The following is a 57,671-nucleotide window of genomic DNA, read 5'->3' as shown; positions in this document are numbered from 1 at the left end:
TAATTCCAACTATTTTATCGTTTTGTTCTGCAAGTTCTACAATAGTTTTTCCGAAAACATCTTGATATTTTGGCGGTTGAATACTCTTGGGTTTCGGAAGTAAATCTCCAGAAACTTTATCAAACTTTCCAGGAGCATGATATTTTACTTGATCTTCTTCAGCCTGACGTAATCCTTTTCCTTTTGTTGTAATAACATGTAAAAACTTAGGTCCATAAATATGTTTTAAACGTTTTAATTCACGAATAAGTTCCTCCAAATTATGTCCATCAATTGGTCCAGAATAATCAAAATTTAGAGCTTCAAAAATATTATCTTGTTCAACATCACTTCTTTCAGATTTAACCCGAGTTAAATACTCTTTTAAAGCACCTACAGCAGGATCAATTCCTATGGCATTATCATTTAAAATAACTAAGAGATTAGCATTGGTTACTCCAGCATGGTTTAAAGCTTCAAAAGCCATTCCACTAGCTATCGATGCATCTCCAATAACAGCGATATGATGTTTATATTCACCTTTTAGTTGCGAAGCAATTGCCATTCCTAAAGCAGCAGAAATAGATGTTGAAGAATGTCCAACACCAAATGTATCGTACTCACTTTCGCTACGTTTTGGAAATCCAGAAATCCCGTGAAGTTGACGATTGGTATGAAAATTATCTTTTCGTCCAGTTAAAATTTTATGTCCGTATGCTTGGTGTCCAACATCCCAAACCAATAAATCTTCAGGAGTATTAAATACATAATGCAACGCTATTGTAAGTTCGATAACACCTAAGCTAGCACCTAAATGACCTTCTTTTGTAGCTACAATATCGATAATGAATCTACGAAGTTCTTGAGCTACTTGAGGCAATTCCTTTGTATCTAATTTTCTAAGATCTGAAGGAAGTGAAATAGTATTTAATAGCTTTTCGGACATGAGACAAAGTTAGTGATAAGTTGTAACTAAGAAGTTGAGTGTTTCGTTTTTTTTGATTCATTAGAATGATTTCAAACTAACACTTTTACTAACTTTGCAGTATGAGTAAATTGTATTTGGTACCAACACCTATTGGAAACTTAGAAGATATCACATTTAGAGCTTTAAAAGTGCTAAAAGAAGTTGATTATATTTTAGCTGAAGACACAAGAACAAGTGGGAAATTATTAAAGCATTTCGATATAAATACGCCAATGCAATCGCATCACATGCATAATGAGCATAAAACAGTTGAGAATATCGTAAAGCGAATTCAAGCTGGAGAAATATTTGCTTTAATTTCAGATGCAGGTACACCAGCAATTTCAGATCCAGGTTTTTTATTAACTCGTGCTTGTATTCAAAATAATATTGAAGTAGAGTGTTTGCCAGGAGCTACTGCTTTTGTACCTGCCTTAGTGAATTCTGGATTACCGAATGATAAGTTTGTTTTTGAAGGCTTTTTACCTGTAAAAAAAGGTCGTCAAACACGATTGAAGTTTCTTGCCGAAGAAACTAGAACAATGATTTTCTATGAAAGTCCGCATAAGCTATTAAAAACATTAACGAACTTTTCTGAATACTTCGGAGAAGATCGTTTGGTTTCAGTTTCTAGAGAATTGACAAAAATGTTCGAAGAAACCAAACGAGGAACTGTAAAAGAAGTACTATCATATTATACAGAAAAACCTGCTAAAGGCGAAATTGTAATTATTGTTGACGGTAAAAAGTAAACTATACTAACTTATATTCTGGATATTGTTCTTCTAGTAATTCTTCTATTTTACTAGGAATAGTATATGTTGTAATGTATCCAATTAACAATGAGATCACCATTAAAAAAGCAGTGAAAAATCTTCCATAAATACTTAATTCTAAAAAGTTTTTACTAGAAGGCATAAATAAATCAAAAGTGTAGAATAAGATTAAAACAAAACTACCAAGTCCTTGAACTAAAATTATATCTTCTAACATCCATTTTTTACCAGTTGTTGTGTTTTTTAATTTCACCTTTTTTCTTGAAGTATACATCTTTACAATTTCAAAAAGAATGATCGCAAAATAAAGTACAGTATAAATGTTATACGATTGATTAAATCTTTGAATTTCGAAAAAACACCAAACTAAAAAAACAGTAATTATTAATTTTGGTAATTGAAACCATTCTTTAATAAATTTAAAAATAGTAGCGATATACTTTTTATTTAATTGTCGTTGCTTTTCTTCAACTACATTCATAAATCCATAAATACCAAATTTTTTAAAAGAAGTATCTCTAGCTTTTTCAAAAGATAACTCTGGATTTTCTTCCCAAATAGCTTCGATATCATTTGCTAAATGATCTACCAATTCGGTTTGAACATCATAATATTCAACATAATGTTTTCTTGTAAATGTATATAAGTCTTGTATTTGTGCTTCTGTTAATTTCATAGTGTTTTCAATTTTTTATAAATATTATTTGTTTTAGTAAATTCTATAAAGAAAAATTTAAAACCAATGTAAGAGTACAACAGTGTAAAAGTAAAAATTAAAGAGATCACCACAGGATAATCGAAAATATTGAAATCGAAAAGCACTTTGGGTATATGAATGAAAGTGTTCAATAAAGTTAATCCGAAAAAAGTTAATGATGCTGCATGACCTAATTGTAACGATTTATAATATACTTTTTTTGAAAGAAAGTATCCTAAAGGAATTATATATGCTAGCATAATAAAAATCAAACTATATTTTAAAATTGATTTATAATGAGCTATTTCATAGAGTGAAAATAATACAAAGAAAAAAACACCAATTACCAAGGGGTTTGATAATTCTTTTTTTCTAAATTTAGAAAAATTCCTTCTAATTTTCTTTGAAGCAGAGTTATGGTATTGTTTAATTACATTTTCAAAAGAACTACCATTAAAATTTTCTTTCCAACCTAATTTTTTAAAAATATCCCAAACAGCAGTTTTAAAATTTACATCATTAGTTGTGTTTTCTAATTCAGAAACTACATGATCTAATAATTCAATTCTAACATCCCAATATTTAATACCATTTTTCTTCAATAGATTGTCTATGTAAGTAACTTCTTTATTTGTAATTTCCATAGCTATTGAGTTAAAAAGTTGTATTTGTTTTTAATCATTTCACTTTTCTTGTGGAAATTGAAATGTATTAAAGCAGTAATAATTAAAGTAAACAAAGACTGATACATTATGAACTCAGAATAGTTTCCTTCAATGTAAACGTCTATATAACTTGGAAAAATTAGAATTAACAATGAAAAAAGAGAAATTATTCTAGAGTAAAACTTAATAAATCTTAATTCTTTAAAACGTTTCAGGAAAAACTGAATTTTAATAGCAGTGTAAGCATATAAAGCAATTACTGTTGTAAAAAATAGAATAGATAATTCTTTAAAATATACAGATCCAAAATTAATCAATACTAAAATTAAAAGAGTAATTGTAAATAAAAACTTAGGTTTCAGTAATAAACTAAATAGCTCTTTACATAACTTTTTTAAGTAATACCAATTTAATTGTTTTACTTGATTGTTATATCTTTTTAGAATATCATTCTTTCGACTCAACATATATTTTAAAAAAGGTGTTTGAAACCCATCATCTTTAAAAAAAGTATCTACATCATCAATACTATTTTCAATTTCAGAAGCTATATGATCAACCATTTCTAATCTAGTATCAAGAGACTCGACACCAATTGCTTCTAAAAAATCATTTATTTTTTCAATATGTTTTTCATCTAATTTCATAGTTATTCTAAACCTAATTTAGGATTCACCAAATGTTGCATTGTGTTTAAAAATTCTTGCATCTGTTGTAGCCGATTTACAGTTTCTGTAGTTCCTGTTTCAGTCAGTTTATAATACTTTCTCAAGCGATTTCCCACTTTAGCGACTTCTACATCAAGTAAACCTTCGGCTTCTAATTTATGTAATGCCGGATACAAGGCTCCTTCTGTAATCTTTAATTCTCCTTTTGTTAGTTCTTTTACTTTTTGAGTGATTTCATATCCATACATTTTGTCTTGTTCGGCTAAAAGCTTTAAAATGATGGTTTGTAAAGAACCTTTATACAATTTTTGATTTCCCATATTAAGAATTTTTACAGCATACCTAAAAAACTTAGGTATACAAATATACATAAAATTCTTATACATAAAAATCTTATGTATTTATTTTTGAAGTTGATTTATACTTCCCATTCCTCTTTTCTTTAGTATTTTTGTCTTCAAATTTTTTAGAGATGAGTCAATTTTATCCAATCAAAATAAAAGATGTTATACGAGAAACTTCATCTGCAGTTTCTCTAGTTTTCGATATTACTTCTGAGTTAACTAATGAATTTAATTTTGTTGCTGGTCAGTATATTACATTAAAAACAACAATTAATGGAAAAGAAGTAAGAAGAGCTTATTCTTTATGTTCATCGCCAAAAAGTGGTGAAGTTAAGGTTGCGGTAAAAGCTGTAGAAAATGGAGTTTTTTCTGTTTTTGCAAATGAAAAATTAAACGCTGGAGATCTTTTAGATGTTTCTAAACCAGAAGGAAAGTTTGTTTTAGAACCAGAAAATAATAAAAATTATATTGGTTTTGCTGCAGGTAGTGGAATTACTCCAGTATTATCGATGGTAAAGTCTGTTTTAGAATCTAATACTTCTTCAACATTTACTTTAGTTTATGGAAATAAAACTATCGCAGATACTATTTTTTATAAAGAGCTAGCCGAATTAAAAGTACAATATGCTGAGCGATTTAATTTGAGTTATGTATTCAGTAGAGAAAATGTAGAAGATGCTGTTTTTGGAAGAATTGATAAGTCTCATGTGAATTATTTTGTGAAGAATATTTATAAGGATCTTTCTTTTGATAAAGCTTTCTTATGCGGACCTGAAGAAATGATTAATATTGCTTCAGAAACTCTTGTTGAAAATGGTTTTGCTAAAGAAAATGTTTTGTTTGAGTTGTTTACTGCATCAATCGACGAAGCAGCAGCTAGCCAAGTAAAAGAAGGTGAAACCGAAATTACAGTTGTTTTAGATGATGAAAAAACAACATTTACAATGCCACAAGATTCAGATATTCTTGCAGAAGCTTTACGAAAAAAAATAGATGCACCATATTCTTGTCAAGGTGGAGTTTGTAGTAGTTGTATAGCAAAAGTTACTGAAGGGAAAGCAGTAATGGTAAAAAACCAAATTTTAACAGACGAAGAATTAGAGGAAGGTTTTATATTAACTTGCCAAGCACATCCAACAACACCTACAATTACTGTAGATTTTGATGATGTTTAAAATAAATCAAAAATTGCTATAAATGGAGTCTTTAGATTACAGTAATGCATATGGAGTAGGAGCTTTTATGGCCTTAATGATCGGGCCAGTTTTTTTTATGTTGTTAAAAACAAGTGCGTTAAAAGGATTTAGAGCTGCTATTGCTTTTGATATAGGTGTGATATTGGGAGATGTAACATTCATTCTAATAGCTTATTTTGGGAGCAGAAATTTACTTGAAAAAATTAAAGATGATCCACGATTATTTTTAATAGGCGGTTTAATTTTAGTAGTTTATGGTTTGATTTCTTTTTTAGATAAAAAAAATAAAAAAGAAGTCGATGAATCTGAAGTTGATGTTCCAAAAAGTAATAATTATTTTAAACTTTTTCTAAATGGTTATTTCTTAAACTTTATCAATATTGGTGTTTTAGCTGGTTGGTTAACCATTATGGTTATTGTTGGTCCGCTTTTAGGAATGGATCCTAATTTAATTTTCTGGTATTTTGTTAAAGTTGTTATCGGATATTTTGCACTAGATTTAATAAAGATATTGTTAGCAAAACAATTACGTTCTAAATTAACTCCTTTAGTAATTTACAAAGTGAAAAAAGGTATGGGGGTTTTACTGATCATCTTTGGAGCTGTAATGATGTTAAAAGGACTTGTACCTAAAGAAAAAATAGACGAATTAATAAATAAAGTTGAATTTAAAAAGTAAGATTTTTTTAATCAAAAATGGCAACAACTCTTGCTGGCGCAGCTGATGCTCCTACAATTTTTAAAGGAAATACAGCTACTTTGAATCCATTGTACGGTAATAAATCTAGGTTTACTAATTGTTCCATATGACAATATTCTTTACTTTGCCCAACCAAATGAGCTTCCCAAAAAAGTTCTGAGTTTCCTGTCTCTTTTGCTTTTTTAAGCATATAGGGTAGTGGTAAATCCCAACCCCAAGAATCAATACCCATTACTTTAATTCCTTTATCAATGAGCCATTCTGTTGCCTTTGCACTCATGCCAGTTCCTATTTTATGGAAATTTTTTGTACCATTAAATTTATCTCTACCAGTTTTAATAAGAACAATCATGTTTGGCTTAAGTACTAAGTTATTAGTGGCTAAGAAAGTTTCTATATCTGTTATAGTTATAGGGTCAAAATCAATTTTATGTTTCATATCTATAACAATTCCTTCACCATAACACCATTCTAAAGGAATTTCATCTACAGTTTTTGATTTTTTTCCATTGATAGTTGGAGAATAATGCCAAGGAGCGTCTATATGAGTTGTAGAGTGAACTCCCATTTTTTGTATAGTATCATCTGCCCAACCAATAAAATTTTTAGGAAATAATTTGAAGGGTAAACCTAAAAAACGAATTAACCATTTTGCTTTTCTATGAGGTTTGTGTTTTATTTTAACCTTCATAAACCAAGGGTCATTTTTGTTATACTTAATGGGTTTAGAGAGATCTATGATTTTCATTGAAATCTTGTTATTGATTAAGAGAAGTGAAGTTAAATAAAAAATGTTTGTACTTATATAGTATAATTTTAATTATTTAAAAATTATACACCTAAAATTAATTTAGCAATCGTAAAGTAAATTAAGATTCCAAAAATATCGTTACTGGTGGTAATAAATGGTCCGGTTGCTATCGCAGGATCTATTCCTCTTTTATCTAAGAATAAAGGAATAAATGTACCGATAAGACCAGCTACGATAATGACAGCAACCAATGACACAGATACCGCAATAGAAATTCTTAAATCGTTATCAGCATCGGAAAAATAAACAAACAAGAATAAAACAATGGCTAAAGCTATTCCGTTTAGCGTAGCTAATAACATCTCTTTTATTAATCGTTTATTCACGCTTCCTTTGACATCATCGTTAGCTAAACCTTGAACAATAATTGCAGAAGATTGAACTCCTACATTTCCAGCCATGGCCGCAATTAATGGGGTAAAGAAGAATAACACCGCATTCTCTTTAAATGTGTGTTCGAAATTTTTCATAATTAAGAAAGCTCCAATTCCTCCTAATAATCCTAAGAATAACCAAGGTAAGCGAGCTCTTGTTAATTCTAAAATGGTATCATCAGCTTCAACATCTTGTGTAATACCGGCAGCTAATTGATAATCTTTATCAGCTTCTTCTTTAATTACATCAACAATATCATCTATGGTAATTCTACCGACAAGTGTTCCTAATTCATCAACAACAGGAATAGCTTCTAAATCGTATTTACGCATTTTATTTGCTACATCTTCGGCTGTATCGTGAACATTTACATAGTCAACTCTAGGAATATAAATATCTGCGATTTTTGATTTCGTTGAAGCCATTAGTAAATCTTTCAATGACAAACGACCTTTAAGTTTTCCGCTATCATCAACCACGTAAATTGAATGTACTCTAGTAACTTCTGCTGCTTGATCTCTCATTTTGGTTACGCAACCTAAAACAGACCAGTTTTCGTTTACTTTAACAAGCTCTTTTGCCATAAGTCCACCTGCAGAATTTTCATCAAAACGAAGTAACTCAACAATTTCTTTTGCGTGTTCTTCATCTTCAATCTCTTTCATTACTTCCTGTTTACGTTTCTCAGGAAGTTCAGCAATTACATCTGCAGCATCATCAGTGTCTAATTCGTCAATTTCTTCTGCAATTTCTTTTGCTGATAACTGCTCTAATACTTTTTCACGAACGTCATCATCTACATCCATTAAAACTTCAGATGTAGTTTCGCTATCTAATAAACGTATAATGTAAGCAGCTTCATTAAAAGCTAATTCATCTAGAACTTCAGCGATATCAGCGTGATGTACATCATTAAAAAGATCAGAAAGTGCAGTATCTTTTTGATTTGCAATTAAGTTGGAAACATTATCAAGAAGTTCTTTCGTTATTTCTATCGCCATGACTTGCAATTTTATCCGTCAATTCTATAAACTCTTGTACCGATAACTGTTCGGGACGCATGGCAAATATAGGGTCTTCTTTTAAGGTATCCGAAAGATTCATAGATTTTAAGCTACTGCGTAACATTTTTCTTCTTTGGTTAAAAGCTGTTTTTACAACACGGAAGAAAAGTTTTTCATCTACAGGTAATGTGTAGTTCTCTTTACGAATCATTCGCATTACACCAGAATCTACTTTTGGAGGCGGATTAAATACATTTGGTGGTACTGTGAATAAGTATTCAACATCGAAAAAAGCTTGTGCTAATACAGATAAAATTCCGTAAACTTTACTTCCTTTTTTTTCTGCAATACGTTGAGCAACTTCTTTTTGAAACATTCCAGAGAATTCAGGAACAAACTCTCTGTTTTCAATGGCTTTAAAAACAATTTGTGAAGAAATATTGTACGGGAAATTTCCAATGATAGCTACTTGTTTTCCATTGAATATTTTAGAAAGATTTTGCTTTAAAAAATCACCTTCTATAATAGAAAACTTATCTTTTGAAGTATCAAGTTTAATATGCTCTACAGGAAAAACCTCATGTAAATACGTAACAGATTCAGAATCTAATTCCATTACTGTTATTTTCGGCTTTTTCTCCAATAAGTATTTGGTTAAAACTCCCATTCCAGGACCAATTTCTAAAACATTATCGTATCCTTTTTCGGTTAATGAATCTGCTATTTTTTTAGCAATATTTTCATCATTTAAAAAGTGTTGTCCTAAGTGTTTTTTAGCTCTAACGCTCATCTTCTATTGTTCTGTGTTTTTTAATAAACTCTGTTGGATCTAAATATCCACTGGTATCTTTAGAATATCCATGACCCAAAGGTAAGGTAATATCTTCTCTTATTTCAAAATGTAAATGTGCATAATATGCTCCATTAGCTGTTCCTATGGTTCCAATTTTAGTTCCTTTTTTAATCCAAGAATCTTTTACAGTAATTATAGTATCACAATGTGCATACAAAGATTCTACTATTTTGTTATCAGGAAGAAAGTGTAAAATTCGAATTACATTTCCCCATCCTCCACCGTAATCTTTACTTTCTTTTACAAATCCGTTTGCTATTGCATAAACAGGATCTCCTAAATCTGTATTTCCACCAGTTACAGCGTTCCAATCGTCACCTAAATGATAGTTCTTTGTAAACTTTTGCGCATTGTAATATCCTTTTGCATTAGGTTTACCTACAGGAAAATCAAAATGTGTAGCAATAAACTCTTTTGGAATAGTGTCTTTGTAAGATTTAATAAGAGTTATAGTGTCTTTTTTTATTGTAGCTTCTTTAGTTTTTTTCTTCGGTTTGTTACAAGAAAAGAATAAGATGTAAAATAATAATACTATAACTCTATATTTCATCTTTATATAAAAGCTAATAGTTTTATGTTACTCGAAATAGTAATAATAAAACCTGTTATAGCAATGTAAATTAATAGTTTTCCTATTTTTTCTACATATTTAGATGTAGTTTCATAGTATTCTTTTTTATGATCTGTTAAGCCTAAAAATTCTCTTAATTCATCCGGATTAGATAATATTTTTCCTAGAAAGTATAAAACAAAATCAAAAAGTAAAGATTTAATGAAACTTAAAAAGATTATAAAAGACATAATTAATTACTAGCTACTTTCGGAAAAAACTCTTTAATCACTTTTAACTCTGTTCTAAAAGCTAACATTTTATCAGCAAACTTTTTCATACCATCTGAACGTAATTTTTCAGCATCGTATTTATAATAGTTATCTAAGTCTTCTCTCGTTGGTGCTGTATATTGAATGGAATAGGTAACTCCTCCCATTTCTTCTTCTACTAAAACTTGTGTCATTTTAGCACTTGTAAATCTTCCAGTAGCTAATACTTCTGGAATATGAGATTGTATCCAATGTAACCATTCATCGTGAATACTCTCATCTATATTAATTGTAACGTTGTATATGTACATAAATAAAATTTCAGTTAAATAGTATCTCCTCTTAATTTTCTGAATTTTTTTCTAGCATCAACTAAATATATGCTCGAAGGATAATCGAAAATTATTTTTTGGTAATATTCTTTTGCTTTTTCAGGATTATTTAATTCATTGTTGTATAATTCAGCAATGTTATAATAAACATCATCTGCTAAAATACCTTTTTCATCAATTTCTAAAATTTTAGCATAAGTTAAAATAGCTTCATCATACTTTTTCTTTTTGGTAAATAGCTCTGCTTTTTTAAATAAAGCTTCGTCTTCTATAGGCTGTCCTTTAAATTCAGAGACAACAGTATCTAATATAATAATAGCTTCATCATTTTTATTCTGATATGCTAATAAATCTGCTTTAGCATAAGATGCTAAACCACTCGGTAAGCTATCTTTAGGCTGATTATCAGAAATAATTAAGAATAAATCTGCAGCATCGTTTGCTATTAACTGGCTAGCAGAGCCTTTTAAAACTTTAAGTTGAGCTTTAGCCCATTTAAAATCACCTTTAAAATATGATGTCTGAGCAACTTTAAATCGAGCTTCTTGACCTAATTCATGGTTTTTAAATCGAGATTGAACCTGTGAAAAATAAATCAAAGCTTTGTTAAATGTATTTTGATAAACTAATACATCGGCCAATTTTAATTTTACATTAGCTTTTTGATATTTGTTTTCAGAGAAAGTAATTGCTTTTTCTAACACTTTTTTAGCTTCTTCAGGATTGTTTTTATCGAAAGTTAAATAGTCTGCATAAGCAATTTGAATTGAAAATGTGTTTTTGTTTATACCGAATTCTTTAAAAACATCTTGGAATTTTGTTTCAATATTTTCTGCTTTAGTTGCTACAGCTATTTTTAGATTCATGAGAATTGCACTAAACTTATCTTCCGCATAATTTGATTTTTCTATAGTGAAATCAAAACATTTTTTAGCTGTTTCGTAATCTTTATTTTGAAAAGCAATTTCTCCTAAGTCATAAATTTTTATTAATTTATCATTGTCTCTTTGGTATAAAGCTTTATTTTGAATTAAAGCTTTTCCATAGTCTTTTTGAATTATAAATAACCAACTTAATAAGTCGTTCCAAATATTTTTAGGGTTACTAGCAGATTTACGAAGTAATGTTTTTTTGAAAAGAATATTGTTTTCGTTTTCACTATCATTAGTAATGTATTTAGCTGTAAAATTTTTGATAGTATTAAGGTAGTTTTCGTTATGATCTAAAAAGTTAATATATTGATCAAACATTAAAGCAAAATCTCCTTTTTCTCCATGTATTTGTGCTATTTGAAATTCGTAACGAAGATTTTTGTTAGTTTCAGAAGCTTTTGTATAAGCTTCAATAGCTAAGTCTAATTTGTTATATCCTTTAAATAAATTAGCAATAGTTCCACCATAGCCTGATTTTTTTGAAATAGATTTAATGGCTTTTGTATAAAATTTTTCGGCTAAATCTGTTTGCTGTTGACGTTCGTAGTTGTATCCTATTATTACATTTAAAAAAGTAAAGTTAGGTTTTTGTTTTAGTTTTGTATTTAGTAAGTCTGTAGCGGCTTTAAACTGATCTGTTTCCTGATAACAAGAGATTAATCTTTTTAGATAAGTAGTGTTAAAGGGGCTTTTGTTTACAAGTTCCTTATAAATTTGAGTGGCTTTTTCAAATTCATTATTTCTAAAATAATTTTCAGCTAAGGCAAAATCATTCGATTGAGCATAAAAAAACAGGTTGTTAACCAGTGTAATAAGTAAAAATAAGCGAATCTTCATCAATCAAAAATAAACAACAATATTGTTAAAAATACATTAAAAAAAAGGTTTTTTATAGAAACTTTGTAATGTTTTGGCACGAAGTTTGTCTAATCCTTTGTGTATAACTAAACGATTTACTAAAATGAAAAATTTAACTAAGCAATACGATTTAGCCAATAATAAAGCAAAGGAATTCATGAAGAACGGACAAATATCTCAATATTTTGAAGCTTTGTTAGAAGTAAATAGATACAAAAAATTAATGACCATTGTTGTTTCGAATTAATATATAAACACAGTAACCATCGGCGCGCACTGATTACTGTTATTTCATATTAATTTATCATCTCAAACCCACAATAAGGCACTAATACTTCAGGTATTTTTATTCCCTCTGGAGTTTGGTAGTTTTCTAAAATAGCAGCTAAAACTCTTGGTAAAGCAAGAGAGCTTCCATTTAGAGTATGTGCCAATTGATTTTTACCTTCACTATTCTTATAACGTAATTTCAAACGATTTGCTTGAAATGTTTCAAAGTTAGAAGCTGAACTAATTTCTAACCATCTTTCCTGAGCTGTAGAATATAATTCAAAATCAAAAGTTAAAGCAGCTGTAAAACCTGTATCTCCACCACATAATCTTAAAATTCTGTATGGTAATTTTAACTCTCTTAAAATTCCTTTTATGTGTTCAACCATTCCGTTTAAAGCTTCATAAGAATTTTCTGGCTTTTCAACTCTAACAATTTCAACTTTATCAAATTGATGTAAACGATTTAAACCACGTACATGAGCACCATAACTTCCAGCTTCTCTACGAAAACAAGGAGTGTAACCTGTTAAGGTAATTGGTAAATCTGCTTCTTGAATTAAAGAACCTCTATATAAATTTGTAATAGGAACTTCAGCAGTTGGTATTAAATATAAATCATCGGCCGTAACATGATACATTTGACCTTCTTTATCAGGTAATTGACCTGTTCCAAAACCAGAAGCTTCATTTACTAAATGAGGAACTTGAACTTCATTATAACCTGCATTTGTATTTTTATCTAAAAAATAATTGATTAAAGCACGCTGTAAACGAGCACCTTTTCCTTTGTAAACAGGAAAACCAGCTCCAGAAATTTTAGCACCTAAATCAAAGTCAATAATATCATATTTCTTAGCAAGTTCCCAGTGTGGAAGTGCTTTTTCTCCTAAATCAGGAATAGTTCCTTCTTTAAAAACTTCTTCATTGTCTTCTTCTGAAGTCCCAGCAACAACTGAAGCATGAGGAACATTTGGAATTTGATATAATAAATCTTGAAGTTTAGTTGTTACATCATTTAATTGCTCTGTAAGCTCTTTTCCACTTTCTTTTAATTGACTTGTTTTTTCTTTTAAAAGATTTGCTTTCTGAACTTCACCAGATTTAAAAAGCATACCTATTTCTTTGGACAGTTTATTAGAATCAGCTAATACATTGTCTAAAGAAACTTGAGTAGATCTTCTAGTTTCATCAAATTTTAAAACATCATTAATAATAGCTTCTGCGTTAGCAAAATTTCTTTTTGCTAAACCTTCTAATACAACATCTTTGTTGTCTCGAATAAACTGAACTTGTAACATAAGTTGAATTTTTTAGGCGACAAAGATACATGAAGCACAAGACTTAAGCAATCTATACTTATAGATTATTATTAATGTAGTTTAAACAGAAGTTTTTGTCGAGTTGTAATTGTTTGGTTAAAGCTTCTATTGAATCAAATTTTTGTTCTTCTCGAATAAAGTAAATTAATTCTGTAACGATTGTTTTATTATATAAGTTTCCAGAAAAATTAAAAAAGTTAACTTCTATGGTTTGGTTTTTACCATCTACAGTAGGCCTGTTTCCAATATTCATCATTCCATAAAGATTTTTATTTTCAATTTCGGATTTTACAAGATAAACACCAGCTTTTGGAATTAATTTATATTCTTCTTTAATAGTGATATTTGCAGTAGGAAAACCTAATTTATTACCTAAGTTGTTGCCAGTAACAACTTTTCCTGCTAAAGTAAAGTTATTGCCTAAATAATTGTTGGCTGTTTTTAAATTTCCTTCTTTTAAAGCATTTCTAATTTTAGTAGAACTTACAGCAACACTATCTATATCTTGAGCAGGAATTTCTTCTACTATAAAATTGTAACTGTGTGAAAATTCAGTTAATTGCTCGATATTTCCTTCTCTGTTTTTTCCAAAATGATGATCGTACCCGATAATCAGTTTCGATGTTTTTAATTGATTTACTAAAATATTTCGAACGAAATCAAGAGCAGTTAACCTAGAGAACTCTTTACTAAAAGGATGTATAATTAAATAATCTAATCCTGTTTTTTCAAGTAATTGTGTTCGTTCTCTAATTGTGTTTATTAATTTAACTGAAGTTTCTTTTTGGAGCACCATTCTTGGATGCGGGAAGAATGTTAGTAATACAGATTTTTTACCATCATTTTTAGCTTCATCAACTAGTTTTTTAATAATTTTTTGATGTCCTATGTGAACTCCGTCAAAAGTACCTATGGTAACATAAGTTTCTTGAGTAGGAGTAAAATCTGAAATAGAGTAAACTGTTTCCAAATGCTATTATATAGTTTGTGCAAATTTACAAGTAAAAAATTCAAGAAAAGATAAGAGTAGGTAAAATGTGATAATGTTAAAAAAAAAGCTTGGTTATTGTTTAAATACTAATAAAAAGTGTCAAAATATTTTAGGAATGAAAAAAAATTGTATTTTGCGATATAGTTAACAAATTATTTACATTATGATGAAAAAATTATTAGTAGCTGCCTTTTTATTGCTGAGCAGCTCATTAATGATTGCACAAACCACCATTACAGGTACGGTAAATGATGCATCTCTTGGTGGCCCTCTGCCAGGAGCGGATATTAAAATTTCAAGAAAAGCGGTTGGTACTACGACCGATTTTGATGGGAAATTTACGTTAGTAGTAGATGACAAACCACCATTTACTATTGAGATTTCTTCTTTAGGATACCAATCACAAAAAGTAGAAATTACTCAAAACAACCAAGTTATTACAGTTGCTTTAAAAGAAAATGCAACAGCTTTAGATGAAGTAGTTGTTTCAGCGTCTAGAACACCTGAAAGAATTATGGAATCACCTGTGACTGTTGAGCGATTTGATTCTAGAGCAATTAAAAATACATCTTCTCCTTCTTTCTACGATGGTTTAGAAAACCTTAAAGGGGTAGACATTAATACAAACAGTTTAACTTTTAAGTCGGTTAATACTAGAGGATTCGCAACTTTTGCTAATACACGTTTTATGCAATTAGTAGATGGTATGGATAACTCATCTCCTGCATTAAACTTTGCTTTAGGGAATTTATTAGGATTATCTGAGTTAGATGTAAAAAGTGTCGAATTACTTCCAGGAGCATCTTCTGCATTATATGGAGCAAATGCATTTAATGGAATTATGTTTATGACTAGTAAAAGTCCTTTTAATGATACTGGAATTAGTGTAGTAGCTAAAACAGGGTTTACTCATCAACAAGCATCTGGAAATAACGCTTTTTATGATGCAAGTATGAGAATGGCACATACTTTTAGTGATTATTTTGCTGCTAAAGCAACTCTTTCGTACTTAAAAGGTACTGAATGGTTTGCTACAGATTATAGAAATACATCTAATGGTGATTACATTGCAGGAGATAGAAATTCAGATGTAAACTTTGATGGATTGAATGTTTATGGTGATGAAGTTTCAACAAATATTAGAGGTGTAGCTCAAATTTTAGAATCTAGAGGTTTAATCCCTTCAGGGGCTTCTGCTTTAATTCCTAGTGTTAATGTAAGTAGAACTGGATATAATGAAGAAGATTTAATGGATTATGATGCAAGAAGCATGAAGTTTGGAGGATCTTTACATTTCCGACCTTTAGGTAATGATCGTTTAGAAATTATTTGGAATTCTAAATATGGTAGAGGTAATACGATTTATCAAGGTGCTAACCGTTACTATATCAAAAATTTCTTTATGGAGCAGCATAAATTAGAGTTCAGAGGGAAATATTTCTTTGTAAGAGGTTATTTAACTTCAGAAGATGCAGGTGATTCTTATGATACTAGATTTACTGCAATTAATTTAAATAGAAAGTGGAAAGATGATCAAACTTGGTTTGGTGAATATGTTGGAGGATATTTAACAGCTGCTTTAGGTGGTGCTACTAATGATGCAGCTCATATTGCAGCTAGAAATGCCGCTCAAACAGGAGCTTTAGTTCCAGGAACGACTGCTTTTCAACAGGCATTTAACGAAACTATATCTGATCCTGATTTAGCTACTGGTTCTAAATTTCAAGATAGATCTCAAATCCGTCACGTAGATGCAAACCTTAACTTAAAAGAGTATATTGATTTTGCTGAGGTACAAGTAGGAGGATCTTACAGAGAGTATTCTTTAAACTCTAGAGGAACTATTTATACTGATTTTGATGGTCCAATTACTTATGATGAATATGGTATTTACACACAAATTCAGAAAAAACTAATGGATGATAGATTAAAATTAACTGGATCTATCAGATATGATAAAGCTCAAAATTTTGATGGTAATTTCTCTCCAAGAATTTCTGTCGCTTATGCAGCTGGAGAAACAAAAAATCATAACTTCAGAGCATCTTTTCAAACAGGTTTTAGAAACCCAACTACTCAAGATCAGTATATAGGTTTAGATGTTGGTAGAGCATTTTTAGTAGGTTCCGCAGCAGATAATTTAGATCGTTATACTACTCGCTCAATTGCTTTAAGTGGTAACGGATCTGCTTTAACAGGTGTTCCAAGTATTGCTTTAACTGGTAGAGCTGCTTATGAGAATGCATTTTCTGCTACATCAGCAGGAGTATTCGCTCAAACAGGTAATGTAGCTGACTTAGTAGTTGCTAATGTTGGTTTAGTTAAACCAGAAAAAGTAACAGCTTACGAAGTAGGTTATCGTTCGGCTATACCAACAGGAGATAATAAATTAAGTGTAGATTTAAGTGTTTATTATAATGAATATGAGAATTTTATTGCTAACGAGAATGTTGTAGCTCCATTATACGGAAATGTAAATTTATCTGACACAGCTCCGATTGGACCAGGAGGTGCTCCAATTCCATTAGCAGTTGCTTCTTTAGCAAATGGAGATTTAGCAATATTTAATACCTATACAAATACAGAATCTGATATTAGTTCTTATGGAGCTACAATTGGTTTAAACACTAAAATATTTAATGGATTTAATGTTGGATTAAACTATACATTATCAAAATTTGATTTTGATCAATCTACGGATCCTGATTTTGAAGCTGGTTTTAATACTCCAGAGCATAAAATTAAATTCCAATTCGGACATAATAATTTATTCGAAAACTTCGGGTTTAATATTAATGCTAGATGGCAAGATGAATATTTATGGGAATCTACTTTCCATGATGCAGTAATTGATTCACGTACAGTATTAGATGCTCAAGTGAATTATAGAATTCCTTCTATTAAATCTGTAATTAAAGTTGGTGGGGCTAACTTAACAGGTAAAGAATATTTAAGTGCACCTGGTGTAGGGGCTATTGGATCTCAGTACTTTATATCATGGACAATTAATAACTAAAAAATGAACAGAATGAAATTTAAATATAGTTGGTTACCTTTTGTTTTATTAGGATTAACCGCATGTGACGTAAATAATGACCTTGAGCCTATTGTTGCACCTGAAGTAGAAGTAGTTCCTGTAAATGCTAACGGATTAGATTTTTCTAATTATGTTTCTATTGGAGCCTCATTTACTGCTGGATTTACCGATAATGCTTTGTTTATAGCCGCTCAAGAAAATTCTTTTCCAAATATTTTATCTCAAAAATTTGCTTTAGCTGGTGGAGGTAGTTTTTCTCAACCATTAATGAGTGATAACATTGGAGGTTTATTATTTGGAGGAACTCAAATTCAGGGGCCTAGACTATTTTTTGATGGAAAAGGACCTTCGTCTTTAGCTGTTTTAGGAGCTACACCAACTACGGAAGTTACTAATGCGGTAGCAGGAGATATAAACAACTATGGAATGCCAGGAGCAAAAAGTTTTCACTTTGTAGCGCCTGGTTACGGTAGTGCTGCTGGTTTAGTTGCTACGCCAAGAACAGCAAACCCATATTTCGTTAGAGTTGCATCTAGTGCTACTACAACAGTTTTAGCAGATGTAGTGGCAAAAAACCCTACATTCTTTACATTGTCTGAGTTTGGAGGTAATGATGTTTTAGGTTATGCTTTATCTGGTGGAGAGAGTGATATGACCGCAGATAATTATAATCCAATTACCCCTACAACTACTTTCGATGCTGTATTTGGTCAGGTAATTAATGCATTAACTGCAAATGGAGCAAAAGGTGTAGTGGGTAATGTGCCTTACATTACTTCTTTAGCTCATTTTACAACTGTGCCTTATAACCCATTAGATCCTACAGCTGACACAGATGAAGGAGCCCAGTTAGCTGCGCAAATTCCTTTATTAAATAATGTTTTTGGTGCAATTAATCAAATATATGCTGGAGCAGGAGAAGCTGAGAGATCTATTGTTTTTGCTTCAGATGCTTCAAATGCACTTGTAATTTATGATGAAAATGCAACAAACTTATCAACTGCTATTACTAATACGTTAGGTGCTAGCCCTACTTTTGTTCCTTTTGTAGAATCTTTAGGTTTGCCAGCTGCTGCTGCACCATTAGTAGCACAATTATTAGGTCAACAATATGGTAAAGCTAGATCTGCTACAGCAAACGATTTGTTTGTTTTACCAAGTAGTACTGTTATAGGGAAAGTTAATGAAGATGCTGCTGCTGCTTTAATAGCACAAAGTGGTGGTCTTTTACCAGCTACTTTAGCGGGGCAATTTTCTGCACAAGGTATAACATTACCATTAGCAGATAAATGGGTATTAACACCTCAAGAGCAAGAAGAAATAAAATTAGCAACAGATACTTACAATACTACAATAGAAAATGCTGTTAGCGCAAATGCTAATTTAGCTTTGGTAAACTTAAAAGGTTTATTAGAAGAAGCTGCTTCAGATTCAGGTGTTCAATTTGATGATTTTATTTTTAATGGAAATTTAGTAACAGGAGGTTTAGTTAGTTTAGATGGTGTACATTTAACAGCTAAAGGATATGCTTTAATGGCAAATAGAATTTTAGAAGCTATTGATGAAGAATTTGGAAGTACATTTACTACAGCTACAAATGGTTTAGCTAAAGCAAATGATTATCCTAGTAATTATTCACCTTTATTAAGGTAGTAACTATAAATCATAATGTAAAAAGGTTGAGAATTTTCTCAACCTTTTTTTGTTTTATTATCTATGATGTACTTTTTATACTTGCCATCTTTATATCGATAGTAAATAAAAATAGGCATTAATACAAAAGACATATACATTACACCTAGGCCCATTACTATTTGTGCTTTTTCGTGATTTATATTTAAAAGATAAGCTCCGATAACCATCCATATTAAAAAGATGATAAAAAGTATACTGATGATTTTTTTCATTTATTATCTTATTTTTTTACTTTACAAAAATAAAAAACCTACTAAAACTATTTTAGTAGGCTTTTTATAATGTTTTTAAACAGTTTTATTACATTTTCATTAACCAAGTTCGCATATCAACTTCTTGCTTAATAATACTTCTTAAATCGTCTATTTTAACTCTTTTTTGTTCCATTGAATCTCTATGACGAATAGTAACTGTATTATCTTCTAAAGTGTCATGATCTACAGTAATACAAAATGGCGTTCCTGCGGCATCTTGACGTCTGTAACGCTTTCCAATACTTACTCCTTGATCATCGATTATAGTGTTAAACTCCCATCTTAATTCTTTGTAAATTTTCTGGGCTATTTCTGGTAAACCATCTTTATTTGTTAATGGCATTATTGTAGCTTTTACAGGCGCTAAAACGGCAGGTAATTTTAATACAACTCTAGATGTACCGTTTTCTAATTCTTCTTCTTGTAAAGAATTTGAAAAAACAGCTAAGAACATTCGATCTAAACCAATAGATGTTTCTAATACATATGGTACATAACTTTTATTTTCTTCATGATCGAAGTATTGTAATTTTTTTCCAGAAAACTCTTCATGTTGATTTAAGTCAAAGTCTGTTCGTGAATGAATTCCTTCTAACTCTTTAAATCCAAAAGGGAATTTAAATTCAATATCAGCAGCAGCATCAGCATAATGAGCTAGTTTTTCATGATCATGGAAGCGATAATTATCTTCTCCCATACCTAATGATAAATGCCATTTTAAACGAGTTTCTTTCCAGTGTTTATACCATTCTTGCTGAGTACCTGGTTTGATGAAAAATTGCATTTCCATTTGTTCAAACTCACGCATTCTAAAAATGAATTGACGAGCAACAATTTCATTTCTAAAAGCTTTACCAGTTTGTGCAATTCCAAAAGGAATTTTCATTCTACCAGTTTTTTGAACATTTAAGAAGTTTACAAATATACCTTGAGCGGTTTCTGGACGTAAGTAAACTTGCATAGAACTGTCTGCAGAAGCACCTAATTGTGTTCCGAACATTAAGTTGAATTGTTTAACATCTGTCCAGTTTTTTGAACCAGTTAAAGGATCTGCAATTTCTAATTCTTCGATTAAAGCTTTAACATCTGCTAAATCTTCATTTTCTAAAGATTTTGCTAAGCGAGAAAGAATTGAATTGATTTTTTCCTGATAACCTAAAACACGTCCATTTGTTGCTAAAAATTGTTCTTTATCGAAGCTATCACCAAATCTTTTTGCTGCTTTTTTAACTTCTTTATCAATTTTAGCTTCAATTTTAGCGCAATAATCTTCTACTAAAACGTCAGCTCTATATCTTTTTTTAGAGTCTTTATTATCAATTAAAGGGTCGTTAAAGGCGTCAACGTGGCCAGATGCTTTCCATGTAGTCGGATGCATTAATATAGAGGCATCTATACCTACTATATTTTCGTTCATTTGAACCATTGCTTTCCACCAATATTCTCTAATATTCTTCTTTAATTCTACTCCATTTTGAGCATAATCATACACTGCGCTTAAACCGTCATAAATTTCAGATGATTGAAAAATATATCCGTATTCTTTAGCGTGAGAAATAACCTTTTTAAATTGATCTTCTTGTTTTGCCATACTGCAAAAATAAAATATGGTTTGAATTATTAATACTTTATAAATAAAAAAGTGAAGAATTTATTGTTCCTCACTTTCATATAATTATAAGGAATTTAGTTTATCTTAACTTAACTTGTGTTTTTCCTGTAAAAACGCCATCAACATATGTATTAATAGTATGCGTGCCTTTAGTAATATCTCCTCTGTTTACTAAAATTAAAGATACTACGCCTAGTTGATTATTGTCGTATTCCGCAAAAATGTTATCACTAAAAACTATAGTTTCACCGCTTTTAATTTTTTTATCTCCTTTAGCAGCGATTACGTTTTTGTTTTCATCTAAAATTTGAATTAAAATTTCTTTTTTACCTGGTGTAGTGATTGGGTTTGGTTCTAAATCAAATTTTACTTTAAAAGCATCTGTTCTTCTTGATCTTGATGTAGTAGTTAGTTTACCACTACTTCTTTCTTTCATAGCAAAAGCACTAATGTTATTTACTTTTATTATTCCAGCTTCATCAACTTTAGCTTTAAGGGCTTTACGTTCTTTTATTAATGAATTATTTTTTCTAGTTAATGTTTTTTGAGAAGCATTTTTTTCTTCAAGTTCGTTTTTTACAACAATATTTTCTTGTAGTAATTCGTAGTTCTGTTTGTTTAAAGAATCAACTTGAATAAATAAACGCCTGTTTTCTCTTTCTAGTTTTACAATTCTTCTAGAGTATTTTACAATAAGATTGTAATTTGATTTTTTAAGATTTTTAATAGAATCTCTTAAAATAATTATTTTGTTTATCTCTTTAACAAGTCTTTGAGAAAGATCTTTATTTTTTACATTGATGTTTTTATAATCATCAATAATTTCATCTAATTCAGCTTGAAGTTCAATTTTCTGCTCAGAAAAAGCATCTTCAAGTTTTTTATAATCACTATTTAGCTTGAAAGAATATACTACAATTAAAATGACTAGTGTAGCTATAAGATACTTAAAACCATTAGGTTTTGCTCGGTTTTTAGGACTCATTACTTTATATTGGGGCTTTTACTATGAGATTTAATTAAATATAACAACGAAAAAAAAGTTATTTTATTCTAGGACTAAATTTAAACATTAACTGGTTTATAAATGTGTTTTAAAGTTAAACTTTATTATTATACAAATAACAGTAAAATGAGAGACAAAGTTATAACTTTTAAAATATATATATCTTTTAACCTAGTTGTATTAGTTAAAGTAATGGTTTTCTCGCTTTTTGTAGCGTTAATTTTAAGGTGTTATATGTTTTTTAAAGTATAAGTGGTATACAGATATTGTTGTTGTTAACAAAAAAATATGTGTTAGTATTTGTTTTTTATTAAAAGAATCTAGGTGATTTTACAACTTGCCCTCTAAAAATATCCCATCGTAGCATAAGTTCATATGTTCCTGAATTGTAATTACTGTAGTTTGATGTTGTAAGATCATAGGCAAATCCAATATTCAGATTTTCAGTTGCTTGTAAACCTAATAATGCACTTATTGAATCTCCCCATCTCCAAGCTAAACCAGCAGTAAATTTTTCATTAAATAAGAAATTACCTGACAAATCTAAAGATATTGGTGCACCATTTACGACTTTAACTAATGTAGCTGGTTTAAATTTTAATGTTTCACTTAAATCAAACACATAACCAGCAATACCAAAAAAATGCAACCTTTCTTCTGCTAAATCTCCACTTCCAAAACTTGTGGTAGTTATAGTGTCATCATAATGATCTGTTCTAATAAAATTTGGTATTGCAGCTCCAATATACCAATTCGATTTGTAGAAATAAATACCAGCTCCAATAGTAGGTAAAAATTTACTTATGGTTCCTTCGAATATTCGTTCTTGCTGTCTAGCAGTTCCTTTACTCCAATCAATTGCTAAATGTCTTCCACCTAATTTTAATCCAAAAGCTAAATTACCTTCATTTCCTGTTCGTATAGTATAAGAAATGTTAGCATCTAAATAAATTTCATTTGCAGGACCAATTCTATCATTTGTTAAACTGATACCTAAACCAACACCCGAATAACCGATGGCGGTATCATAACTTAAAGTTTGAGAATCTGGTGCTCCATCTAGTCCTACCCACTGTGTTCTTCCTAAGGCCATTATAACCGTATGATCGTTTGATCCGGCATAAGCAGGATTAACACTCATTGTATTATACATATATTGTGTGTATTGTGGGTCTTGTTGTGCTAATCCTCTTTCAATAAAAGTAAGTGATATTATAATTACTATTACTTTATAAATTATTCTTTTAATCATATTCAACATTGTTATTTTGGGTATTATCTATTAATGTATAACCATCCTGTTTTAGGTTTATCACCATTTCCTGGATCTATAACATAATAATAAGTTCCTACTGGTAATTTTTGATCAACAGTAATTGTAGCTCTTCCATTAGAGATACCTTCAAATCGTTTAGAAGAATCTGTATTACTATATCCTTTAATTTTAAAAACAGTATTTCCCCATCTGTTAAAAATCTCAACTGTATTGTTAGCGTACTTTGGATTGTCTATACACTTTATAAAGAACACACTATTATTTGTGTTTCCGTCATCAGGAGACATTAAATTATAAGGGTTTAAACATTCGTCATTATTACAATTGGTACCTTCAACAGGATCACAAGGATCATTAGGGTCTGAGGTAGGCCCTTCCACAAAAGATGTAGGATCAAGGGGGGTATTAGGATCATCTATTCCTGAAACTTCTTCACCATCAGTAAGACCATCACCATCACTATCTGGGTTAAGTGGATCTGTATTTTGATTTAGTTCTTCTTCATTTGATAAACCATCATCATCACAATCTAATTCATTCCATGAGTTAGAGGTGTTAGAAATTTCTTGACTAGAAGGTTCATATGAACATCCATCTAATGGGTTTGTTCCATCTAATAATTCATCTCCGTTTATAACTCCATCTCCGTCACAATCTAAATTATTCCAAATTGTAGATACATTTGGTGTTATTTGACTTGTACTGTTATATGAACAAGTATCGAAAGGATTCGTTCCATCAATAACTTCTTGTCCATTAGTAACCCCATCACCATCACAATCTTCATTTGCCCATATACTATAATTCGTATTAGTTGTAGATGGTATTTCAGGATTAGATGTTGAACAGGGATCTAAAGGATTAGTTCCGTTGTTAACTTCTTCTTCATTGGTTTCGCCATCACCATCACAATCTAGATTATTCCAAGTTGTAGATACATTTGATGTTATCTGACTTGTACTGTTATATGAACAAGTATCAGAAGGGTTAGTTCCATCAATAACTTCTTGTCCGTTAGTTACTCCGTCACCATCACAATCTTCATTTGCCCAAATATTATAATTTGAATTTGTTGTAGATGGTATTGTAGAATTTGAAACTGAACAAGGATCAGAAGGATTCGTTCCGTTGTTAACTTCTTCTTCATTGGTTTCACCATCACCATCACAATCTAAATTTTTCCAAGTTGTAGATATATTTGATGCTATCTGATTTGTACTGTTATATGAACAAGGATCAGAAGGGTTAGTTTCATCAATAACTTCTTGTCCGTTAGTTACTCCGTCACCATCACAATCTTCATTTGCCCAAATACTATAATTAGGATCTGTTATTGATGGGATTGTAGGATTAGAAACAGAACAAGGATCAGAAGGATTCGTTCCGTTATTTACTTCCTCTTCATTAGTTTCACCATCACCATCACAATCTAAGTTATTCCAGGTTATTGATACATTAGAGGCAACTTGATTTATGCTATTATATGAACAAGCATCAAAAGGGTTGGTTCCGTCTAAAGCTTCTTGATCATTTGTTACTCCATCACCATCACAATCTTCATTTGCCCAAATATTATAATTTGAATTTGTTGTTGATGGTATTATAGGATTTGAAACTGAACAAGGGTCTAAAGGATTCGTTCCATCTAAAACTTCTTGTAAATTCAAAACATTATCTCCATCACAGTCTAAGGTATTCCAAGAGTTGGATGTATTTGCTAGAGTTTGATTTGTGCTGTTGTAAGAACAGCCATTAAAAGGATTTGTTCCATCAATAATTTCTTGTTCATTTAAAACACCATCTCCATCACAATCTGCTGATAACCATGAGCCAGATTGAGATAACGAAATAGAGGTAGAAATAAAAGAGCAAGGATCAGAAGGGTTAGTACCATCATTAACTTCTTGTCCATTAGTTACTCCATCACCATCGCAATCGGAGGTTAACCAAATTTCAGATTGAGATAATGAAATAGAAGTAATAGTATATGAACAAGGATTAGAAGGATTTGTTCCATCACTAATTTCTTGTTCGTTAGTTACTCCATCACCATCACAGTCAGAAGACAACCATGAGCCAATTTGTGGTAAGGTAATAGAGTTTGGTACAAAAGAGCAAGGATTAGAAGGGATAGTACCATCACTAATTTCTTGCTCGTTAGTTACACCGTCACCATCACAGTCAGAAGACAACCATAAGCCGGTTTGAGATAAAGTAATAGAGCTTGATGTATAAGAACAAGGATTTGAAGGATTCGTCCCATCAATTACTTCTTGACCGTTAATTACCCCGTCACCATCACAATCAACAGATAACCATGGGTCTGATTGAGATAATGAAATAGAAGTAATAGTATATGAACAAGGATTAGAAGGGTTTGTTCCATCAGTAATTTCTTGTCCATTAGTTACTCCATCACCATCACAATCAGAATTTTGCCAAGTTGTATTGTTAATTTCTGGAATTGGTGTTCCCGTAAAAGAACAAGCATTATTAGGGTCGCTTGTTCCTGAAGGGACTCCAGAAGTAGATGGGTCGTCAATTCCTGTAGTTTCTTCACAATCGGTTAACCCATCTCCGTCGGTATCAGTTGAAGGCCCTACAATTATTGTAAAAATAGGAGAGCTAATAGAGTTACAGCCGAAATCATTAGTAACGACATATGTAATATTTACAGAACCGTAGTTAATTGCTGTAAGATTTCCATTAGCATCTATTGTTGCGATATTTGTGTCTGAAGATATCCAAGTCACATTAGATCCAGAAGTGCCTTCAGTAAGTGTAATTATTTCACCAATACATAATTGAGAAACTCCACTAATAGGTAAAACAATTGGTTCAGGATTAATCGTTACGGTATACACAAAAGGGTCTCCTACACATCCATTTGGGCTAGTAGGAGTAATTGTATATACAACATTTTGTGTAGTTCCACTAGTATTTGTTAATATATCATTAATAGTTGAGTTATTTCCTCCAGAAATTGTTTCTCCAGATATATTAGGATTATCATCAGCGATCCAATTAAAAGTAGTTCCAGGTGTATTTACATCATTTGTTAAGTCATGATTTAAAGGGTCACCACTACAAATAATGTCATTAGGATTTGTGTTGTTAAGAGGTTCTGGGTTGACATTTACAATTACATCAAAAGTTTCTCCATTACAAGCAGTTTGGTCATCAATAGTAACGGTGTAGGTTATTGTAACAGGGTTTTCAGTTGTATTGATATAGCTATCAGTAATATTTTCGGCTATAGCTGTAGTTCTATTAGGAGCAGGAGGTACATTAATAGGATCTGAAGATACTACTGTATATGTAGCGGTAAATGAATTAATAGCTACATTTAAATTTTGACCAGAACATATAACTTCATTAAAGTTAGGAGAAGGAGGAGATGATACAATATGTAAAGTAACTTCTTGTCTGTTAGGGTTAACACAAGATGTGTTAGTGTCAGTAATTTCAGCATAGAAAGTAATAGGGGAGTTTATAGTATTGGTTGTAGGATTAGTTACGATGTTTCCTTCAGTAGGGGTGTCATACCAAGTTACAGAAATGTTAGGTTCAAAAGTGATACCATCGTTAGCGTTAAGAGTTTGAACAGGTGTTTCCTCACATTGGATTAGATTATTTATAGAGGTTAATGTAGGTATGGGGTTTACATTTACAGTAGCTGTATTGTTCAGATTAACTGAACAATTAGCATTGTTAAATTGTAAAGAAATTAAGTTGATGGTAGTGTTAGAATTAACATCTGGGCTAATAATAAGAGCATTTCCAGAAGGATTTAATGTTATTGTTTGATTAGCGTTACCATTTATATTGTAAGTTAAAACACTATTAGGAGATCCAGAAATGTAGAACTCTGCATCGTTATTTTCACAAACAGGAGTGTTAGTTGTTAAAGAAACAAATTCAGGAAGAGGATCTACATATACAGTATGTGTGAATGAACTACCAATACAGCCATCATTGCTAATGGGCGTTACTGTATATATTATGGTTTGAGTAGTGTTACTTGTGTTTATTAATGTATCTCCAATAATATCAGATGATGAGTTTATTAATGTTTCTCCAGTTATGTTTGGGTTATCCGTTGCCGACCAATTAAAAGTAGTGCCAGATAAATTTATATTAGTAGATAAATCATGATTTAAATTGGTATTACTACAAATTGTTTCAGTTGTAAGAGTTGAATATAGTGGGGCAGGGTTTATAGTAACTGCATAAGTAAAAGGGGTTCCAGCACAACCATTGTTGCTTATAGGTGTAATTGTATATGTAACAGTTTGAGGACTTCCACTAATATTGATGAGGGTATCTGTAATTATTGAAGAATTAGATTCTGTCGTAGTTTCTCCAGTGACAAAACCATTGTCGTTAGCTACCCAACTAAAAGTAGTTCCTGATAGATTTATATTAGTAGATAAATCAAGATTTAAATTGGTATTACTACAGACTGTTTCTGTTAATGGAAGAGAGTTATACGGCTCAGGATTAATAGTTACTGTGTATGTATAAGATCCTCCTAAACAATCATTACTACTTGTTGGAGTAATAATATATGTTACAGTTTGAATATCATCACTAGTATTAATTAATGTATCTGTAATAGTTAAAGCTGAATTACTTGTTGTTGTTTCTCCAATAACATTAGGATTGTTTATTGCTGACCAAACAAATGAAGTATTAGTAATATTAACATCATTTGATAAATCATGGTTTAGTGTAGTATTACTACAAATAATATTCGTTGGGGGATTAGTATTTAAAGGCTCTGGATTAACAGTTACAGTATATGTAAAATTATTACTAGTACAACCAGTAGGACTGATACTTTGAATATTATACACTACCGTTTGAGTAGTCCCACTAGTATTGATTAATGTATCTGTTATGTTTTCAGAAGAAGAACTTGTTATTGTTTCTCCAGTAACATGTGGGTTGTTAATTGCTGACCAGTTGAAGGTACTTCCTGGTAAATTAATATTTGCATTTAAATTATGATTTAACGTTCCACTACTACAAATAGTTATAATTGGTTCTATAATGTTAAAAGGTTCTGGGTTTACAGTTACTGAAAATGTATATGGATTTCCATTGCAACCACTAGAACTTACTGGGGTAATTAAGTATTCAACAATTTGAGTAGTCCCACTAGTATTAATCAGAATATCTTTAATAGTTGATGATGATGAATTAATTAATGATTCTCCTGATATATATGGATTGTCAACAGCAATCCAGTTAAAAGTGCTTCCTGATAAATTAATATCTTCATTTAAATTATGGTTTAATGCAGTGTTACTACAAATAGTTTCCATTGAAGTATTTGCATTGAATGGTTCAGGATTAATCGTTACGGTATATACAAAAGGGTCTCCTACACATCCATTTGGGCTAGTAGGAGTAATTGTATATACAACATTTTGTGTAGTTCCACTAGTATTTGTTAATATATCATTAATAGTTGAGTTATTTCCTCCAGAAATTGTTTCTCCAGATATATTAGGATTATCATCAGCGATCCAATTAAAAGTAGTTCCAGGTGTATTTACATCATTTGTTAAGTCATGATTTAAAGGGTCACCACTACAAATAATATCATTAGGATTTGTGTTGTTAAGAGGTTCAGGGTTGACATTCACAATTACATCAAAAGTTTCTCCATTACAAGTAGTTTGGTCATCTATAGTAACGGTGTAGGTTATTGTAACAGGGTTTTCAGTTGTATTAACATAAGTATCTGTAATATTGGCTATTGTTGGAGTAGTTCTATTTGCTGCAGGAGGCACATTAATAGGATCATCCGAACTTACAGTATAAGTAGCTTGAAAAGATAATCCTATGTTTAGAGCTTGATTTGAACAAGTAGACTCTGTTAAATCAGGAAAAGGAGGTGATACGATTTGTAATTTTACTTCTTGCCTAAGAGGGTTAACACATGATGAGGATGTATTTGTGATTTGAGCAAAGAAGGATGTTGGAGGATCCGTACTAAGGCTTGTAGTATTAACAATTGGAGAGGCTACGATATTTCCTCCTGTAATAGCATCATACCAAACTACGGATGTATTAGGGTTTAAAGTAATGGCATCATTGGCATTTAATGATTGTGTACCAGACATATCATCACAAACAATAATATTATTATGAGTAGCTAGTGTTGGGTTTGGATTTACAGTAACAGTATCTGTGTTTGTTAAATTAATAGAACATCCAGTACTTGGAATTTCTAATGATATTAAATTAATTGTAACATTACTTGTTGCTGATGTTTCCGTAATTGTAACAGTTCCACTTCCGTTCAATAATATTGTTTGATTAGGGTTTCCATTAATGTTATATGTTAATTCTGTATTTGGACTACCTATAATAGTAAATTCGGCATTTTCACCTTCACAAATTTGGGAGTTTGTAGTTAAAGAAATTAGTTGTGGATCTTGATTAACAAACACTACAGCTTCTAATGAAGTTACAGAATTACAACCAGCTCCAGTATCACTAACAATTACCTGATAATATGTTGTTCCGCTAGATGTTGTACTAGGTGTATATGTTGAATTAGTAGCGCCAGATATGTTGGTAAATCCAGTTCCACTAGTTGAAGAACTTTGCCATTGATAGGTGAGTCCATCTACCCCTCCAGTTGCAGTTACGCTAAGATCGGAAGGAGTAGCATCCACACATATGGTTTGCGAAGTCAATGGTTGAGCGGTAATTGTAGGATCTTGATTAACAATTACTACAGCTTCTAAGGAAGTTACAGAGTTACAACCAGCTCCAGTATCACTAACAATTACCTGATAATATGTTGTTCCGCTAGATGTTGTACTGGGTGTATATGTTGAATTAGTAGCGCCAGAAATATTAGTAAATCCAGTTCCACTAGTTGAAGAACTTTGCCATTGATAGGTGAGTCCATCTACCCCTCCAGTTGCAGTTACACTAAGATCGGAAGGAGTAGCATCCACACATATGGTTTGCGAAGTCAATGGTTGAGCGGTAATTGTAGGATCTTGATTAACAATTACTACAGTTTCTAATGAAGTTACAGAATTACAACCAGCTCCAGTATCACTAACAATTACCTGATAATATGTTGTTCCGCTAGATGTTGTACTAGGCGTATATGTTGAATTAGTAGCACCAGATATGTTGGTAAATCCAGTTCCACTAGTTGAAGAGCTTTGCCATTGATAGCTAAGTCCATCTACCCCTCCAGTTGCAGTTACGCTAAGATCGGAAGGAGTAGCATCCACACATATGGTTTGCGAAGTCAATGGTTGCGCGGTAATTGTAGGATCTTGATTAACAGTTACTACAGCTTCTAAGGAAGTTACAGAATTACAACCAGCTCCAGTATCACTAACAATTACCTGATAATATGTTGTTCCGCTAGATGTTGTACTAGGCGTATATGTTGAATTAGTAGCGCCAGATATATTATTAAATCCAGTTCCACTAGTTGAAGAGCTTTGCCATTGATAGCTAAGTCCATCTACCCCTCCAGTTGCAGTTACACTAAGATCGGAAGGAGTAGCATCCACACATATGGTTTGCGAAGTCAATGGTTGAGCGGTAATTGTAGGATCTTGATTAACAATTACTACAGCTTCTAATGAAGTTACAGAGTTACAACCAGCTCCAGTATCACTAACAATTACCTGATAATATGTTGTTCCGCTAGATGTTGTACTGGGTGTATATGTTGAATTAGTAGCGCCAGAAATATTAGTAAATCCAGTTCCACTAGTTGAAGAACTTTGCCATTGATAGCTAAGTCCATCTACCCCTCCAGTTGCAGTTACGCTAAGATCGGAAGGAGTAGCATCCACACATATGGTTTGCGAAGTCAATGGTTGAGCGGTAATTGTAGGATCTTGATTAACAATTACTACAGCTTCTAAGGAAGTTACAGAATTACAACCAGTTCCAGTATCACTAACAATTACCTGATAATATGTTGTTCCGCTAGATGTTGTACTAGGCGTATATGTTGAATTAGTAGCGCCAGAAATATTAGTAAATCCAGTTCCACTAGTTGAAGAGCTTTGCCATTGATAGCTAAGTCCATCTACTCCTCCAGTTGCAGTTACACTAAGATCGGAAGGAGTAGCATCCACACATATGGTTTGCGAAGTCAATGGTTGAGCGGTAATTGTAGGATCTTGATTAACAATTACTACAGCTTCTAATGAAGTTACAGAATTACAACCAGTTCCAGTATCACTAACAATTACCTGATAATATGTTGTTCCGCTAGATGTTGTACTAGGGAAGGAGTAGTATATGTTTGAAGTTGGTTGAGTAGCTTGATTAACCAGAATGATTATTACAACCAGTTCCAGTATCACTAACAATTACCTGATAATATGTTGTTCCACTAGATGTTGTACTAGGTGTATATGTTGAATTAGTAGCTTTGCCATTGCTAGCTAAGTCCATCTACCCCTCCAGTTGCAGTTACGCTAAGATCGGAAGGAGTAGCATCCACACATATGGTTTGCGAAGTCAATGGTTGAGCGGTAATTGTAGGATCTTGATTAACAATTACTACAGCTTCTAATGAAGTTACAGAATTACAACCAGCTCCAGTATCACTAACAATTACCTGATAATATGTTGTTCCGCTAGATGTTGTACTAGGTGTATATGTTGAATTAGTAGCGCCAGAAATATTAGTAAATCCAGTTCCACTAGTTGAAGAACTTTGCCATTGATAGCTAAGTCCATCTACCCCTCCAGTTGCAGTTACGCTAAGATCGGAAGGAGTAGCATCCACACATATGGTTTGCGAAGTCAATGGTTGAGCGGTAATTGTAGGATCTTGATTAACAATTACTACAGTTTCTAATGAAGTTACAGAATTACAACCAGCTCCAGTATCACTAACAATTACCTGATAATATGTTGTTCCGCTAGATGTTGTACTAGGTGTATATGTTGAATTAGTAGCGCCAGAAATATTAGTAAATCCAGTTCCACTAGTTGAAGAGCTTTGCCATTGATAGCTAAGTCCATCTACCCCTCCAGTTGCAGTTACGCTAAGATCGGAAGGAGTAGCATCCACACATATGGTTTGCGAAGTCAATGGTTGAGCGGTAATTGTAGGATCTTGATTAACAGTTACTACAGCTTCTAATGAAGTTACAGAATTACAACCAGCTCCAGTATCACTAACAATTACCTGATAATATGTTGTTCCGCTAGATGTTGTACTAGGTGTATATGTTGAATTAGTAGCGCCAGAAATATTAGTAAATCCAGTTCCACTAGTTGAAGAGCTTTGCCATTGATAGCTAAGTCCATCTACCCCTCCAGTTGCAGTTACACTAAGATCGGAAGGAGTAGCATCCACACATATGGTTTGCGAAGTCAATGGTTGAGCGGTAATTGTAGGATCTTGATTAACAATTACTACAGCTTCTAATGAAGTTACAGAATTACAACCAGCTCCAGTATCACTAACAATTACCTGATAATATGTTGTTCCGCTAGATGTTGTACTAGGTGTATATGTTGAATTAGTAGCGCCAGAAATATTAGTAAATCCAGTTCCACTAGTTGAAGAACTTTGCCATTGATAGCTAAGTCCATCTACCCCTCCAGTTGCAGTTACGCTAAGATCGGAAGGAGTAGCATCCACACATATGGTTTGCGAAGTCAATGGTTGAGCGGTAATTGTAGGATCTTGATTAACAATTACTACAGCTTCTAATGAAGTTACAGAATTACAACCAGCTCCAGTATCACTAACAATTACCTGATAATATGTTGTTCCGCTAGATGTTGTACTAGGCGTATATGTTGAATTAGTAGCGCCAGATATATTATTAAATCCAGTTCCACTAGTTGAAGAGCTTTGCCATTGATAGCTAAGTCCATCTACCCCTCCAGTTGCAGTTACGCTAAGATCGGAAGGAGTAGCATCCACACATATGGTTTGCGAAGTCAATGGTTGAGCGGTAATTGTAGGATCTTGATTAACAATTACTACAGCTTCTAATGAAGTTACAGAATTACAACCAGCTCCAGTATCACTAACAATTACCTGATAATATGTTGTTCCGCTAGATGTTGTACTAGGCGTATATGTTGAATTAGTAGCGCCAGATATATTAGTAAATCCAGTTCCACTAGTTGAAGAGCTTTGCCATTGATAGCTAAGTCCATCTACCCCTCCAGTTGCAGTTACGCTAAGATCGGAAGGAGTAGCATCCACACATATGGTTTGCGAAGTCAATGGTTGAGCGGTAATTGTAGGATCTTGATTAACAATTACTACAGCTTCTAATGAAGTTACAGAATTACAACCAGCTCCAGTATCACTAACAATTACCTGATAATATGTTGTTCCGCTAGATGTTGTACTAGGCGTATATGTTGAATTAGTAGCGCCAGATATATTAGTAAATCCAGTTCCACTAGTTGAAGAGCTTTGCCATTGATAGCTAAGTCCATCTACCCCTCCAGTTGCAGTTACGCTAAGATCGGAAGGAGTAGCATCCATACATATGGTTTGCGAAGTCAATGGTTGAGCGGTAATTGTAGGATCTTGATTAACAATTACTACAGTTTCTAATGAAGTTACAGAATTACAACCAGCTCCAGTATCACTAACAATTACCTGATAATATGTTGTTCCGCTAGATGTTGTACTAGGCGTATATGTTGAATTAGTAGCGCCAGATATGTTGGTAAATCCAGTTCCACTAGTTGAAGAACTTTGCCATTGATAGGTGAGTCCATCTACCCCTCCAGTTGCAGTTACGCTAAGATCGGAAGGAGTAGCATCCACACATATGGTTTGCGAAGTCAATGGTTGAGCGGTAATTGTAGGATCTTGATTAACAATTACTACAGCTTCTAATGAAGTTACAGAATTACAACCAGTTCCAGTATCACTAACAATTACCTGATAATATGTTGTTCCGCTAGATGTTGTACTAGGTGTATATGTTGAATTAGTAGCGCCAGATATGTTGGTAAATCCAGTTCCACTAGTTGAAGAGCTTTGCCATTGATAGGTGAGTCCATCTACCCCTCCAGTTGCAGTTACGCTAAGATCGGAAGGAGTAGCATCCACACATATGGTTTGCGAAGTCAATGGTTGAGTGGTAATTGTAGGATCTTGATTAACAAACACTACAGCTTCTAATGAAGTTACAGAATTACAACCAGTTCCAGTATCACTAACAATTACCTGATAATATGTTGTTCCGCTAGATGTTGTACTAGGTGTATATGTTGAATTAGTAGCGCCAGATATGTTGGTAAATCCAGTTCCACTAGTTGAAGAACTTTGCCATTGATAGCTAAGTCCATCTACCCCTCCAGTTGCAGTTACACTAAGATCGGAAGGAGTAGCATCCACACATATGGTTTGCGAAGTCAATGGTTGAGCGGTAATTGTAGGATCTTGATTAACAATTACTACAGCTTCTAATGAAGTTACAGAATTACAACCAGTTCCAGTATCACTAACAATTACCTGATAATATGTTGTTCCGCTAGATGTTGTACTAGGCGTATATGTTGAATTAGTAGCGCCAGATATATTAGTAAATCCAGTTCCACTAGTTGAAGAGCTTTGCCATTGATAGCTAAGTCCATCTACCCCTCCAGTTGCAGTTACGCTAAGATCGGAAGGAGTAGCATCCATACATATGGTTTGCGAAGTCAATGGTTGAGCGGTAATTGTAGGATCTTGATTAACTATTACTACAGTTTCTAAGGAAGTTAAACTTGAGCAGACTCCACTAGCATCACTAACAATTACCTGATAATATGTTGTTCCGCTAGATGTTGTACTAGGTGTATATGTTGAATTAGTAGCGCCAGATATGTTGGTAAATCCAGTTCCACTAGTTGAAGAGCTTTGCCATTGATAGGTGAGTCCATCTACCCCTCCAGTTGCAGTTACGCTAAGATCGGAAGGAGTAGCATCCACACACATAGTTTGAGAAGCCAAAGGTTGTGCTGTGATTGATATTTGAGGTTTTAAAGTTACAGTATAGGTAAAAGCAGATCCTTGGCAACTTGAAGGGCTTGTAGGTATAATTGTATATGTTACTATTTGTGTGGTTAAAGATGTATTGGTTAAAGTATCATCGATGATATTTCCAGATCCTCCAGCAACTGTTTCTCCTGTTACATTTGGGTTTTCAGCAGCAGACCAAGAAAAAGTACTACCAGAAATATTTACGTCACTAGATAAATCATGATTTAAAGTTATACCAGAGCAAAGAGTATCAGTTGGCGCAGAAATATTATGAGGTTCAGGGTTAACGGTTACTACTATATCAAATGTTTGTCCGTCACAAGCAGATCCATCAACTATTGAAACAGTATAAGTAATGTTTACAGGTAATCCAGTTGTATTAACATAAGTATCTGTAATATTGGCTATTGTTGGAGTAGTTCTATTTGCTGCAGGAGGCACATTAATAGGATCATCCGAACTTACAGTATAAGTAGCTTGAAAAGATAATCCTATGTTTAGAGCTTGATTTGAACAAGTAGACTCTGTTAAATCAGGAAAAGGAGGTGATACGATTTGTAATTTTACTTCTTGCCTAATAGGGTTAACACATGATGAGGATGTATTTGTGATTTGAGCAAAGAAGGATGTTGGAGGATCCGTACTAAGGCTTGTAGTATTAACAATTGGAGAGGCTACGATATTTCCTCCTGTAATAGCATCATACCAAACTACGGATGTATTAGGGTTTAAAGTAATGGCATCATTGGCATTTAATGATTGTGTACCAGACATATCATCACAAACAATAATATCATTATGAGTAGCTAACGTTGGGTTTGGATTTACAGTAACAGTATCTGTGTTTGTTAAATTAATAGAACATCCAGTACTTGGAATTTCTAATGATATTAAATTAATTATAACATTACTTGTTGCTGATGTTTCCGTAATTGTAACAGTTCCACTTCCGTTCAATAATATTGTTTGATTAGGGTTTCCATTAATGTTATACGTTAATTCTGTATTTGGACTACCTGTAATAGTAAATTCAGCATTTGCTCCTTCACAAATTGGAGAATTAGAGGATAATGATGTGGATGTTGGTAATGGGTTTATTGATATTGAATAAGTTGGAGAAGGTGGTGAGGTACATCCGTTTACATCAGTAACAGTATAGGTTATGTCTGTTGTACCTGTAGAGATTCCGGTAACAATACCGTTTGAGTCAATTGTAGCAACTCCTGTATTCGAAGAATTCCAGATAATAGTACCTGTTGTCCCTTCTGTTAAATCTATTGTACTATTAATGCAAACTTCAGTTGGTCCCATTATTGGATTAGCAATAGGGATTGTGTTAACTGTAATAGTACCAGTGGCACTAACTGTATTACATCCGCCAGTTAAAGGTATATTATAATTGAAAATTCCAGTATTGGTTGGTGTTCCACTAATTGTAATCACGTTTCCGCTCCAGCTTGCTGAAACACCATTTGGTAAACCTGTGGGAGTACCAATACCAGTTGCAATAGTTGTGTTATGAGTGATGTTAGTTAGCGGTGTATTTACGCAAAGTACTGGGGTGCTAGAAGGAATACTTGCAGTATTACATGCGTTAATAGTAACATCTTCTGTTAAATCATCTGCTAAATTATTTACATCTCCTGCTATCTCAGTGTAATTGTAACTGACAGTATTGGTTACTGTTCCAGAAGCTTCATTTTTGGCTCTAGCTACAATTTCAAGTTCAAATTTATCGCCTGGATTCATGCCGCCTATAGTCCAAGTTAAAGTGCCTGTGCTAGAAAATGTTGTTCCAGGATCAGGATTTGCGCTTATAAATTCTAATTCTGGAGGTAAAACATCTTCTATGACAACATTAGTAATTGGGTTTACAGAAAAACTTTCAGCAGTTATAGTGAATGTGACATTGCTTCCGGCATCAATAGGGTCGGCATTATCAACTTTTGTTACTAGTAGTTCAGGATCACAACTAAAAAAATTAACTATTGCAGAGTTATATTCACATCCTCCAAAATCAGTTACTCTAAGAAAGTAGTTTCCAATACCATCTGCTATTGGGTCATAAGTTTGTAATGTTGGTCCGCTAGCAAGCAAAGTTCCAGAAATTTCATCAGTTCCTTTGTACCAAGCATAGTTAGCAAAACTCCCTGAAATTTCTTGAAGAATTGATCCTGGATGACACCCGCCTCCTGTTATTTCTACTTCTACTGTTGGTACAGTATCGAAGCCTGAATAATATCCTGCTAAACCTGCATTTGCACCAAGCGCCATAAATGTACCAACAGCTATTGGTCCTGGGGTAATAACAGATATTTCACCAGTTAATCCAGGAACATAAAATGTTTTCCACTGTGGTGAGCCAGTACCATCATTAACCAAACTTGAGGCTGGTGTTGTTATCTGAATATTATTTTGATAAATTTCTACATCCGTGTCGTTAATTAAAGTTGAAGCTACAATAGTTAGTGCCGAAACGTTTGAATTCACATTGGCTATATCTTGAATCTGTGGAATTTCTTCTAGTGTATTGGGTAGTAAACAATTTACTGGTGCAATAAAATTCATTCCTACTGTTTGAATTCTATCAGTTTGACCAGCCAAACATTGATAGGCATAAGCGTCTTTAGAAGTTCTTACATACATATTTGAGCCTGCTGTTGTTCCAGAATAATTCGTACCTGGAATTTCTAAATATTCACCATCGTCAATTGTCCCTATTAAGGTCCCTCCAGCAAAGACATCTGTGTCGTTTTGTGTTGCTACAATTACTGGGAATTCAGTTCCGTCATTTGCGTCTCCAGCTCCTCTCATGAAAACATATTCTCTACCAATAACATCTATAGGAACGGGTTGATCTATACCTACATCTCTAGATTGGGCAGTAGATTTAATTCCGAAATTTAAACCACCACTAGCAATAGCAATAGGCTCGGTAGCTTCAATTTTGGCTCCTAACCAACCATCAATATTTGCTGTGTTTATTGCTGTACTTATTCCGGTTTGGTTTCTAACTGCTTCTAAAACATAAGTTTCTCCTGGTTGCATGTTGGTTATGGTTATAACATCATCTGTAATTCCGATAGGATCAATTCCGTTTCTAAATGCGCAATCAGGATTAAAACCTGAAATAGTTACTGTTGTATTGGGTTGAGTAGCCATTATACCTAAACTAGTTGTGCTATTAACATTTGAATGTCTATTGGCAATTCCTCCCCATCTAAATTCTTTTCCGAGAGCTTTAGTTCCTTTACAGGTTAAAGAACCTGCTTGTGCACTTGATCGTCCTCTGTAGTTAACATAAAATTTTTGCCCTCCTGGGGCTTCAAAGCGTAATCCAGAATTCGTTAAAACTATTCCTGTGTTTCCGTTGGTAACTAGAGTTATGTTATTGTTGCTGTTGGCTAAGATTTGATCTGTAAACCCTCCTGCAGAGTCATCTACATTATCTATTATAAAGGGTGTTCCTTTAGATAAACTAGGTATCGTTAGCCAGGGAGTTCCAGATGTTCCTCTATAAACATTTACTGAAAAAGCGGTAGTTTCTGGTGTTGATAAGTAAATAGATTGTTGTGATATTGCAGCGGTACTTTGGTGATTTGCAGAATTATTTGTTCCCGATGTTTGTTTTAAAGGAGGTAAGTAATGATGGCTATCAAGTTGAGAGTGAGTTTTAAAGAGAAAAAGAAATATAAAAATAAGAAACATTATATTTCTTATAAATAAAGTTTTATTTAAAGATAATGTTGTTATCATAAGGTGTTTCTTTTATGCTACTAATACTAATAAATTTAATGAGTTGATTTATATTAGTGTTAAAAAGTGAGGTTAGTTAAGTTTGTTGCTTTTAAATAAATTGTTAATTAATGTGAAGCAAAAACTTTTTTAAGTCACTTTTTAATATGAGTAATATTAAAAATTGGTTTTAGTGTATTTATGTTTTTTAGCGATTTGAAGTATGCCTTGACAAGAAATTGACTTTGTAATTCATTTTTTAATAGATTTTTTAATCGGGGTACCTTAAAAATAAGAAAATTTATTTAAAATATTTGAAAATGAAGTAGTTTAGTGTGTTTTGATTTCTTTAAAACATGTAAAAAGAACTTTTTTATATCGAAAAAAATAATAATGTAGAGAAATAAGAAGGTTTGGCTTTGAATGTTTTTTGCTTTTAGTAAGGGTTTAAAAACAAAAAAGCTCTTTAAAGTTAATTTAAAGAGCTATTGTGACCTCGGCAGGATTCAAACCTGCAACCTCTTGAGCCGTAATCAAGTGCACTATTCAGTTATGCTACGAGGCCGTTTTTGCGGATGCAAATATATAAGTTTTTTTTAAATCTTAAAATTATTTAGAAAATTCTTTTTTAAAATTTTCTAAAGCTTCACTTGCTTTTTCTGAATCCGACTCGTTAATTAAAAGGTCAACAGATTGTCCTAGTGTTGCAAAACCAGCTAATCTTCCAGATTCATGATTGTCTTTAATAATTGAGGCTATGCCTAATTCATCTAGAATTTGTGCTAATCTATTTACAATTATAGATGTTCCTGAAAAAAGTTTAATGTAATCACTCATAATCAAAATTTTTAAAAATTAATCTAATGCGTTTTTTGTGATATAAGCTCTCCATCCAATTATTACTAGTTGAAATTTAGATGCTTTTGAAATATCCAACTGTCTCTTGGTGAAAGACGGAAGCAAGATTTTATTGATTTTGGCTAAGGCCTTAAATAATTTTTTTCTCATTATAAAAGGTTTGTAATCAAATATAATGAAAAAGGATGGAAAAGTGATGAGACTTGGCTCATCACTTTTCACTTTTTCGTTTTCACTTTTTCGTTTTCACTTTTTCGTTTTCACTTTTTCGTTTTCACTTTTTCGTTTTCACTTTTTCGTTTTCACTTTTTCGTTTTCACTTTTTCGTTTTCACTTTTTCGTTTTCACTTTTTCGTTTTCACTTTTTCGTTTTCACTTTTTCGTTTTCACTTTTTCGTTTTCACTTTTTCGTTTTCACTTTTTCGTTTTCACTTTTTCGTTTTCACTTTTTCGTTTTCACTTTTTCGTTTTCACTTTTTCGTTTTCACTTTTTCGTTTTCACTTTTTCGTTTTCACTTTTTCGTTTTCACTTTTTCGTTTTCACTTTTTCGTTTTCACTTTTTCGTTTTCACTTTTTCGTTTTCACTTTTTCGTTTTCACTTTTTCGTTTTCACTTTTTCGTTTTCACTTTTTCGTTTTCTAATTCTTCTTTTCAATCATTTTCTTAGCTAATTCAGCACCAATTAACGATTGTAGCAAATTCCCACTGTTCTTATTTCCTGTACTTCCTTCTATGTAGGTAGTCGGAAGTTTTAAGTCTTTTAATTCTTTAGCAACTCCCACTGCGGTTTTGTATTCCCATTCTGCTTTTTCTTGAGGTGTAAGTCCTGCACTTACCAACCTTTGATTTTCATAAGCTTGAGCATCTGCGGCTAACTTTTTACTTTTTGCTTTGTATTGTTCAACTTCATATTGTTTCTTTTCTTTTGTTAAATTAAATTCAGCAACTTTTGCTTCTGTTTCAGCTGCAATGGTCTGTTGTATTTGTGCTTTTTCTAATCTAGCTCTTTCTTTTGCTTTTTCTGCTTCTCCTTTTGCTTTTTCTTTTTGTGCGCGATAAAATTCTCTTTCAGCTTGTTGTTTTTCTAATTGTGTTTGTGCAACTTCTTCTTTCTGTAATTGTAATCTGTTGTCAAAAGTATCCTCCCAATCAATTTCAGTTACTACAGCTTGTACTACGGTTAAACCGTATGATTTTAATGAGTTTCCTTTTACTCTTACAGGTTCGCCATTTTTCATTTTTATTCTGAATCTTTTTTGGCGTGATTCTTTGTTTGGAATAGTTCTAGTTACAGTGCTGTCACCAATAATTTCTGGTTTTTGGTTTTCAGCATATTCTTCTAAAACATACATTCCATTTTCTAATTGATCTTGAAAATATCTATCGAAATCTGCAGCCTGACCAGAAATATAATCTTGGGCAGCCATAAGCTTACAAGTGTTCTTTATAGATTGATCGATATTTGGTATAATTCTAGATCGTATTAAATTCTTTTCTGTTTTGTTTCTATCAGCAACTGATAAAAACTGTTTTTCATCTGAAATATCAATGCTTATTACAATTGATGTAGCAATCTTCCCTTTTACAGCATCGTTAAATTCCCATTGACGTGATTTGTCTACATAGGCATACTGACTTTGATCTCCTAATTGTCCCTTTTTATTTGGTATTACATATTTTACTGGGATTTCAAATTGTATAGGGATTAATCTTCCCCACATTTTAGTTTTTAAACCTTGTTGAAATACAGCTTTTTGTCCACCCCATGGATATTGAACAGCGTAAGCAGTTCCTGGTTCAGCATAAAAGAATATTCCAGAGGTTATGCTTAATAATATACCTGTAATAATCACAGTAATACTTTTCTGTGTTGTTAGCCATTCTAAATCTTTTGTTTGTTTAAAGAAGGGTTTTATTACAATAGATGCAAATCCTAATAGAATTAATAAAATTCCGAAAAATGTTAGCATAGTTAGTTTAATGTTTTAAATAGTTGTTGTTAAAAAATAGTTTGAATTATACTTGATACAAGTTCAATAAAAGCTACTGTTAATTTCAATATGATAGTTATCATTTTTTATGTTGTTTTTAGTTAGTAATTTGATCAATTTCGAAATTGTTTGATGAATATATGACGAACGAAATATGATTACCAAATTTTTGAAATAGATTTAATCTAATTGGATTTATATATGAAGTCAAAAAAGTTAAAAAAGTTTTAAAATGAAACATGTTTTACTTATTTTTAGTTTTTATATATAATGTAAATGTTTATTTTGTGTTTTTATGTGTAATAAAATAAAGGGCTCTTTTTAATCGTGTTTTGAAAGCAAAGGAAAAATGATGTTTTCAAGAAGGGGAAAACTTGCTTTTTATCTTTTGGATGAAAAAATCATAGAAATTTTCAAGATTAAAATTTGTTGATTTTTTGTTATTAAAAATTGAAATTTAAACAACGTATAATTGTCTATATTCGCAATAAAAAATATAACTAGTATGAGTATTGTGTATGTTCTTGTTGGATTGGTGTTGTTAGTTTTTGGAGGAGATTTTTTAGTGAAAGCTTCAGTAGGTCTTTCTTTTAAATTGAGCATATCAAAAATGGTGATAGGTATGACTGTGGTTTCTTTTGCTACTTCTGCACCAGAATTATTGGTTAGTTTACAAGCTGCTTTAGATGGTTCACCTGCTATAGCTATTAATAATGTAATAGGGTCTAACATTGCAAACATCGGTTTGGTTCTTGGTGTTACTGCTTTAATAGGTCCAATAGCAGTTAGTAAAGATTTTTTAAAATTGAATTGGCCTGTAATGATGCTCTTTTCTTTAGTTATTTTTTATTTCCTTCAGAATGATAATCAATTAACTAACACAGAAGGGATAATTTTATTTTTAGGTTTAGTTGTTTTCTTAATTGTCCTAATTAAATCAGCAAAAGAGGAAGATGCAGATTCAGATGAAGTTGATGATAAATTAGCTGCTATAAGTTATGGTAAAATTTCTGTTTGGTTACTAATTGGAGCTGTAGCATTGTATTTTGGTTCCGATTTGTTAGTTAAAGGAGCAAAAGATTTAGCACAAAGTGTTGGTGTTAGTGAAGGTGTGATTTCAATAACGATGATTGCGATTGGGACAAGTGTTCCTGAATTAGCAGCTTCTGTTATTGCAGCTGTAAAAGGAGAGAAGGCGATTTCATTAGGTAACTTAATAGGATCTAATATTTTTAATATAGCATCAGTTTTAGGTTTGACATCTATAATTAAGACTATTCCTGTAACTGAACCTCAAATTTTAACTAGGGATATTTATTGGATGTTAGCTTTTGCTTTTGTGATTTTACCTTTAATATTTATTCCTGAAAAATTTAAGTTAAGTAGATTAAAAGGTGCGATACTATTTTTAGGATATTGTGTTTTTGTTTACCTCGCTTTTGTTTAGTTTAAGTAATTTCGGAAAGAAATAGAATTTCCATGGAAGAAAAACTAAATGGTAAAATAGGTGTTATAGATTCTAAATTTGATTTAGTAGTAATTTTTTTTTGTCTCTTGAAATAGAAAGCTTTTTTCCGTCAACCATTACAATATGTCCACCGTTATCGTTGCTTATAAGTTTTAGGTAATTAGTGTTTATTAGATTAGATTTATGAGGTCTAAAAAAACTTAAATAATTTAATTTTTCTTCAAAAAATTTAAGGTTTTTGGATACCATTATCGATGAATTATCTTTTAAAAAAATTGAAGTGTAATTGCCGTTAGCAATGCAATACATAATTTCTTTAATTTTTATAATATGAGAACCTTTGTTGTCAGATAGAATTATTTGAGGAGATTTATTAAAAACCTGAAGTTTTTTCTCTTTTTCTATTATTTGTAATGTTTTATCAATAGCTTGAAAAAGTTTTGCAGGGTCTAAGGGTTTAAGTAAATAGTCTATAGCGTTATGTTTATATCCTTTCAGTGCAAATTCTTCATGTGCAGAAATAAAAATAATTTTAGAGTTAATAACTTTATACTTGGGAAGTAAATCAAATATAGTTTGTTTTTCTAGTTGAATGTCGCAAAAAATAATATCTGGATTTAAGTTGTTTAATACTTGATTGATGGAGTTTTTGTCTTTTGCTTCACCAATAACAGTGATATTTGGTTTATATGTTTTTAATAATAGTTTAAGTGTCTTGCGAGCTAATTTTTCGTCATCTATAATAACACAGGTTGTTGGGTTTTTCATGTTGAAGGGATTATAGGGAGTTTGATGGTTACTTTAGTTCCTAGTGGATTTTGGCTTGAGTCAAAAAGATCTTCTATATGAAGTTGAGTTTCTTTGTGACCTATTTTTTTTAAAAGCTTTATACGTTCATTAGTGTTTTTGGTACTTATGGATAAATGAGATTCGTGTTTGTGTGCTTTTTTGTTTACAGTTTTTCTTCCAACACCGTTGTCTTGAATAATACAAATAATATGATTTTTATCGCAAGAAAAAGTTAGCTCTAGGCGATTTTGTTTTTTTGATCCAAGTCCATGCAAAATAGCATTTTCTATATGAGGTTGTATAATCATAGAAGGTATTTTGGGGTTTGTTAATGATAAAATAGGATCTATAGTTATAATAAGCTTAAATTGTTTGTCAAATCTTTTATTTTCTAAATTTATATAGGTTTTAATGATTTCAATTTCATCATCAAAATTGATGTATAAACTTTCGGAATTAGATAATATTTTTCTTATAAGATGAGATAATTCTCTCATATGAGAGCTGGCTTCAAGTTCATTTTTATGAAGAATATGTCCTTGTAGTGTATTAAATGAGTTAAAAAGGAAATGAGGATTCATCATTGATTTTAAAGATTTAAGTCTGGTTAGAGTTATATCTTCATTTAATAAAGAAATCTTTAAACGATTTTTTTGATAAAAAATCAAAAGTATTAAAATACATGTTAAGCATAATAAACCTATGGAGAAGGCTAATTTTTGAGTGTTTTGAATCTGTCTCGAAGAAGATTCATTTTTTTTCTCTAGTGAGTTTATTAATTGATTTTTTTTATTTAATACTTTGTAATATTCAAGTTTGGCAATTTCTTTTTTTAAGTTGTCTTTATCGAATTGTAATAAAAACTTTTCTTTTATTTTCCTGTATTTTAGTGCTTCTTTGTAATTCTTTTTAATTTCATATATAGATGCTAAATCATTTAAGCTTAATAAATGTGATGTAGGGTTTATCCTTCTTGTTGTATTAATTGACTTCTTGTAATAAAAGATAGCAGAATTATAGTTTTTTTGTTTATAATGTAATTCTCCTACAGTGTTAAAAAAGTAAGATTCAAAATATTCTGAGGTTTTTTTATAATCTATATTGTTAATGTTAATATTCTTATTTATAATAGTGGCGGCTTTTTTATACAAACCTTGTTTTATGTAACTGTATGCTATGTTGTTAACTGAGGCAAAAAAATGAGATGTATAGTCAGGGTTATCTTTAAAAATAGTATAAGCTTTCTTAGAGTAATATGCAGAAGAGTCGTGGTGTTCAAAATCAAAAGTTGTAGAAATATTTAAATAAGAAGTGGCTATTTTATAGATTTGATTGGGTTCTAAATACTGTACTGCGTCTTTAAAGATAGCTCTAGCTAATCTATATTCTTGTAATTCATTTATTAAACGTCCTTTATTCGTGTAAAAAGACCATTTATTTTTATAAGAATTATTATGGGCAAGTATTTCTTCAGCTTTATTAAATGAAATTAAAGACTTTAAATATTCTTTATTTTGTTTGTATTTCTTAGCTAAAAAAAAGTAAGATTCGATTAGATGGTTTTCATTTTTTATGTTTTTGTCGATTTGATTTGTTATTTGTAGAAAAGAGTCAATAACTTCAATTTTTGTATAGTTAGATTCTAATTTTTTGAGTAATGAAATATCTAGAGAATCTCTAATAGCAGATCTATTTTGAGTATGCAGTGAAAATTGTTGAGAAATGAAAAATAATGTTAAATAAATGACTGTTAATTTCATTTTTTTTAAACTATTATTTAATGGTTTGGTTGTAAAGTTATGGAAAATAATGGTTTAACACTTAAAAGTTACAGTTAATGAATTATTTCTTACTGATGGTGTAGTGATGTTTTGAATTTGATGATTACTAGTATAGATTCGTTTTTAATATTTTTTTAACAATTTAATTAATGTAATATTATGAAAAATTCACTTAAACTATTATTTATTGTTTTTATCGCAATTTTGTTCTCTTGTGAAAAAGAGGTTATAGAAGAGAGACCAGAAAATTTAGAGGTCTCGCAAAAAGTTTTAGATAAAATAGAAGCATTAAAACTTAATTATAAAGATGTAACAAAAAAGGTGGTGAAAGATATTGATGGTTCTATAAATGATTACTATTTTATAGAAGGAGATATTGCTATGACTTATGATCAAATTATGGATATGAAAATTCATAATGATGAGGGCGTGTCAGCAAGGCAATATCATACTTATAATTTAGTTAGTACTCCTAGGGTTATTCGAGTAGTTGGATACAATGGAAATAATAGTTTTGGTTTAGGTTCGGTAGCTAGAAGGGGGTTACAGTATGCTGTTGCAAATTACAATAATATAAACTTAGGTTTTCGACTTGAATTAGTTTTTTCTACTAACTTCAGTAGTAACGATATTGTTGTGTACACTCAAACGAATAGTTCGGTAATTCCTCAAGATGGAGTTAGAGGAAGCGCGGGATTCCCGTCTGGAGGAGAGCCTTTTAAAAGAGTAATGATTAATGGGGGTGCTAATAGAAATGGAGACGATCAATTGCTTGAGGGGTTAATGACTCATGAGTTAGGGCATTGTTTTGGGCTTAGACATGTTGATTGGTTTTCAAGAGAATCATGTGGTCAAAGTGGAGAGCCTGTGAATCCTGAAGGAGCTATTCATATTCCAGGGACGCCAACAGGAAGAGATCCAGGGTCTATTATGAATGCTTGTTTTCCTCATAACAATGGAGAATTTGGCCAATACGATATAGTTGCTTTACAGTATCTTTATTAAAAGATGAAATAAAGTAAAAATCCGTTAAATTTTATGTTTAACGGATTTTTTTTAGAAAATTAAATTTTTGCATTTTTTACTGTCTCAACAATTCTTCCTGCCACTTTGTATGGATCAGCATTAGAAGCTGGACGACGATCCTCTAACCATCCTTTCCATCCTTTTTCTACAGTAATAATTGGAATACGGATAGAAGCGCCTCTGTCAGATACACCATAGCTAAAATCGTTAATAGAAGCGGTTTCGTGTAATCCTGTTAAACGTTGGTCGTTATATTCTCCATAAACAGCAATGTGTTCTTTTGCTACTGGTCTGAATGCTTCACATACCTTTTCATAAGTTTCTTTACTTCCGCAAGTTCTTAATAAAGTATTTGAGAAGTTGGCGTGCATACCAGAACCGTTCCAGTCTCCTTTAATAGGTTTTGGGTGGTATTCAATATAATATCCATACTTTTCAGTTAATCTATCTAATAAATAACGAGCAACCCAAATTTCATCACCAGCTTTTTTAGCTCCTTTAGCAAATAATTGGAATTCCCATTGACCAGATGCAACTTCTTGGTTGATTCCTTCAAAGTTTAATCCAGCAGCAATACATAAATCGGCGTGTTCTTCTACAAAATCACGACCATGGGTGTTTTTACCTCCTACAGAACAATAATACATTCCTTGAGGTCCAGGGTAACCACCGATAGGGAAACCTAAAGGAAGTTGAGTGTGAGTGTCCATGATAAAGTATTCTTGTTCAAATCCAAACCAGAAATCATTATCATCATCATCAATGTTTGCTCTTGCGTTAGAATCATGAGCTGTTCCATCTGCATTTAAAACTTCTGTCATTACTAAATATCCATTATCACGAGCTGGATCTGGATATATAGCTACAGGTTTTAATAAACAATCAGAATCTCCTCCTTCAGCTTGTTTTGTAGATGATCCATCAAAAGACCAAACAGGACAATCGTCTAATTTACCACTAAAGTCTTCAATAACTTTAGTCTTACTTCGCATGTTTTGAGTTGGATAGTATCCATCTAACCAAATGTATTCTAACTTAGATTTAGCCATGATTTTTTATAACGTTAATTATTTATTATGCAAAAATGTATATTTTTTAATGTACCCCCAAATTTTTTAGGGGTAAAAATTGTTTTTTTTTAAAAAAAATAATTTAACCCCTATTTTTTTAGGGTATTAATATTAATTTAGCTAAAAATTATTAATAATGGCTACGATTAGATTTAATGCACTACAGGAAACAATGAATAGAAAACCTATTTTCGTTGAGGAAAAGGAAAGACGCTCTAAGTTGTATGCAGAATTTGTATTCGATGAGAGATCGATGTTACAATATATGACCAGTGAAGCTTATAAGAGTGTAAGTGAAGCTATAGAATTTGGATATAAAATTGATAGAAAAATTGCAGATCAAATAGCAGTGAGTATGAAAGAATGGGCTTTGTCTAAAGGAGCGACACATTATACGCATTGGTTTCAACCGTTAACAGGTTCTACAGCAGAAAAGCATGACGCTTTTTTTGAAACTGTAGGAGGAGGAAATGCAATGGAGTTATTTGATGGAGGAAAATTAGTACAGCAAGAACCAGACGCTTCTTCTTTTCCTCATGGAGGGATTCGAAATACATTTGAAGCTCGTGGTTATACAGCTTGGGATCCTACTTCTCCAGCATTTATATATGAAACAACTTTATGTATTCCAACAGTTTTTGTTGCCTATACAGGAGAGGCTTTAGATAATAAAACACCTTTATTAAGAGCGTTGCAAGCTGTTGATGACGCTGCAACTGCTGTTTGTAAATATTTTGATAAAAATGTAACTAAGGTTTCTGCTACTTTGGGTTGGGAGCAGGAGTATTTTTTAATTGATAAAGCTTTAGCAGCTTCTCGCCCTGATATTATGATGACAGGGAGAACTTTGCTAGGTCATGCATCAGCAAAAGGACAACAACTAGACGATCATTATTTTGGTTCAATTCCAACTCGTATTTTAAATTTCATGCGAGATTTAGAGCAAGAATGTATGTTACTTGGAATTCCAGTTAAGACTAGGCATAATGAAGTTGCGCCGAATCAGTTTGAGGTTGCGCCAATTTTTGAAGAAGCAAATCTAGCTGTTGATCATAATTCATTATTAATGGATTTGATGAAAAAGGTTTCTCAAAAACATAACTTTAAAGTCTTGTTTCATGAAAAACCTTTTAAAGGAATTAATGGGTCTGGAAAACATAATAACTGGAGTTTAAGTACAAATACAGGAGTTAATTTGTTGAGTCCTGGTAAAACACCAATGAAAAACCTTCAGTTTTTAACTTTTTTTGTAAACACAATTAAGGCAGTTTATGAGTATGAAGAGTTAATTAGGGCATCGATCGCAAGTGCAGGCAACGATCATCGATTAGGTGCAAATGAAGCGCCGCCAGCAATTATATCTGTATTTATTGGTTCTCAACTTTCTCAGGTTTTAGATGAATTGGAGAACGTAACCAAAGGAAAACTTTCTCCAAAGGAAAAAACAGATTTGAAGCTTAATATTATCGGTAAAATTCCAGAAATTTTATTGGACAATACAGATAGGAATAGAACATCACCATTCGCATTTACTGGAAATAAATTTGAATTAAGAGCTGTGGGTTCTTGGTCAAATTGTGCTGGACCAATGACCGTATTGAATACAATTATTGCAAAACAACTTAAAGATTTTAAAGTAGAAGTTGATAAGCTGGTAGATAGCAAAGGATTGAAAAAAGATGAAGCTGTATTTAATGTATTGCGTGAATATATTAAAGCTTCAAAAGATATTCGATTTGAAGGTGATGGCTATGGGGATGCTTGGGAGAAAGAAGCTAAGAAAAGAGGTTTAAGTAATCATAGAACTACACCAGAAGCTTTAAAGGCTAAAATTAGTGAAAAAAGTATTGCTGTTTTTGAAGAAATGAAGGTTATGAATCGAGTTGAATTAAAAGCACGTCATGAAATTGAGTTGGAAGAATATGCTAAGTTAATTCAAATAGAAAGTAGAGTTTTAGGTGATATTTCTAGAAATCATGTAATTCCAACTGTAATACAGTATCAAAATACATTAATAGAAAATGTAAAAGGATTAAAAGAGATTTTTGGTCAAGATTATAAAAAGTATGCTTCAGAACAAATCGATTTAATTAAAAGAATATCCAATCATATTGTTGAAATTAATTCAATGATTGAAGAGATGACTAATCAGCGAAAAAAAGCAAATCGATTATCGGGACAAAAAAATGCGGAAGCTTATTGTGGTAAAGTAAAACCATATTTAGAAGATATTCGTTACCATGTAGATAGGTTGGAGTTGTTAGTTGACGATAATTTATGGCCATTAACAAAATATAGAGAACTTTTATTTACAAGATAAATATCTGATTTAAGTTTGCATTTCGCTGCAATAATTTAACTTTGCATCCAACAACAACACAAAATAATGAGTCAAGAAGTTTCTAAAAGATATGCACAAAGAGGTGTTTCTGCATCTAAAGAAGATGTGCATAATGCGATTAAGAATATTGATAAAGGTTTATTTCCAAAAGCATTCTGTAAAATCGTACCAGATTATTTAACAAACGATGATGAGTATTGTTTAATTATGCATGCAGATGGTGCTGGAACAAAGTCGTCATTAGCATATATGTATTGGAAAGAAACTGGAGATGTTTCTGTATGGAAAGGTATTGCTCAAGATGCTTTAATCATGAATATCGATGATTTATTATGTGTTGGAGCTACAGATAATATTATGTTGTCTTCTACTATTGGTAGAAATAAAAATTTAATTCCAGGTGAAGTTTTATCGGCAATTATAAACGGAACAGAAGAATTAATTGCTGAGTTAAAAGAATTTGGAGTAACGATTCATTCAACAGGTGGTGAAACTGCTGATGTTGGAGATTTAGTACGAACAATTATCGTAGATTCTACTGTAACTGCTCGTATGAAGCGTGAAGATGTAATTGATAATGCAAATATCCAAGCTGGAGATGTAATTGTTGGTTTGTCTTCTTTCGGAAAAGCGTCTTATGAAAAGGAGTACAATGGAGGAATGGGGAGTAACGGATTAACTTCTGCTCGTCATGATGTTTTCAATAATTATTTAGCTGAAAAATATCCAGAGAGTTTTGATGCTGCTGTGCCTTCTGATTTAGTGTATTCTGGAAATGTTAAGCTTACCGATGAAGTTGAAAATTCACCAATTGATGCTGGTAAATTAGTGCTTTCTCCAACAAGAACATATGCGCCAATTATAAAAGAAATTTTATCAAAATATAAATCAGACTCAATTCACGGAATGATTCATTGTTCTGGTGGAGCGCAAACAAAAATTTTACACTTTGTAGATCATCTTCATATTGTAAAAGATAATATGTTCGAAATTCCACCATTATTTAAATTGATACAAGAACAATCAAAAACAGATTGGAAAGAAATGTATCAAGTATTTAACTGCGGACATAGAATGGAGCTTTACGTTAAACCTGAAGTTGCCGAAGAAATTATCGAAATTTCGAAATCTTTCAATGTAGATGCTCAAATTATTGGTAGAGTAGAAGCTTCAGAAAATAAGAAGCTTACTATTAAAAGTGAATTTGGAACTTTTGAGTATTAAAATATTTTTATCCAGAGATAGTTACTATCTCTGGATTTATTTTTTTACTTAATTCTTATAGATACATTCCAAAAACCGTCATTATCACCAGACCAAGGATCGTTATTCGCTAACTGTAAAACAGTGTCAGTAGCTGCCGTAATTTGACCAGATGACCCGATATATTGAGGTAAACTTCCTGCTTGTGCCACCAGACTATTTTTAACTTTTCCTGGTGCAGGGGCACTTCCATCAGCAACAGAATTATCTTCTCCTTCAGGACTAAAAGGCCAACTTCCAAAAGGGCCAAAAGAGATAATACCAGTAGCAGTAATGTAAGCAGTTTCTCCTTCTTTCATTTCAATACCTGTGCTTCTCCATCCTTGATCTTTACCTCTTATTTTTTCACGATGAACTTTACTGGATTCAAAGTTGTTTATGTTGTTTTGATTAATAATACCTGTTATACCATCTAACAGACCTGTAAAGGTTTTTAAACCTGAAATCCATTCTTTTGGAATAATTGGCATAGCTTGAATTGCTATTAAAATAGGTCTTATAATTTTGTAAATATTACCAATTTCTTTTATCATGTCTGCAGTTTCAACATTTTCTTTCAGTACCGCTGAAACACGTAAATTATCTTTTTGATCTATTATAGTTTTATTGATTTTTTCAAAAGTCATTTTATTCGTTTTTTTATATTTAATAGAATTACTTACCCTATTAAATCTTTATATTTAGAAAGTATTTTTTCAGTATCAGAATAATCTTTATTAATAAGGTTTAAGTAAAGTTGATAATATTCAGGATCTCTAGCTATAACATCTCTTACTAAGTTGTAGATTTTATTGTGTGCTCTATGCTCTTCTTTAATAATAGACCAAGGTAATTTTGCTAACCAGCTTATTGGGTTACTACGTTGTAATTTTGGAATATGTTTGATTAATGCTACAGCTACTGCATATTTTTTAGATTTTTCAAATCCTTGATACATTAAAAGAGTTGCAACTCGTAAAGAATGGCGATTAATTTCTGGTTTTTGCTGTCCAGGATAAAAGAATTCAAAAGTATTATTAATAGCTTCAACCTTTTCATTGTAGTTCTGTGTGGTTATTTCTACTTCCATTTTTTAAAGTTTAATTTATTTTTTTACTTTCTTAGTTTGATCAAATAGAATTTAGTTTGGAATAAAATTATTTAGAAAATGGAGTTTTTATATACTCATAAATAGGTAATTATGTGTTTTGTGGTGGCCTGTGTAAATAAAAAAAAACTCACTTTTATAGTGAGTTTTTTGTTATCAAGTTATGACTGATGAAGTGTTTAGGAAATCTAATTACACAAACCTTTGACTAGATTTATACTTTTTAGTATAATCCATGTTTTGTGGTTATAGTCTTTTGGTGAAAATTTGAAAAGAAGAAAATTCTTTTTATTCTTTTTACAGTAATTACTTTCTACAATTACATTTAACTTTAATGTAGTGTTGGTTGCAAATCTATCATAAGTATTAATTTCTCCTATGTATATAGTAGTTTCACCAATTATTTTGTTTTTTTGAATTTTAGCTGAAGCTTTATATTTTTTTAAATGTTTATTGTTTTCTATGTGATTTAATCCATCAAAGTATTTCTGTAAATTTATAGCTAATTCTTTTTCGGTAATTTTTCTGTCTAAGTTAATACTCCAAGCATAAACATAAGACCAAAAATTCGAGTGTTTTGGATTTCTCCATCCTTCAGGAGGAAACCTAACTTCTGCTATTCCTTCATAGTTTATATTTTTTGCAAAAGGAATAGGAAAAGGAAAAACTTCTTTTCCCCATGAAGTATCAAGTTTAAAAATGGATGTATAATTCTGTTTAGTTTCAATTTCTTTTAAACTATTCCATATAGGATTATTATAATCTTTTGGAGATATGTAAAAAGTAATAATAGATTCTTTAAATAATTTGTCGAAGAACTGTTTTCCTTGAATATTTACTGTAGTCATTTTACCGGTATGAAAACCATCAAAAAAAGTCATTGTTCCAAAAAAACCATTGCCTTTATTTTGAAAGATAACTTTAGGCTGAGGAAAATTTTTAGACCAATGATTTGGTTTCATTACTCCATCAAAATAATTTTTAAAGTTATTTTCTATTTCCTTTAAAGAAATTGTTTTTTCAGAATCAATTTTCCACCCCATTATTAAAGACCAAAATTCATCATTTTTTGGATCCGACCAATTTGGTGTAAAAATGAGTTCTTCAAATCCAGTAAGTTTTACTTTTGGAGCCCAATTAATAGGGAATTCAATAATTTCTGTTTTCCAATTTTTCTTGTTTTCAAAAATTTTTAATTGCTCTTTCTTTTGAGGAAAAAGAAGTGAAATTTGAAGTAAGAATAATAAAGTTAATATTGTCTTTCTCATAATTATAATTTTATGCTAACTTCAAATGCTAAAGCATCAGAAATAGCATAATCTTTTACTTTGCTGGTGTAATTTACATTCCATTTTCTTCGATCTATCTTAAAACGTGTATTCATTTCTTTTTTATCAAAATCAAAATTTGCTCTGAAATTAATTGGTTTTGTAATTCCTTTAAGTGTTAATTTTGCTTCAATTCTAGCCTTGCTTTTTTCTGAATACTCAACTTTAGTAATTACTAAACTTGTTAATGGGAATTTCTTCACATCAAAAAAATCAGGATCTTTTAAATGATCAATCAAATTATCTTTTCCTTCTTGTTCTTTAATATCATTATTAGTCATTGAATTCATATCAATAATAAATTCACCTCCAGTAATTTTATCTCCTTTTTTTATAAAAAAGCCTTCTTTAAATTTTATAAAACCATCGTGTTTTCCAAAATGAAATGTAAGTTCTCCAGTCCACTTAATTGTACTTTGTTCTGTGTTTATAGTTAATTTTTCTTGAGCTATACTTTTAGTTATTGTACTAAATAAAACACAAACAAATAGAATAATAATTTTTCTCATTGATTTAATTTTTAAAATTCTGAGTAAAACTATTTCGGTATCCCGTTAAAACTGTCAAACGATTGTAAAAGAAATGTAAAAAGTTGTCAATAAACCCTTAATTATAAACTATTATTACTTTAAGTGTTGTTTTTTATTCATTTCTGAAAATTGAAGAGAGTTATTCATCAAAATTTTCAATCTTCTGCTATGCAATCTTATATATAATAAAATGTTTCTATTTCGTGCTTAATTTTGTAAAAATCTATTTCAGTAATACGTTTTTTATTATTTGGTTGTTTTCTAAATTCTTTAAATATTGAAAAGTCATTTTTAATAACCATTGAATCGTTTGTTTTTTTTGTTTAAAAAGATGAATTCAACTTTAAAATTAATAAAACACAATAGAATTAATTTCCTACTAAAAAAATAGGTTTTTAATTTTGATTCAAAATTTTATTAGTTTTTTTACTGTGGTTTTAAGTGTGTTTTTAATATTAATATTGGCAATCTTTCTGGGTTTTTTTATTCAAACAGTAGTAGGGTTTGCGGGAGCATTAGTCGCTTTGCCAATTTTATTAATAGGTATGAGTTTGCAAGATGCAATTGCTTATTTAGCTTTATTCTATTTGTATTCTAGTATTATTTTAGTTTCTAAAGAATGGGAGAATATAGATAAATCAGTAATTCTTAAATTACTTTTAGCTACAATTATAGGCGTAGCTATAGGTATTTGGGTTTTACAATTCGGAAAGCCTTTTATTCTTAAAAAAATGCTCGGTGTTTTTATTTTATTGTATGTTATTTATACTACATTTCAGATAAAAAAAGAAGGAGTTAAAAACCCTAAACTTGGTTTTGTGTTTGGTTTGTTTGGTGGTTTTTTCTCTGGGTTGTTTTCTACAGGAGGACCCTTGTATGTTATGGTTGTAAAAAATGCTGTTGTAGATATGAAAGTTTTTAGAGCTACAATGATCGGTGTTTTAGCTTTAATTACAATTACCAGAGTTCCTATTCTATTTGTACAAGATATACTTACTGTGAATCATGTTTATGATTCGCTACTTGCTATTCCTGTCTTTTTATTAGCAACATTCTTAGGTAAGAAACTTTATTCTAAACTTAATGAAAAGGCTATGAAGAATATGGTTTTAAGTTTGCTTTTTATTTCAGGTATTGTTTTATTGATAAAGAGTTAAAACTATTTTATTTTATCAAAAACAAAATCAATAGCAAAATCATCATTAGCAACTTTAGCTTTTAATTGTTTGCCTTCTAACCAATAGGAAATTACTTTAGGAAATTCATTACTTGGATTTGTACAAGTAAATGAGTTTTTAGTTAGTTCAGTCATTTCAAATAATGTTGGATTTTGATTTACACCTGTTACTTGTAAGTATTTATTTCCCTTAAATTCAACGATTGATAAAATTTCTTTAAAAACAGTATCTTTTTCTTGAAGAGAATATCCAATTCCATTAAAATTTTGATTCCATATTTCAAAAGTTTCTTTAGAGCCTTCGTTATTAATGCGTTTCCACTTTCCTATCAGAAAGTCTGGATTAGTAACTTCTTGCTTACAAGAGATGATTAATACAAGAGATAAAATAAAAAAGAACTGTTTCATATCAAATATTTTTGGTCATAGGCTGATTTCCAGTATAACAAATTTAAAGAAAAGTCGTAAATTCGCACACCAACGAAAAGAATAATGCTAGATAAATTACAGATTGTTAAACAACGTTTCGATGAGGTATCAGATTTAATCATTCAACCGGATATTATTTCTGATCAAAAGCGTTACGTTCAGCTAAATAAGGAATATAAAGATTTAGGTAAAGTTGTAAAAAAAGCAGACGAATATCAAACGCTTTTAAACAATATAGATGAAGCTAAAGAAATCATTGCAGATGGAAGTGATGCAGAAATGGTTGAAATGGCTAAAATGGAGATGGATGAAGCTAAAGGAAGAATTCCAACTTTAGAAGAGGAAATTAAGTTTTTATTAATTCCTAAAGATCCTGAAGATAGTAAAAATGCTGTAGTTGAATTACGTGCTGGAACTGGAGGTGACGAAGCTAGTATTTTTGCTGGAGATTTATTTAGAATGTATTCTAAGTATTGTGAAGGTAAAGGATGGAATGTTTCCATAGTGGATTACAGCGAAGGAACAAATGGTGGATTTAAAGAAATTCAATTTGAAGTTTCTGGAGAAGATGTTTATGGTACCTTAAAGTTTGAAGCAGGTGTACATCGAGTTCAACGTGTACCTCAAACAGAAACTCAAGGTAGAGTTCATACTTCTGCTGCAACTTGTATGGTTTTCCCTGAAGCCGAAGAGTTTGATGTAGAAATTAATCCAAAAGATGTTCGTATTGATTTCTTCTGTTCTTCTGGTCCAGGTGGTCAATCTGTGAATACAACTTATTCTGCAGTTCGTTTAACGCATATTCCAACAGGGTTAGTTGCACAATGTCAGGATCAGAAATCTCAGCATAAAAACAAAGAAAAAGCATTTAAAGTATTACGTTCTCGTTTATATGACTTAGAGTTGGCAAAGAAACAAGCTGAGGATGCAGCTAAAAGAGGTTCTATGGTAACTTCTGGTGATCGTTCTGCTAAAATTAGAACGTATAATTATCCACAAGGTCGTGTTACAGATCATAGAATCGGATTAACACTTTACGATTTACAAAATATTGTAAATGGAGATATTCAAAAAATTATAGATGAGCTTATGCTTGCTGAAAATACTTCTAAATTAAAAGAATTAGGAGAAACAATTTAATAAAAGCGCAACCAAAAGGTTGCGTTTTTCGTTTACCAAACAATACTAATGAACTACAGTAGAGATAAAATCATTAACATTGCTTTTTATAATGTTGAAAATCTATTTGATACAATAGATGATCCATTAACTAATGATGATAAATTTACGCCATCAGGAATAAGAAAATGGACAAACAAGCGATATTTTAAAAAACTTCAAAAAATTA

The 57,671-nt window shown here is 31.4% G+C and carries 44 protein-coding genes and 1 tRNA gene (2 of these 45 running past the window's edge); 13 read left to right on the top strand and 32 right to left on the bottom strand.

All coding sequences use genetic code 11. The features are described from left to right. Nucleotides 1–925, bottom strand: partial view of a 1-deoxy-D-xylulose-5-phosphate synthase gene (dxs, locus tag AC2TEO_RS10155; RefSeq protein ID WP_442264710.1) — the 5' portion only. It extends 848 nt beyond the left edge of the window; the window shows 925 of its 1,773 coding nt (coding positions 1–925); its start codon is at nt 923–925; its stop codon lies beyond the left edge, outside the window. Nucleotides 926–1,026: 101 nt separating this feature from the next. On the opposite strand from dxs, the gene rsmI reads away from it, so the two are divergent. After that, on the top strand, nt 1,027–1,698 hold the full coding sequence (gene rsmI / locus AC2TEO_RS10150) for a 16S rRNA (cytidine(1402)-2'-O)-methyltransferase (protein ID WP_442264709.1): 672 nt from the start codon (nt 1,027–1,029) through the stop codon (nt 1,696–1,698). A gap of 1 nt (nt 1,699) precedes the next feature. On the opposite strand, the gene AC2TEO_RS10145 is transcribed toward rsmI, so the two are convergent. The 4 genes from AC2TEO_RS10145 to AC2TEO_RS10130 are packed head-to-tail and all read right to left on the bottom strand — an operon-like array spanning nt 1,700 to nt 4,072. Then, nucleotides 1,700–2,398, bottom strand: a complete 699-nt coding sequence (locus tag AC2TEO_RS10145) for a hypothetical protein (RefSeq protein WP_442264708.1) — start codon at nt 2,396–2,398, stop codon at nt 1,700–1,702. After that, the gene (locus AC2TEO_RS10140) at nt 2,395–3,063 is read right to left on the bottom strand and encodes a hypothetical protein (protein ID WP_442264707.1); all 669 of its coding nucleotides are present in this window, start codon (nt 3,061–3,063) and stop codon (nt 2,395–2,397) included. Before AC2TEO_RS10140 ends, AC2TEO_RS10145 begins: the two co-directional genes overlap by 4 nt. Nucleotides 3,064–3,065: 2 nt before the next feature. Next, nucleotides 3,066–3,731 carry a hypothetical protein gene (locus AC2TEO_RS10135; RefSeq protein WP_442264706.1) on the bottom strand — a complete coding sequence of 222 codons (666 nt, stop codon included), beginning with the start codon at nt 3,729–3,731 and terminating at the stop codon, nt 3,066–3,068. A gap of 2 nt (nt 3,732–3,733) precedes the next feature. Beyond that, nucleotides 3,734–4,072, bottom strand: a complete 339-nt coding sequence (locus AC2TEO_RS10130; protein ID WP_442264705.1) for a PadR family transcriptional regulator — start codon at nt 4,070–4,072, stop codon at nt 3,734–3,736. A gap of 152 nt (nt 4,073–4,224) precedes the next feature. Here AC2TEO_RS10130 and AC2TEO_RS10125 point away from each other — a divergent pair, with 152 nt between their 5' ends. Together AC2TEO_RS10125 and AC2TEO_RS10120 are read left to right on the top strand one after the other, a co-directional pair. Continuing rightward, on the top strand, nt 4,225–5,271 hold the full coding sequence (locus tag AC2TEO_RS10125; RefSeq protein ID WP_442264704.1) for a 2Fe-2S iron-sulfur cluster-binding protein: 1,047 nt from the start codon (nt 4,225–4,227) through the stop codon (nt 5,269–5,271). Between the two features lie 22 nt (nt 5,272–5,293). Continuing rightward, the gene (locus tag AC2TEO_RS10120) at nt 5,294–5,971 is read left to right on the top strand and encodes a LysE family translocator (protein ID WP_442264703.1); all 678 of its coding nucleotides are present in this window, start codon (nt 5,294–5,296) and stop codon (nt 5,969–5,971) included. A 7-nt stretch (nt 5,972–5,978) separates the two neighbouring features. Here the strand turns inward: AC2TEO_RS10120 and AC2TEO_RS10115 are convergent, their stop codons facing one another. The 7 genes from AC2TEO_RS10115 to AC2TEO_RS10085 all read right to left on the bottom strand — a co-directional run bounded on the left by AC2TEO_RS10115 (nt 5,979) and on the right by AC2TEO_RS10085 (nt 11,958). Beyond that, nucleotides 5,979–6,740, bottom strand: a complete 762-nt coding sequence (locus AC2TEO_RS10115; RefSeq protein WP_442264702.1) for a cyclase family protein — start codon at nt 6,738–6,740, stop codon at nt 5,979–5,981. 83 nt (nt 6,741–6,823) lie between these two features. Further along, nucleotides 6,824–8,179, bottom strand: coding sequence for a magnesium transporter (gene mgtE / locus AC2TEO_RS10110; RefSeq protein WP_442264701.1), 1,356 nt, complete (start codon nt 8,177–8,179; stop codon nt 6,824–6,826). Then, nucleotides 8,148–8,972 (bottom strand): 16S rRNA (adenine(1518)-N(6)/adenine(1519)-N(6))-dimethyltransferase RsmA, encoded by an 825-nt coding sequence (gene rsmA / locus AC2TEO_RS10105; RefSeq protein WP_442264700.1) that lies wholly within the window; start codon nt 8,970–8,972, stop codon nt 8,148–8,150. The genes mgtE and rsmA overlap by 32 nt, the downstream gene beginning before the upstream one ends. Further along, nucleotides 8,962–9,585, bottom strand: coding sequence for a M23 family metallopeptidase (locus AC2TEO_RS10100; RefSeq protein ID WP_442264699.1), 624 nt, complete (start codon nt 9,583–9,585; stop codon nt 8,962–8,964). The genes rsmA and AC2TEO_RS10100 overlap by 11 nt, the downstream gene beginning before the upstream one ends. Nucleotides 9,586–9,587: 2 nt before the next feature. Continuing rightward, complete coding sequence (locus tag AC2TEO_RS10095; protein WP_442264698.1) at nt 9,588–9,836, bottom strand: hypothetical protein; 249 nt, start codon at nt 9,834–9,836, stop codon at nt 9,588–9,590. Nucleotides 9,837–9,838: 2 nt separating this feature from the next. After that, nucleotides 9,839–10,168, bottom strand: a complete 330-nt coding sequence (locus AC2TEO_RS10090) for a DUF4286 family protein (protein WP_299676232.1) — start codon at nt 10,166–10,168, stop codon at nt 9,839–9,841. Between the two features lie 14 nt (nt 10,169–10,182). After that, the gene (locus AC2TEO_RS10085; protein WP_442264697.1) at nt 10,183–11,958 is read right to left on the bottom strand and encodes a tetratricopeptide repeat protein; all 1,776 of its coding nucleotides are present in this window, start codon (nt 11,956–11,958) and stop codon (nt 10,183–10,185) included. A gap of 124 nt (nt 11,959–12,082) precedes the next feature. Between AC2TEO_RS10085 and AC2TEO_RS10080 the strand changes: the two genes are divergently transcribed. After that, nucleotides 12,083–12,226 (top strand): hypothetical protein, encoded by a 144-nt coding sequence (locus AC2TEO_RS10080; protein ID WP_173862337.1) that lies wholly within the window; start codon nt 12,083–12,085, stop codon nt 12,224–12,226. Nucleotides 12,227–12,275: 49 nt separating this feature from the next. Here the strand turns inward: AC2TEO_RS10080 and serS are convergent, their stop codons facing one another. Both serS and AC2TEO_RS10070 read right to left on the bottom strand, forming a co-directional pair. Next, complete coding sequence (gene serS, locus AC2TEO_RS10075; RefSeq protein WP_442264696.1) at nt 12,276–13,550, bottom strand: serine--tRNA ligase; 1,275 nt, start codon at nt 13,548–13,550, stop codon at nt 12,276–12,278. A gap of 58 nt (nt 13,551–13,608) precedes the next feature. Continuing rightward, nucleotides 13,609–14,541: a bifunctional riboflavin kinase/FAD synthetase gene (locus AC2TEO_RS10070; protein ID WP_442264695.1), complete on the bottom strand. Its 933-nt coding sequence runs from the start codon at nt 14,539–14,541 to the stop codon at nt 13,609–13,611. A 184-nt stretch (nt 14,542–14,725) separates the two neighbouring features. Here AC2TEO_RS10070 and AC2TEO_RS10065 point away from each other — a divergent pair, with 184 nt between their 5' ends. Beyond that, the gene (locus AC2TEO_RS10065) at nt 14,726–17,578 is read left to right on the top strand and encodes a TonB-dependent receptor (protein WP_442264694.1); all 2,853 of its coding nucleotides are present in this window, start codon (nt 14,726–14,728) and stop codon (nt 17,576–17,578) included. A gap of 12 nt (nt 17,579–17,590) precedes the next feature. Next, nucleotides 17,591–19,252, top strand: coding sequence for an SGNH/GDSL hydrolase family protein (locus AC2TEO_RS10060; RefSeq protein WP_442264693.1), 1,662 nt, complete (start codon nt 17,591–17,593; stop codon nt 19,250–19,252). Nucleotides 19,253–19,290: 38 nt separating this feature from the next. Here AC2TEO_RS10060 and AC2TEO_RS10055 read toward each other — a convergent pair whose 3' ends face one another. The 10 genes from AC2TEO_RS10055 to AC2TEO_RS10010 form a co-directional block, all read right to left on the bottom strand. Beyond that, nucleotides 19,291–19,506: a hypothetical protein gene (locus tag AC2TEO_RS10055; RefSeq protein ID WP_442264692.1), complete on the bottom strand. Its 216-nt coding sequence runs from the start codon at nt 19,504–19,506 to the stop codon at nt 19,291–19,293. Between the two features lie 88 nt (nt 19,507–19,594). After that, nucleotides 19,595–21,139, bottom strand: a complete 1,545-nt coding sequence (locus AC2TEO_RS10050; RefSeq protein WP_442264691.1) for a glycine--tRNA ligase — start codon at nt 21,137–21,139, stop codon at nt 19,595–19,597. A gap of 100 nt (nt 21,140–21,239) precedes the next feature. Continuing rightward, nucleotides 21,240–22,145, bottom strand: a complete 906-nt coding sequence (locus tag AC2TEO_RS10045) for a DUF8428 domain-containing protein (RefSeq protein WP_442264690.1) — start codon at nt 22,143–22,145, stop codon at nt 21,240–21,242. Between the two features lie 331 nt (nt 22,146–22,476). After that, nucleotides 22,477–23,418, bottom strand: a complete 942-nt coding sequence (locus AC2TEO_RS10040; RefSeq protein WP_442264689.1) for a PorP/SprF family type IX secretion system membrane protein — start codon at nt 23,416–23,418, stop codon at nt 22,477–22,479. A gap of 23 nt (nt 23,419–23,441) precedes the next feature. Then, a complete protein-coding gene (locus AC2TEO_RS10035; protein WP_442264688.1) occupies nt 23,442–31,802 on the bottom strand; it encodes a PKD-like domain-containing protein in 8,361 nt (2,786 codons plus the stop codon). After that, on the bottom strand, nt 31,765–31,893 hold the full coding sequence (locus AC2TEO_RS10030; RefSeq protein WP_442264687.1) for a hypothetical protein: 129 nt from the start codon (nt 31,891–31,893) through the stop codon (nt 31,765–31,767). The genes AC2TEO_RS10035 and AC2TEO_RS10030 overlap by 38 nt, the downstream gene beginning before the upstream one ends. Next, entirely contained in the window at nt 31,880–39,205 is a 7,326-nt protein-coding gene (locus AC2TEO_RS10025) for a DUF8696 domain-containing protein (RefSeq protein WP_442264686.1), read from the bottom strand. Before AC2TEO_RS10025 ends, AC2TEO_RS10030 begins: the two co-directional genes overlap by 14 nt. A 470-nt stretch (nt 39,206–39,675) precedes the next feature. Next, nucleotides 39,676–39,749 (bottom strand) — tRNA-Arg (locus tag AC2TEO_RS10020). 44 nt (nt 39,750–39,793) lie between these two features. Next, entirely contained in the window at nt 39,794–40,021 is a 228-nt protein-coding gene (locus tag AC2TEO_RS10015) for a putative signal transducing protein (RefSeq protein WP_442264685.1), read from the bottom strand. Nucleotides 40,022–40,681: 660 nt separating this feature from the next. Next, complete coding sequence (locus AC2TEO_RS10010) at nt 40,682–42,013, bottom strand: SPFH domain-containing protein (RefSeq protein WP_442264684.1); 1,332 nt, start codon at nt 42,011–42,013, stop codon at nt 40,682–40,684. 526 nt (nt 42,014–42,539) lie between these two features. Here AC2TEO_RS10010 and AC2TEO_RS10005 point away from each other — a divergent pair. Then, nucleotides 42,540–43,481, top strand: coding sequence for a calcium/sodium antiporter (locus tag AC2TEO_RS10005; RefSeq protein WP_442264683.1), 942 nt, complete (start codon nt 42,540–42,542; stop codon nt 43,479–43,481). Nucleotides 43,482–43,553: 72 nt separating this feature from the next. On the opposite strand, the gene AC2TEO_RS10000 is transcribed toward AC2TEO_RS10005, so the two are convergent. Beyond that, nucleotides 43,554–44,270, bottom strand: a complete 717-nt coding sequence (locus AC2TEO_RS10000) for a LytR/AlgR family response regulator transcription factor (protein WP_442264682.1) — start codon at nt 44,268–44,270, stop codon at nt 43,554–43,556. Next, complete coding sequence (locus AC2TEO_RS09995) at nt 44,267–46,051, bottom strand: tetratricopeptide repeat-containing sensor histidine kinase (RefSeq protein ID WP_442264681.1); 1,785 nt, start codon at nt 46,049–46,051, stop codon at nt 44,267–44,269. The genes AC2TEO_RS10000 and AC2TEO_RS09995 overlap by 4 nt, the downstream gene beginning before the upstream one ends. A gap of 180 nt (nt 46,052–46,231) precedes the next feature. Between AC2TEO_RS09995 and AC2TEO_RS09990 the strand changes: the two genes are divergently transcribed. Beyond that, the gene (locus AC2TEO_RS09990) at nt 46,232–47,077 is read left to right on the top strand and encodes a M57 family metalloprotease (protein WP_442264680.1); all 846 of its coding nucleotides are present in this window, start codon (nt 46,232–46,234) and stop codon (nt 47,075–47,077) included. Nucleotides 47,078–47,136: 59 nt separating this feature from the next. Here AC2TEO_RS09990 and AC2TEO_RS09985 read toward each other — a convergent pair whose 3' ends face one another. Continuing rightward, nucleotides 47,137–48,147, bottom strand: a complete 1,011-nt coding sequence (locus AC2TEO_RS09985) for a glutamine synthetase beta-grasp domain-containing protein (RefSeq protein WP_442264679.1) — start codon at nt 48,145–48,147, stop codon at nt 47,137–47,139. Between the two features lie 157 nt (nt 48,148–48,304). On the opposite strand from AC2TEO_RS09985, the gene AC2TEO_RS09980 reads away from it, so the two are divergent. Then, nucleotides 48,305–50,488 carry a glutamine synthetase III family protein gene (locus tag AC2TEO_RS09980; protein WP_442264678.1) on the top strand — a complete coding sequence of 728 codons (2,184 nt, stop codon included), beginning with the start codon at nt 48,305–48,307 and terminating at the stop codon, nt 50,486–50,488. A gap of 66 nt (nt 50,489–50,554) precedes the next feature. Continuing rightward, entirely contained in the window at nt 50,555–51,733 is a 1,179-nt protein-coding gene (locus AC2TEO_RS09975; RefSeq protein ID WP_442264677.1) for an AIR synthase related protein, read from the top strand. A gap of 44 nt (nt 51,734–51,777) precedes the next feature. Here the strand turns inward: AC2TEO_RS09975 and AC2TEO_RS09970 are convergent, their stop codons facing one another. The 4 genes from AC2TEO_RS09970 to AC2TEO_RS09955 form a co-directional block, all read right to left on the bottom strand. Further along, entirely contained in the window at nt 51,778–52,398 is a 621-nt protein-coding gene (locus AC2TEO_RS09970) for a hypothetical protein (protein ID WP_442264676.1), read from the bottom strand. A 32-nt stretch (nt 52,399–52,430) separates the two neighbouring features. Beyond that, nucleotides 52,431–52,841, bottom strand: coding sequence for a hypothetical protein (locus tag AC2TEO_RS09965; RefSeq protein ID WP_442264675.1), 411 nt, complete (start codon nt 52,839–52,841; stop codon nt 52,431–52,433). Nucleotides 52,842–53,047: 206 nt separating this feature from the next. Next, nucleotides 53,048–54,127 carry a hypothetical protein gene (locus AC2TEO_RS09960; protein WP_442264674.1) on the bottom strand — a complete coding sequence of 360 codons (1,080 nt, stop codon included), beginning with the start codon at nt 54,125–54,127 and terminating at the stop codon, nt 53,048–53,050. 2 nt (nt 54,128–54,129) lie between these two features. Next, nucleotides 54,130–54,696, bottom strand: a complete 567-nt coding sequence (locus AC2TEO_RS09955) for a YceI family protein (protein ID WP_442264673.1) — start codon at nt 54,694–54,696, stop codon at nt 54,130–54,132. Between the two features lie 482 nt (nt 54,697–55,178). Between AC2TEO_RS09955 and AC2TEO_RS09950 the strand changes: the two genes are divergently transcribed. Beyond that, nucleotides 55,179–55,874 (top strand): sulfite exporter TauE/SafE family protein, encoded by a 696-nt coding sequence (locus tag AC2TEO_RS09950; protein ID WP_442264672.1) that lies wholly within the window; start codon nt 55,179–55,181, stop codon nt 55,872–55,874. Between the two features lie 2 nt (nt 55,875–55,876). On the opposite strand, the gene AC2TEO_RS09945 is transcribed toward AC2TEO_RS09950, so the two are convergent. Beyond that, nucleotides 55,877–56,302 carry a DUF6265 family protein gene (locus AC2TEO_RS09945; RefSeq protein WP_442264671.1) on the bottom strand — a complete coding sequence of 142 codons (426 nt, stop codon included), beginning with the start codon at nt 56,300–56,302 and terminating at the stop codon, nt 55,877–55,879. A gap of 84 nt (nt 56,303–56,386) precedes the next feature. Between AC2TEO_RS09945 and prfA the strand changes: the two genes are divergently transcribed. Together prfA and AC2TEO_RS09935 are read left to right on the top strand one after the other, a co-directional pair. After that, the gene (gene prfA, locus AC2TEO_RS09940) at nt 56,387–57,463 is read left to right on the top strand and encodes a peptide chain release factor 1 (protein WP_442264670.1); all 1,077 of its coding nucleotides are present in this window, start codon (nt 56,387–56,389) and stop codon (nt 57,461–57,463) included. Between the two features lie 48 nt (nt 57,464–57,511). Then, on the top strand, nt 57,512–57,671 hold the 5' end (the start) of the coding sequence (locus AC2TEO_RS09935) for an endonuclease/exonuclease/phosphatase family protein (RefSeq protein WP_442264669.1). It continues 791 nt past the right edge of the window; 160 of the gene's 951 nt are visible here — the first part of the coding sequence; the start codon lies at nt 57,512–57,514; its stop codon lies off the right edge, out of view.

Source organism: Tenacibaculum aquaeponti, assembly GCF_057221555.1.
This window is presented reverse-complemented; position numbering and strand designations above follow the sequence as displayed.

Coding starts and splice junctions, on each gene's coding strand:
- rsmI (WP_442264709.1), top strand. CDS start 1,027: ATGAGTAAATTGTATTTGGTACCAACACCTATTGGAAACTTAGAAGAT.
- AC2TEO_RS10145 (WP_442264708.1), bottom strand. CDS start 2,398: ATGAAATTAACAGAAGCACAAATACAAGACTTATATACATTTACAAGA.
- AC2TEO_RS10140 (WP_442264707.1), bottom strand. CDS start 3,063: ATGGAAATTACAAATAAAGAAGTTACTTACATAGACAATCTATTGAAG.
- AC2TEO_RS10135 (WP_442264706.1), bottom strand. CDS start 3,731: ATGAAATTAGATGAAAAACATATTGAAAAAATAAATGATTTTTTAGAA.
- AC2TEO_RS10130 (WP_442264705.1), bottom strand. CDS start 4,072: ATGGGAAATCAAAAATTGTATAAAGGTTCTTTACAAACCATCATTTTA.
- AC2TEO_RS10125 (WP_442264704.1), top strand. CDS start 4,225: ATGAGTCAATTTTATCCAATCAAAATAAAAGATGTTATACGAGAAACT.
- AC2TEO_RS10120 (WP_442264703.1), top strand. CDS start 5,294: ATGGAGTCTTTAGATTACAGTAATGCATATGGAGTAGGAGCTTTTATG.
- AC2TEO_RS10115 (WP_442264702.1), bottom strand. CDS start 6,740: ATGAAAATCATAGATCTCTCTAAACCCATTAAGTATAACAAAAATGAC.
- mgtE (WP_442264701.1), bottom strand. CDS start 8,179: ATGGCGATAGAAATAACGAAAGAACTTCTTGATAATGTTTCCAACTTA.
- rsmA (WP_442264700.1), bottom strand. CDS start 8,972: ATGAGCGTTAGAGCTAAAAAACACTTAGGACAACACTTTTTAAATGAT.
- AC2TEO_RS10100 (WP_442264699.1), bottom strand. CDS start 9,585: ATGAAATATAGAGTTATAGTATTATTATTTTACATCTTATTCTTTTCT.
- AC2TEO_RS10095 (WP_442264698.1), bottom strand. CDS start 9,836: ATGTCTTTTATAATCTTTTTAAGTTTCATTAAATCTTTACTTTTTGAT.
- AC2TEO_RS10090 (WP_299676232.1), bottom strand. CDS start 10,168: ATGTACATATACAACGTTACAATTAATATAGATGAGAGTATTCACGAT.
- AC2TEO_RS10085 (WP_442264697.1), bottom strand. CDS start 11,958: ATGAAGATTCGCTTATTTTTACTTATTACACTGGTTAACAACCTGTTT.
- AC2TEO_RS10080 (WP_173862337.1), top strand. CDS start 12,083: ATGAAAAATTTAACTAAGCAATACGATTTAGCCAATAATAAAGCAAAG.
- serS (WP_442264696.1), bottom strand. CDS start 13,550: ATGTTACAAGTTCAGTTTATTCGAGACAACAAAGATGTTGTATTAGAA.
- AC2TEO_RS10065 (WP_442264694.1), top strand. CDS start 14,726: ATGATGAAAAAATTATTAGTAGCTGCCTTTTTATTGCTGAGCAGCTCA.
- AC2TEO_RS10060 (WP_442264693.1), top strand. CDS start 17,591: ATGAAATTTAAATATAGTTGGTTACCTTTTGTTTTATTAGGATTAACC.
- AC2TEO_RS10055 (WP_442264692.1), bottom strand. CDS start 19,506: ATGAAAAAAATCATCAGTATACTTTTTATCATCTTTTTAATATGGATG.
- AC2TEO_RS10050 (WP_442264691.1), bottom strand. CDS start 21,139: ATGGCAAAACAAGAAGATCAATTTAAAAAGGTTATTTCTCACGCTAAA.
- AC2TEO_RS10045 (WP_442264690.1), bottom strand. CDS start 22,145: ATGAGTCCTAAAAACCGAGCAAAACCTAATGGTTTTAAGTATCTTATA.
- AC2TEO_RS10040 (WP_442264689.1), bottom strand. CDS start 23,418: ATGATTAAAAGAATAATTTATAAAGTAATAGTAATTATAATATCACTT.
- AC2TEO_RS10030 (WP_442264687.1), bottom strand. CDS start 31,893: ATGGACTTAGCTAGCAATGGCAAAGCTACTAATTCAACATATACACCT.
- AC2TEO_RS10025 (WP_442264686.1), bottom strand. CDS start 39,205: ATGATAACAACATTATCTTTAAATAAAACTTTATTTATAAGAAATATA.
- AC2TEO_RS10015 (WP_442264685.1), bottom strand. CDS start 40,021: ATGAGTGATTACATTAAACTTTTTTCAGGAACATCTATAATTGTAAAT.
- AC2TEO_RS10010 (WP_442264684.1), bottom strand. CDS start 42,013: ATGCTAACATTTTTCGGAATTTTATTAATTCTATTAGGATTTGCATCT.
- AC2TEO_RS10005 (WP_442264683.1), top strand. CDS start 42,540: ATGAGTATTGTGTATGTTCTTGTTGGATTGGTGTTGTTAGTTTTTGGA.
- AC2TEO_RS10000 (WP_442264682.1), bottom strand. CDS start 44,270: ATGAAAAACCCAACAACCTGTGTTATTATAGATGACGAAAAATTAGCT.
- AC2TEO_RS09995 (WP_442264681.1), bottom strand. CDS start 46,051: ATGAAATTAACAGTCATTTATTTAACATTATTTTTCATTTCTCAACAA.
- AC2TEO_RS09990 (WP_442264680.1), top strand. CDS start 46,232: ATGAAAAATTCACTTAAACTATTATTTATTGTTTTTATCGCAATTTTG.
- AC2TEO_RS09985 (WP_442264679.1), bottom strand. CDS start 48,147: ATGGCTAAATCTAAGTTAGAATACATTTGGTTAGATGGATACTATCCA.
- AC2TEO_RS09980 (WP_442264678.1), top strand. CDS start 48,305: ATGGCTACGATTAGATTTAATGCACTACAGGAAACAATGAATAGAAAA.
- AC2TEO_RS09975 (WP_442264677.1), top strand. CDS start 50,555: ATGAGTCAAGAAGTTTCTAAAAGATATGCACAAAGAGGTGTTTCTGCA.
- AC2TEO_RS09970 (WP_442264676.1), bottom strand. CDS start 52,398: ATGACTTTTGAAAAAATCAATAAAACTATAATAGATCAAAAAGATAAT.
- AC2TEO_RS09965 (WP_442264675.1), bottom strand. CDS start 52,841: ATGGAAGTAGAAATAACCACACAGAACTACAATGAAAAGGTTGAAGCT.
- AC2TEO_RS09960 (WP_442264674.1), bottom strand. CDS start 54,127: ATGAGAAAGACAATATTAACTTTATTATTCTTACTTCAAATTTCACTT.
- AC2TEO_RS09955 (WP_442264673.1), bottom strand. CDS start 54,696: ATGAGAAAAATTATTATTCTATTTGTTTGTGTTTTATTTAGTACAATA.
- AC2TEO_RS09945 (WP_442264671.1), bottom strand. CDS start 56,302: ATGAAACAGTTCTTTTTTATTTTATCTCTTGTATTAATCATCTCTTGT.
- prfA (WP_442264670.1), top strand. CDS start 56,387: ATGCTAGATAAATTACAGATTGTTAAACAACGTTTCGATGAGGTATCA.